This is a genomic window from Jonesia quinghaiensis DSM 15701 (genome assembly GCF_000423205.1).
Classification (GTDB): Bacteria; Actinomycetota; Actinomycetes; order Actinomycetales; family Cellulomonadaceae; genus Jonesia; species Jonesia quinghaiensis.
Genome location: NZ_AUHN01000009.1, coordinates 288,358 through 346,028, shown reverse-complemented (window position 1 = coordinate 346,028; position 57,671 = coordinate 288,358). Strand labels below are relative to the sequence as shown.

Here is a 57,671-nt window from a genome sequence, read left to right as displayed (position 1 = left end):
AGACACCGGCCCAATGGCACTGTTCTACCGTGCAGACCTCTTCGAGGAGGCTGGCATCGCAGTTCCCGTAACGTGGGATGAATATGCAGAAGCTGCTGAAAAAATCGACGCTGAAGGTGGAAAAATCACCAACTTCTCCACTGCAGACATCAACCAGTTTGCTGGTTTCGCGTGGCAGAACGGTGCTAGCTGGTTCGAAGCCGACGATGAAGGTTGGACTGTCAACATTACCGGCGCCGAGACTGAAGAAGTTGGTGCATACTGGCAGGACCTTATCGAGCGTGACCTTGTTGCTTCCTACCCGGCATGGACTGACGAGTGGAACAACGCCTACAACTCATCCGAAGTGTGGACCTGGGTTTCCGCAGTATGGGGCGCTAACACTATCCAAGACGGCGCACCAGACACCGCAGGCAACTGGGCTGTAGCCCCGATGCCACAGTGGGATTCTGCAGCTCCAGCATCAGGGAACTGGGGTGGATCATCCATCGCAGTGTTCACCGGAACTGACTACCCATACGAGGCTGCGAAGTTTGCAACCTGGTTGAATACCTCTGAAGAGTCACTGACGATCCTCGCTGATACCGCAAACATCTACCCAGCGACACTCGACGGAATCAACCTCCCAACCCTGCAATCCGGCGTTGACTTCTACGGCGGACAGGTCATCTGGGATGTCTTCGCTCAGGCAGCAAACCAGGTGCCAGCAAACTTCACCTGGGGACCAACTATGACCGACACCTACGCATCCATCTCTGACGGATTCAAGCAGGTTGTTACCGGGAACAGCACCGTGAGCGAGGCGCTCACTGCTGGAGAAGAGTCCACCGTCTCCACGATGAACTCACAGTCCATCCCTGTGAAGGAATAACCCCTCAACACACGATGCCCCGTTGTTCTGCCTACCCCCTGGCAGAACAACGGGGCATCGTGCTATCTACCGCACTATTTATGACGGTGTTACCGTGCGTTGAGAGCGCGAACTGACTCTGGATAGGACTCAGCAATATCTTTTGTCGCCGGGTGTTGTGGTGCGGTCAGCAAATCTCGGGGGGAACCCGATTCCACAAACTCGCCATCATGGAGCACATGCACTGTAGGGGTGAGTCGCGCAAGAAGATTGATGTCATGCGAAGCGACCAACAAGCCGATGCCACGCTCCGCAACCAAGTCACGAATCCGGTGGGAAACCTGATCCTTGAGGCTCGGATCTAACGCAGTGGTGGGTTCATCAAGCAACAAAATATCCGGCTTTGTGGCCAACGCCAGCGCAATCGTTAAGCGTTGACGTTCCCCACCGGAAAGCCCATGAATACGGCGGTTCAAATAACGTTCCTCAAGGAACATTAACGACAACACGTCAGCGGGGGAGTCCCCAGTACCCCGCCCAGCCCTGCGTGCTGCTTTCAGCTCATCCTCAACGGCCTGGCGAACAGACAGCCTCGTGTCGAGACCAAAAAAACCATTTTGCGCAACCCTGCGAACGGCAGTCCGGAAACGCTTCTTCTCACCAAAAGCCAACCGGTTCACTGGGCGACCATTAAAAGTCACCTGCCCAGAAGCTGGCTTCATGTCGCCATGAAGAACCTGAACAAGGGTGGATTTACCAATCCCCGATGCCCCAGTAACCCCAACTGCTGGAGCGCCAGAAGACAATTCCAAAGAAAGAGAACGCAACGATGGATGTGTTGCATAACCTGCAGTGACGCTACGTGCGCTCAATGTGGTGGTGTGTGTACTCACGATGCCCAACTAACGATCGGATGCAGTTCACGCGGCGTGAACCCCTACAAATCTACAACGCCCGGCGCTGGTAAAAATCTCCCACCCACCGGACATGACCTAAGCCCTGCGTATTAAAGCACCCAGCGGGAGTACGATCACGGTAAGGCGCCACGGTGTGTGCCGTGGTGAGGCACTTTCAATGGAGAAAGTTATGTCGACACCAATGATCACCCCCAAACGCAGGTTCGAAGGCCAAACAGTCATCATTACTGGAGCCGGGTCAGGCATCGGATGGGCAACGGCACAACGTGTCGCCCACGAAGGCGGACGCGTTGTCGCAGTCGACATCAATCAAGAACGCCTCGATGCCCTCAGCGAAGAACTCCACAACTACACAGTGCACACGGTACGTGCAGACGTATCAAGTGAAGAAGACATCGTCGCCATCATGGATTGTGCAGGGAACACCATCGACGCACTCATCAACAACGCCGGAATCATGGATGGTTTCGAACCACTTCATGAAGTCAATGATGACGTGTGGGAACGCGTCATGCGAATCAACGTTGACTCTGTGATGCGCCTGTCCCGCGCGGTTCTGCCATACATGCTTGAAGCAGGCTCAGGAGCAATCGTCAACGTTGTTTCCGAAGCAGCTCTCCGAGGCTCAGCCGCAGGTGCGGCTTACACCGCTTCAAAACACGCAGTCGTTGGCCTCACCCTTTCAGGAGCAGCGATCTACACTCCCCTTGGTATTCGCATCAACGCGGTCGCCCCGGGTGGAACACGCACCAACATCGTTGCCCAACCAGCCTCTGCCCTTGGCGCTGACAGGGTCTTCAAAATCGCTGGTGCTATTGGAGCGCGTGTTGCCGAAGCACGTGAAGTGGCGGCGGCAATCACTTTCCTCGCCAGTGACGATGCCTCGAACATCTCCGGAGCGGTCCTGCCCAGCGACGACGGTTGGAGCGCTGTGTGAGTCCCAGCGCCCAACGAGTTCACCCACTAGGCTGAAGAGGTGACACAACCACGTTTCCCCCGCAGCGTATACGGCCACGGCGTCGACCCAGACCCACGTTTCTCCCTTGCCAACGAACGCACTTTTTTGTCCTGGGTGCGCACATCCTTAGCGCTTGTTGCATCAGGCGTCGCATTGGAAGCATTGGACGTGCCCACCCATCCCGTCATACGCCTTATCGTGTCCGTGATTTTCTTGGTACTCGGCGGCCTGATCCCGCTCTACGCGTGGATGACATGGAAACATAATGAACGGGCACTACGCACCGGGAGGCCCCTTACCGGGCCGCGCATCGGGCCAGTTCTAGCTGTTGCGCTGGGCGTGTGCGCTGTGGTGCTCACCGTCGGTTTATTTGTTGGGTGAGCAGTGAACGTCCCTCACTCGCGGTGGTTCCACCCGTCTACGGATGATCCCGTGGCTGATGCCGGCCTCGCTGCTGAACGTACCTTCCTCGCGTGGCAGCGCAGTGCGCTTGCCGTGGTTCTTGGAAGCGCCGTGGCAGCCCGTTACTTTCTCCATATGGTGAACGGGCCGATGCCAGCCCTCCTTGCGATAGCAGGGGGCACGCTGGGGTTAGTGGCACTGCTCTGGATCAGGCGGCGCTACTCGGTTGCAGTTGCTGAATTGCTCCGCAACCAGCGCCTCCCGCGCTTTAGTGCGGCGCCACTGGCGCTAGTCGCTGGGGCAGTCAGCATGTGCGCGGTGGCAGCAGGAGTGTTTGTTTTCCTGATGCGGTGAACAGTGAACACCGTCGTTGTGAACGTGACGGCGGTAGTGAATGGGAAAGGTGCGGGGCGCTGACTGTTTATAGTCAGCGCCCCGCACCTCTGCTCAAGATGTAACGGGATACCAGCTACGAGTCGTGGCGCCGTGACCGCACCACGAGCACCCCACCAGCGATGAGGAGGGCTAGCGCTGCCGCTCCCACAGCCAAGGACACACCAGTGGATGCAAGTCCACCCGAACCAGTGGATTGGCCGTCTTGCGCGCCAGATGAGACACCATCGGTGGAATCCTCGGTGCTACCAGCGACATTCTCTTCATCAGTGCCGTCTGCAACGTCAGGGGTGTTGTCACCACCCGCGTTATCTGGCGTCTCAGTGCCTGGATCGGTTCCGTCACCAGGTGCCGGGGTGTCGGCGTCACCGTCAGCGCCGTCACCAGGTGCGGGGGGTTCGGTTCCGTCGCCATCACCGTCACCGTTGCCCTCTGATCCATCACCGCCGTCAGTAACTACTGGTGTCAGCACAACCTCGTCAAGCGTTCCCCACGCGTTCGCCGCCAAAGCGCCGGTAAGGCTCACCGTAACCGTGCCGTCTTCAGGAACAACCACATCGGTGACAGTTGTGGTTTTCCACTGCTGCCATCCGTTGAGTTCCAGGGAGCCACTGTAGTCCCCTGCTGCGGTAGTTGCGCCCACTGTTAGCGTGTCATCAGACGCTTCACCGTCACCTTGGCTTGTTGCCTTCAGGGTGTAGGTGCCAGCAGGTACGTTGTCGATCTGTTGGGTCACAGTGAACTCAAAGGCGCTATCACTCCAGAACTTCAAGGAGTGTGCGCCGTGGGAGGACCCGGCATCCTCGGTGCGTTCGATGCCGCCACCTGTGATGCTCCACATGGTCATGTCTTCCTCTTCAAAGGAGGGGTTGCGCACCAGGTTGAGTTCCTTCACGGTCACGGTTGCTGTGACATCAAGCCCAGCGTCGGTGGTGCCGGTAACGGTGTGTGTGCCAAGTGTTGTGATGGATGACGTGTCAGCCCACGTGACGTTTTGCTCTTCAGAGCTACCGTCGTTGTACCGAACGGTGACTTTTTGGGGGAGAACGATCTCGTCACCAAGGAAGAATTCCGGTGCAACCCGGTCGATGCTTTCAACCTTGCGGTCTGCGACAGCACCGGTGTAAACGTGCTTAAAGACGCCCAGTGAGTCGAGTGGTCGCCCGTCGAAGTCGAAGAGTGCCTGATTGTCTACTGCTGACCCGCCGTACCATTGGCCAGCATCGTGCGGATCATACACACTGGCGAAGCTCGACGCCCAACCAGAGCCGTGCTCTTCCCAGATACGTTTGTTGTTCTCAATCTCGGAGCCGGGGCCAACTGGCAACCATGCTGGCTCCCAATAGAAAACGCCGATGCCTTTGTCGCCGATGCCATGGACGGTCGCCATGACGTCGCGCAGTAGGTCAGCTTGGCCCTGAGGGGAAGTTGCGTACAGGTCACTGGCAGTGCCTTCACCAATGGTGTTTTGCCATCCGTCCCCATCCTCCAGGGTGTAGGTCCACGATGTTTCAGCGACCATCACCTCTTTGTCGTAGGTCGAGGAAATGGTGGACAACACCGAACTGAGGTTGTTCAGGCTACCGTGCCAGTAGGGGTACCACGAGGAAGCGAACACGTCGTAGTCCACGTTGTACTGCTTGAGGCGCGAAGCGATGTTGGTGTAGCGGTTAGCTGTTTCTGGGTTGGTGAAGTGCAGTGCCACCTTGGCGTCGGGCAGTGTTTCTCGCACCGCGAGCGAACCGGCGTTGAAGATCTCCGCCATCCCTGCCCAGTCGCCGGTGCTTAATCCAGCAACGGCATTGTTGGTTTCATTTCCGATCTGCACCATGGAGATATCGATGCCTGCGGCGGCCATCGTTTCCAGTGAATCTTTGACGTAGGTGTAGGTTGCGTCGGCCTTTTCGGTGGTGGTGAAGTCTTTCCACGCTTTGGGTGCCTGCTGCTTAGCGGGGTCAGCCCAAAAGTCTGACAAGTGGAAGTTCACTAACGTGTCCATGCCGTTGGCTGTGGCACGCTTACCGATTTCTACTGCGGCATCAAGGTCGTTGTTTCCGCCGCCGTACCCACGCCCTTGAGCATCGTAGGGGTCGTTCCACACGCGCACGCGGATGGTGTTGATGCCGTTGTCAGCCAGGGTGGTGAAGATGTCCTGCGGTGCGCCGTCCTCGTCGGAGAACGTGACGCCACTGTCCTCAAGGGACAAGATGGAGGAGATATCTGCGCCTCGAATGAAGTCGCTGGGTAGTCCGTCGATTTTCTCAACAAAGATGCCAGCCTCAACGGGCTGGGTTTCATCGGCGGATGCGGGGGTGGCCAGGAAAGCGAGCGACACAGCAGCAGTAGCTGCAGTGGCTCGAAGGAGGTTCCGGCGCATGTGGTCCTCTCAGTGGTCGGAGTGAGTTCGTCGTCGTTGTCCGAACGCTGCTGCTTCGGTGCAGCACGGTGGGGCTTCTCGCATCGGCGCAAGAAACTCACCATGACTGTAACCGGTCACAGTCATGTGCGACATGGTGACCTCTACCGCCCTTACAGTGCTTGCAATACAGTCATTTTTAGGCTGTGCGCGGTTACAGTCCTGGTGGAAAACTGGCACAGTGCCTCGCCGGGCGGGCCCGATGTGTCTTGCTGAGTCTGCCAGGATGCGCCTTACCCGAAGGGCCCAACCGGGATATGCCCCGTAGGCCTTGCTGAGTTGTTCGGGCTGTGCTTTGTGTTGCGTCAGATACCTAGTGAGTTCGTGGTTTCTGCGCGACTTCGCGGTGGCGTTGAGGAGTTCGGGGTTGGGAACCACGAACTCGTGTGTTTGAGGACGTACTCACTGCTCAACCACGAAGTCGCGGGAGGTAAGTAGGCGGACTGATGCCTGGTGCCTGATGCTAAGGGAACCTCAGGGTTACCGAGGGGCGTCGCTGTCAGTGACGCGGGGAAGTTGGGTGGTGCTGGCATCGTCTGGGGCGGTGCCTGGTGCCGCGGAGCCGCGCTGAGGGGAAGGGGAACCTGGCATCAGCGGTTGTTGGGAAGGAGCTTGAGGTTGGTCCCACGGCATTGGTTGTGGCTGCCTGCCGTTGTTGCCGTTGTGTTCTGCTGGTTCCCATGGGAATCGCTGTTGGTTGTGCTGGTTCTGGGGGTGCGCATCGTTGGTTCTGTTTGCGCTACCCGGGGCATGTCCTCCGTGGCCGCGTCCGGTGCCATCGCTGTCGTGTCCGCTGTTCCCGTGCCCGGTTGCCCCTGTTTCGTTGTTGTTGCCGAGGGCTTGGGTGCGGGCGAGGGCGCGCTGTTGGAGGCGGTGGTCTATGACGAGTGTTGCGGTCACCACGATCATGCCGAGCAGGGTGATGCCGGTGAGTATCAGCCAGTTGTCGCCGGGGGCGAGTAGCCCGCGGCCTTCGTTTTCTTGCCAAGGCCATAGGGTTCGCAGCGCACCGAGCATCAGTCCTGCGAGCACCATCATGGTTTGTCGGTGCCACCGGCTGAGGAGGACTTTGAGGATCTTCACTATCACAACGAGCCCTATGACAGCCCCGACCATGAACAGTCCGAGGTATCCGAAGTTCCGGTCATCAACGGCTTGGAGGGTGGGTTGGTAGAGGCCGACTGTGAGGAGCAGGAACGACCCGGAGAGGCCGGGGAGGAGCAGCGCGGAGACCGCTATTGCGGCGGCGAGAACTATCATCCACCCTGTTGGTTCTAGTTGGGTGGCGGGTAGGCCGAGAAGGAGGAAGGTGAACACTGCGGAGCCGACGACAAAGAGGGCGTCTCGTGCGGCGAATCCGGGGCCAGCGAGTTTGAGGGGGACCCAGACGGAGCTGAGCACCATTCCGAGGAAGAGGGCTCTGGTGATTTCTGGGTGGTTTTCTACTGCTGAGCTGACTGGTCCGGCGAGTGTGAAGACTGCGGTGAGCATGCCGAGGAGGACGGGGATGAGCAGCCGCCATTGGACGGCGCGCATGTTTGTGGTGAACCCTGCTACGCGGTCTGGGCCGGTGATGAGGGTGCGGACTGCGTGGATTGCGCTGTTGCCTGATTCGAGGAGGTCTTCGTAGATCCCAACGATCAGGGCGACGGTGCCCCCTGAGACACCGGGGATGGTTTCTACGAGCCCGATGAGTGCGCCTCGTATGACGTCCCCGATGATGTTGCGTGGTGGTGTGGTGTTGTTCGACATGCGTCCTCCGTGTTACGTCCGTGCCCTACCTTAATGGGTGTTGTGGGGTTCGTTGGTGTGTGGACGCGACGATGCCCCTCTCGCGGCCTGTGTTGTGGCGTTTGGCTGCGGGAGGGGCATCGGGGGATGGGTTGTTATGCCCGTGGTGTGGCTGTGTTTTGCTGCGACTCGTGAGTGGTGTCAGGTGTGTCGCCCTCGCTGTTGTGCTGCGCAGGGGTGGCCTCTGTCGGGGGTGCTGTGACTTTGTTGGGGTCGGAGAGCGCTTCACCTCGGGCGACCATTCCGGCTTCGTCGGAGAGTTTGATCTCTTTGAGCAGTAGCGCCAGGATGAACGCGACGAGGATGAATGGCGCCATGTAGAGGAAGACCGGTGCTAGTGCGTCGGCGTATCCGTCAACGATCCCTTGTTGGACTGGTTCGGGGAGTTGATCCATGAGCTCTGGGCGGATTGATGCCCCAAGTTCTCCGGCTTGTTCGGGGCTGTATCCGGCGGTGAGGAACACCGAACCGAGGTTGTCGGAGAGCCGGTTGGTGAACAGTGACCCAAAGACTGCAACGCCCAGCGCTGCGCCAACTTCACGGAAGTAGTTGTTGGTGGAGGTTGCGGTTCCTACAGCGTTTGGGCTGACTGCGTTTTGTACGACCAGTACAACAACTTGCATGACGAGTCCGAGGCCTGCGCCGAAGAACAGCAGGTAGGTGCAGATCAGCCATAGTGGGGTGTCACCTTGGAGGGTGGACATGGTCACCATGACGATCAGGGTCAGGAGTGTGCCTGCGATGGGGTAGCGCTTGTATCGTCCGGTGCGGGTGATGGCGAGTCCGGACAAGATGGATGTGCTCATCATGCCGACCATCATGGGCACCATGAGGAGCCCGGAGGTTGCGGCTGATGTCCCGGAGGACATTTGCAGGAAGGTGGGCAGGAATGCCAGGGCTGCGAACATCCCTAAACCGAGGACAAATCCGATGCCTGTGGCGGTGATGAAAACACGGTTGCGGAACAGGGTCAGCGGGATGATGGGGTCGGCGGCGCGTGATTCGGTGTAGATGAATGCTGCGACTGATGCGAGGAGCCCGGCCAGGAATGCCAGGGTGAGTGGGTCATTCCATCCATGGTTGCGGTTTGCGCCGTATTCGGTGAAGAAGATCAGGCAGGTGGTGGCGATAGACAGGAACACCACACCGAAGAGGTCAATGGGGGTGGTTGCGCGGCGGCTGGGGAGTTTCAGGAGTTTGAACGCCACGATGAATGCCGCAACACCGATGGGCAGGTTGATCCAGAACGCCCAGTGCCAGGTGAGGTGGTCGACGAAGAATCCGCCGAGGAGTGGGCCAGCGACGGCGGCGATTCCGAAGACCGCGCCGAGAGGGCCCATGTATTTTCCGCGTTCTGATGCGGGTGTGATGTCGGCGATGATCGCTTGGGACAGGATCATCAGCCCACCGCCGCCGAGGCCTTGGATGGCGCGGAAGATCACGAACTGCCAGAAGGTGGTGGATAGTCCGCAGCCAAGGGAAGCCAAGGTGAAGATCGCGATTGCGGCGAGGAAGAGGTTTCGTCGGCCGAGGCGGTCACCAAATTTGCCGTAGATCGGCATGACGATGGTGGTGGCCAGGAGGTAGGCGGTGGTGATCCATGCTTGGTCTGCGACGCCGCCGAGTTCTCCCACGATGGTGGGTTGCGCGGTGGAGACGATGGTTTGGTCGAGGGACGACAAGAACATTGCGGACATCAGTGCAGCGAAGATGATCCATACTGTCCGCTGAGTAAGAACGAGTTGGGGCTCGTCTTTCGCCGTGTGCGGGGTGGCGACGTCAGTCATGTGTTTCCTTGTGGGGTGCGGGTTGTTGGGTGAAGAACAGGGTCAGGTGGCGGATGTTGCATTTGAGCATTTCGTCGAACACCGCGATTTGCAGGTCGAGTGACGCGTCGTGCAGGGCGACCCTGGGGCTGCCTGCGCGTTCGGTGTATTGCATAAAGGTGTGCATCACGATGTGCGTGACGGTTTCTGCGATGACTTGCGGTGATGTGTCGTGTTCGCTGAGGCCTTGGCGGGCGCGAATGAGGTCGGCAAGTTCGGTGTGTTGTGTGCGCATGGTTTCGCTCATGCGGCGCAGGAGTGCGGGTTCCTGAACAAACAGTTCCATCATGTCTTGTGGGGTGAAGTCCTCGTGCATCATGATGCGGATGCGCGCGGTGAGCATGTCTAAAAGTGCGTCGAGCAGTGTGGTGTCTGGGGCTGAGGTGATGAAGTCCTCAGCGAGGTCAGCGAAAGGACTGCGCAAGGGGACGCCAAGTACAGCGTCATCTTTTGATGCGAAGTAGTTGAAGAATGTCCTGCGGGCTATGCCAACGTCTGCGCATAGTTCATCAAGGGTGAAGTTGCCGAGGCCTTTGAGCGCTGTGAGAGCGCGAGCTTGGGCGATCACAGCGGTTTGGGTGCGAGTCTTCTTTGCTTCCCGGTTTGTGGGGGAGGGGAAGACCTCGCTCCCCTTTTTTGCACTATCAGGCACGTAGTGCATTCTTGCACTCTGAGTGACGTAGTGCAAATGCAGTTGTGCAAAGTTGCACAACTGCATAAAGTAGCTTTTATGTCTGAAGACCTCAGCCGCCGAGAACGCAACCGACGCGAAGCCTACGAAACCATTCACCGCGTCGCCTACAACCGCATCGTCACCCAAGGACAATGCGGAGCAACAGTAGAGACGCTCGCAGACGCAGCCGGAGTCTCACCACGAACCTTCTTCAACTACTACCGCTCCAAAGAAGACGCAGTTCTCGGGGTGCGCCCACCCGAAGTAACCCCCCACCAACTCGACTCCCTCGCCGTAGACACCGCCGCAGAGCTCCTCGAACGCGTCGTTCACCTCCTCATCGACGTCATGCGCGCATCAGTGATCGACCACGACACCCTCTTAGAACGCCGCGAAGCAGTAGCAGACATGTCCGAACTGCGAACACGCCTCACCCGCCACTTCTACCTCTGCGAACTAGCGGTCCTCGAAGCGCTCTCCCGTTCCCTCGACGTCCTCTCAGAAAACCAAACAACTGAGCTACGCGCCGCCGGACCCCAACCCGAACGAGCACTCACCGCCCTCGCCGGAGCGGTCGTACGCTACTCCTTCGCGGTTGACTCCAACGTCCTAACCCGCCACTCCCACGACGCCGTGGCGCAATCCATCAACACCTTCAAAAAGATTGTGAAAGTCGCACTGTGAAAACCCCGCACCCCACCACCACCGTCGACGCCCCACCCACAGCATCGACCCGATCACCCACACAGCAATCCATCATGCTGCTGTTCATCGGGCTGATCCTCACACAGCTCATGTCCTCGCTCAACCAAACAATCCTGTCCACCGCACTACCCACCATCGTTGGCGAACTCAACGGCGTAGAACACATGACCTGGGTCATCACAGCATTCATCCTGGGCGTCACCATCATGATGCCCATCTACGGCAAAATATCCGACATGCTCGGCCGCAAACCACTCCTCCTCATCGCCATCGCTATCTTCATGGTCGGATCAGTACTTGGCGGACTATCCTCAACCATGGAAGGCCTCATTCTCGCCCGTGCCGTTCAAGGCATCGGTGGTGGTGGGCTGATGATCCTGTCCCAAGCAGCAATCGCCGACGTCATCCCCGCACGCGACCGCGGAAAATACATGGGAATCATGGGTGGAGTTTTCGCCTTCTCATCCGTCGCAGGGCCACTCATCGGTGGCTGGATGACAGAAGGACCAGGCTGGCGCTGGGCATTCTGGCTCAACATCCCACTGGGACTCATAGCGCTCGCGGCGACGGCCCGCTTCTTGAATGTGCCACGCCCGCAGTTGACTGCCCGGCCGGTCATTGACTACTTGGGTATGGCGTTATTGGCAGTGACAACTACCGCGTTGGTTTTGGTGCTGACGTGGGGTGGTGCGGAGTATGCGTGGTCAAGCCCAACGATTCTCGGGTTGAGCGCAGTGGCAGTGTTGGGGACACTGGCTTTTGTGATGACTGAGCGCCGCGCCAAAGAGCCAATCATGCCTCTTGACTTGTTCCGGGATCGTAACTTTGTGTTGACCACCGTTGCCGCAATTGCCACAGGTATTGCCATGTTTGGAGCCATCGGATATTTGCCTACTTACCTTCAAATGGCTGGTGGTTATAGTGCAACAACGGCCGGTTTGCTGATGTCCCCCATGATGTTGACGCTGTTGGTTACCTCAGTAATTACTGGTTTCTTGATGAGCCGGACCGGGCGCTACAAGATCTTCCCGGTGGTTGGGTTGTTCATTATCGCTGTGGGCATGTTTGCGTTTTCAACTGTCACGTTGGATACGCCGATCGTTCAGATCTGCGGCTACATGGCGGTTGTGGGTATCGGTATTGGAATGTCGATGCAGGTGCTGACAATCATTGTGCAGAACTCCTTCTCGCAGCGCATGGTGGGTACAGCTACTGCTGCGAATAACTACTTCCGCCAGGTTGGTGCCACATTGGGAGCGGCTGTGGTGGGGTCGTTGTTCGCTACGCGGTTGGTCCGATTAGTTGAGGACCACCTAGGCCAGACAACCGGAAGTGCCCCTGATACGTCGAGCTTCACACCGGCTGCGATTGCGGATCTGCCGGAGAGCGTTGCTCGTCCGATTCAAGAGGCCTACAACGAAGCCCTCATGCCCATTTACCTGTTCCTGGTGCCGCTTGCAGTTATCGCCGCGGTGACGTTGATGTTCGTTGTGGAGAAGCCACTGGCTCGTACCGTTCACGGTGCGTTAGCTGAGGAGGGCGCAGCCGTAGCCAGCCCTGGAGATGAGTCAGAAAGTGCAAAGAACTTCTCGATGCCGGGTGAACTTGTGGAGGAGAAGTCCCGCTCATGGCGGTAGTGGTGTGAGCCATGCGCCACTTTCTATAAGGTCCTAGGCGAGGTCAGCCGATAGGAATGGGGAACGATCAGTGCGGTGTGACCTGCACCCTGTGGGGTTGGCTTTATCAAAACGTTATGTTTAGGTAGAGGGGCCGGCATGGGGAGTAGTATCCGTCAGTTGTCTACGTTGTGCCTTGCCGGTGCACGTCAGCAGCCGCACTGCTGTCGCGAACTGTTCGACGCCCCAGGGCGGAAACCCGTCGCAAGGATCAAAGGTAACGCAACGCATGGCTCACACTCGCCGCACTCGTGGTCGCCACCAAGGAAAGACCACGTACTTCAGAACTCAAGAACTTCATACTGCGCTCCTTGCCGCGAAGTCTAAGGTTTCTACGCAGATCGCGATCTCGGGTTTTGCCTTTACTGGCATCGTGGCTGTGGCAACTGCCACCACCGCAGCGCAAGCGCCTGATCAAAGTGTGTTGACCGCTCACGGCGAGACAACAGTATTGCCAAGCGTTGACGAGGTAACCGAATCCGAAGAACAGGTCGTCGAAACTGCTGCGACTGTGCCCGCTCGAGACGATTCAGAAATCGCTGTGATCCAAGCGGCAGAACTCGTCTCCCAAGTTCGTGCGCTCGGAGACGCGGCAGACCCAGAACTCACCAAAGCAGCTGAAGAACTTGAATTGCTCGCCACTGGACTGCACGCAGGACTGTCAGTAGAGCAAGAACGCGGTGGAGCAGCCTCACGCTCCACGCAGCGCACTGACGCGGCAGAGGCTTCCACACCCGAGAGTGACGCTGCCGAGCAGGACGAAACTACCGACGCCTCAACACCAGAAACTGCAGAGCTTGCCAGTGACGAGGTTAGCGACGCCCCTGCAGAGGAGCAAGAACAAGAACCAGTCGCTGAACCGGTAAGCGTTGACCAAGTCACTGCTGCCTCAGCGGAACTTGATGAACTTCTCACTCTTGCCACGACCGTTGAAGTGACCACTGTTGCTGAACAACGTGCCGCAGAGTTCGATGTGGAATGGGCAGCCGCTGTTGAATTGGCTGATTCCACTGCAAGTTACGGCAATGGGCGTATCCCGCTCAGTGCATTGCGTGCCGTAGACACTGCGCCAGGCCACTACCTGCGCGCCGACGCCGCGGTGATGTTCGGTCTGATGAACGAAGCCTTCCGCGAACAATTCGGGCACAACATCGGCATGACCGACTCATACCGGTCGTACAGCGCCCAAGTAGCAACCAAAGCCGCTAAGGGTTTCTGGGCGGCCACCCCTGGTACATCGAACCACGGGTGGGGCGTAGCTATTGATCTCTCCGGTGCAGCCGCTCAATGGGGTACTGCAGAACGTAACTGGTTGGTAAAGAACGGTGCCACCTATGGGTGGATTTCGCCGGGCTGGGCGCAACCTGGTGCGGGTAAAGAGGAGCCCTGGCACTGGGAGTATGAAGGTGCATCAGGAGACTCAATTCCTCAAGGAATCACTGGATCTTAGGGATCTATCAAGAAAGTTCTCTGGAAGCCGATGATAAAGGTGACGACATCCAGTTAAAAGGGTAAAGTAAAGGCAAAGTTGGACTTCGCGAGGAGAATCCAACTTTCGCTGTAAGTTTTACTCTTGCCGAGACCAGAAAGGGTTGGTCATCATGAGACGCGGCTATGGTCATCGCATCAACGCATATGCGGTCTTTGCCATTGTCGCTCTGACCCTGCTCGGTTTAGGGATCGCAGCGATTTTGGGAGTTACTCAGGCAACGAGTTCTCAAACTTACGCGTCAGATGAAGCTGACACCGTCATGTTGGAAACAAGCGAGTCCCCTGACGAAGAAGTTGCGGAACCAGCTGACGAAGAGTCCCTGGGGGATGAAGCGGATACTGAAAGTACCCCAGACCCCAGCCTGCAAAAGATCCGAGACACCTACCTCTCGATGACCTACGCTTTCAGCGATGTCATGATCCGTTACGACGTTGATCACGCATGCAAGAGTTCACAAGCTTGCATCGGCGCTGAAGGTCAAGAAATCCTTGTTGATGAAGCTTGGGCGCAACACGCCGATGCAGACCAACGCACCCTTACTCTCGCTCAAGTTCACGCAGATCTTGCAGTCCGCAAAATCTGGGACACCTCACAACAGGCACAAGAAGCGCTCAGCGGAATTATCCCTGAATGCACTGTTGACGGTGACAAACTCTTGGCAGAGGTGGCTCCTAGCGATGAGAGTGACGCGGCACCCGTGCCTGCACCTTCTGTGACCGCGATGAAAGACGTCGTTGTGTCCCTGATGGTGACAACCGATCAGCCGAATGCTACGTACACCCCAGATCAGTTCACCTCAGAACAGATCATTGCGGCAGAACATATCGCCCAAGGGAAAGCTCCAGAGGTTGTTATGGCTGTTGAGTCACCACATTGTCTGGACCGCTGAGCAGCGAACACGTCACGCCCAGAGGAAAACTGCACACCCAGTTCGCCAAAAGGTGCAAGACTAAGAGGTATGTTCGAGGTTGACCACGAGGCTCCAAGCCAAACCATCGTCCCCCTGTACATTGCCATCGCGCCACGTGACCCGAGGGAAACACCCCCGACGTCCGACGATGCCGTGGACTACCTAGAGCCGGTATCCGTTGATGAGGCCAGCGAAGCACTGCTAGAGCTGGGCATACCAGCCCAGATCATTGACGGCGCTGATGCCGGGAGTCCCGGGTGGATTCTGGCACGCACCTTAGGAACTGACGAAGGCCGGTTCCTCAGGTGGGCGCCAGACGAAAACACCGCCTATGGACACTACCCCTCCATTGGCGTTGAAGACGTCGCCGCGCACCTAGCCCACGAACTGAATTCAGCGTGTCATGTCTCTACCGAGCCATCTCCGCCAACGCACACCACTCAAGAAAGTATTGAAGGGGTGTCAGTGAATGTTCGGTCCGGCGCGATCATTGGGTCGTTCGGTTCCACTGATGGACCACTTTTGGCCGCAACCGCGAAAACAGCTATCTGGTTCGCGCATTCTGCAGGCACCGGTATTGTTGCCGGTTCCGACCCTGCTGCCAACCTCGAAGAAATCGTGACATGGGGTTCGCTGTCACCCATCATCGCCCTGGAGCGTCAAGGGCACGCCCGGCGAATCACTTTGGCGCGGTGGGGAATGGTCCTAGCAGTCCACGAGTTTGGTCCACTGTGGATGGATGTCGACCCACGAAGCATTGACGACTACGCTCTCCCAGACGAAGAACTCGACTCCGCTGACCTTGTGTTTGACTACTTTGAACCACCACAAGCTAGCGCCGACGATTTCGCCAACCACTTTGACCTCACCATCACGCAGTTGTCGATACTCACCGACATTCTCGAAGACGACAACCACGACGACCCCTTCACAGGGATACTGCGAGTTCTTGGTTTGCCGGAGGAAGCCGCTGAAGTCGCCGAAGGGTGGCGTGAACCCCACGACCTCCACGGTGCAGACCTCATCGAACCCGAGTCGATGCTCACTGCCATGTGGCATTCCATGACCACCCTCCCCACCGAAAACACCCCCCAAGCTCGCCTCCAGCGTGCTTGGATAACCCGCCCCCCGATGTTCTACGCCCTGAACACCCTCGAAACTGGGCTGATCGCAGCGTGGACCGCGCGGCACGCACGGCGCGGCAACAAACTGCGAGCCATCGCCGGTGCCGCACTGATCGCCGTGAATATCGCAGACATGGTGACTCCACGGTCATGGCGCGACCGCCGCTATCGCACGCCACGCCCATAGTCGCTGCACCACCAACCCGCCAACTCACAGGAGCACGATGGACTTCCGTATCTTTACCGAGCCACAACAAGGCGCAACCTACGACGACCTCCTTGCTGTCGCACAAACCGCAGAGCGCCTCGGATTTGACGCCTTCTTCCGGTCTGACCACTACCTCACGATGGGTGGCGACGGCCTTCCCGGCCCCACCGACGCATGGCTGACCCTGGGCGCCCTAGCCCGCGAAACCACCAGCATCCGGCTCGGAACACTGGTGACCTCCGCAACGTTCCGGCACCCAGGTCTCCTCGCTATTCAAGTCGCGCAAGTTGACCACATGAGCGGCGGCCGCGTGGACTTTGGGCTCGGCGCAGGGTGGTTCGAACAGGAACACACCGCCTACGGTGTGCCCTTCCCAAAACACCGCTTTGGGATCCTCGAAGAGCAACTCGCAGTGATCACAGGACTGTGGAACACCCCGCTAGGGCAAACTTTCAACCACGAGGGCAAGCACTACACGCTGACTGACTCTCCTGCGCTACCCAAGCCAGTCCAAGACCGCATCCCCGTCATCGTTGGTGGCGGTGGCCCCAAGCGCACACCAGCCCTTGCCGCCCGGTACGCCACAGAGTTCAACACCCCATTCATCGAATTCGAAGAACTAAAAAACACCTTCGACCGGGTCCGTAGTGCTTGTGAAGAAATTGGCCGCAACCCTGATGAACTGACTTACTCCTCCGCGTTTGTTGCCTGTGTAGGCCGTACTGAAGAAGAATTCACCCGCCGAGCTGCAGCGATTGGGCGAGACCCAGAAGAATTACGCCGCAACGGCATCGCAGGCACTGTTCCCCAAGCGATTGCCGCTGTTCAACGTGCCCAGCAAGCCGGAGCGTCACGAATCTACCTGCAAATCCTTGATCTGCATGATCTCGACCACCTCGAGTTGATTGCAGCTGACGTTATGCCGCACATCAGCTGAGAACCGTTCGTGCATAAATGGTGAGGGTTGGGCCCGTCTGTTGGTCTTAGGTAGGCCCAACCCGATAGAGTCACGTTCATGAGCGCCAACACGCCCTTTCATCTCCATGGTTTTTCCCCTTCCCTGAGAACGGCAGAGCGCTTAGATGCCGTGAGTGCCTTACCGGTACGCAACGTCAAGGAAATGCCTTGGGTGCATGTGGCAAAAGGGCTCGTACCACCCACAAACCGCTGGTACTCAGGCCTCGTTTTTGACTCTCCTCACCCTATTTACCCGATGCCGTTGTCCTACATGCAGACAGCGCAAGGGTTTGTCCTCGGCTTACCGCGCGTCACCGCATCGAGGCACACTATTTCGGGGCCAGCGTTACCGGACATCGATATCAATGTCGGTGCGTCGTCATTTCGCGTTTCCTCCAGCGATTTAGCAAGCGTCACCATCGATATGCTGAACGCGGTAGGCCGTGTTCTGGGGAAAGTGGTCATTGCCCAAGGTGTGCCCTACGTGAGCTACACCGCTGAAGTAGCGCACGACATCGTGATGTCAGAGCCATTTTCCTGGCAGTTTGAAAACTGTGCCGTAGCGCGTGTTGAAGGACGAGAATACGGCCTGGTGACAACCGGGGCGTTTGCCTCACAAGCCATCCGGCTCACACCGGGGCAGTACGTCACCTTCATTGGGTTCCCGCAAGATCTACCTGACGGTAAAACCCGTGAAGACATGATCACCCGGTTAGCGAAACACGCCGCATACCCGGTGCAACGCACCGAAGTTAGCGCATCGGTGGACGGCGACCTTGTGCATACCACCATTCGGTACATCGCCCGCGAGAACGGCCCGGTCGCTGTTATTCGCATGGCACACCACGGGGCTTGTAATGACGAACAACTCGGTGGATATCACACCGTCGCTGGCACCGTGACACTGACGTCAGCGAAAGTTTTTAGTTGGTCGACACCACGCGTCGAAGCGCGCGGCCACCTTGATGTGAGGAACCTGCCCCAACATGTGCGCGACGAACTTGTTGTTGCAGTAACCCAAGAGCTTTCTACCGTCCCACGAGCGCCACGTGACACCTATTTCGCTGGGAAGGCGCTGTACCGTCAAGCCCACCTCCTGATGCTTGCTGAACAGCTAGACATTATTGGCGCCCCAGAATTTCGCACCCGGGTTGAAAACAACCTTCTCCGGTGGATGCACCCAGACGGTGCTCAACGTTACGATGACAAGTTTTTTGTCTACGATGACCAATGGCGCGGAGTCGTTGGGGTTGAAGCGTCCTTTGGTGCTGACGAGTTTAATGACCACCACTTCCACTACGGCTATTTTCTCTACGCTGCGGCGTTGTTGACCCGCAGTAATCCTGCGCTTCGCACGGAACTCACCCCAGTGCTCGATGCGCTCGTTGCAGACATTGCGCATCACTCGACATCTCAACTTCTGCCAACACTGCGAGTTTTCGACACCTACAAAGGTCACTCATGGGCTTCTGGAACAGCCCCCTTTGATGAGGGGAACAACCAAGAATCAAGTTCTGAAGCAGTCAATGCATGGAATGGACTAGCCTTGTGGGCGGCAGTATCCGGGGATGATGAACTTGCTGCACTAGCAACCTGGCTACTATCCCTCGAAGCGCATTCAGCCAACACCTACTGGACAAACTTCGAACGCGGCGACCAGGTGCGCAGCGGCTACCAGCACAACATTGTGCCGCTGGTGTGGGGGGCAAAACACGACTATGCGACCTGGTTCAGCGGGGAACCCTCCGCGCTGTTGGCGATTCTTGTGCTTCCGATGTCGCCGGTGAGCCACTACCTTGCGAAAGAACCAGGGCGGATTCTCGACAATCTTGAAGAGGTTGTCGGGTTCTATGAAGACTACGACGTCTCCTATGGTGACTTCCTGCTCATGTACCTCGCACTAGCTGGCCCGGACCATGCACAACGAGCGTGGGACAAAGCGCGAGAACTCTCAGACGACCGAATCGACGACGGCAACTCGCGCGCCTACATGCTGGCATGGATCGCTACCCACTGCGACTGGTCGTGAACCCGCCGTGCGACTGGTCGTGAACCCGCCGTGCGACTGGTCGTGAACCCGCCGTGCGACTGGTCGTGAACCCGCGACAGTGCCCTAGTGCCTGTACAGGTACATGAACATGAGTGTGGCCACCTACCGGTTTGGTAGGTGGCCACAACTTCCCCATCACCGTGATGCCGCGAGGGCTAACCCGACGTGCTGATTCTCAGCGAGAGATCAGAATGTTGAGTCGGTGGTGACTTCAAAGATTGTTGGGTCATTCTGGATGAGGGCCACCAGACCGACAATGGCAAGGATTGTGAGGATGAGCCCCACATACCCGAGGACGAGGCCAGTAATGGCTAAACCACGGCCTGACTTGTTGTTCTTTTTCACGTCACCCAGGCCCATGTGCCCAAGAATGATTGCAGCGATCGCGCCGATGAACGGCAAGATTGTCCACCCGGCGATGCCACTGGCCAACGATGCGATGGCAAGCCCAGAAGTTGCCTGCGGCGCCCCACCGTAGGGTTGAGTGTACTGCTGCTGTGCGTAGTGAGGTGCCCCGCCGTAGGGTTGTTGCTGGCCGTAAGAGTTTTGTTCGTAGGGATGCTGACCAAACTGCCCATTTTGCCCTTGCTGCACGCTTGGGTCAGGTTGACCTGTGCTTGGCGGCGCACCGTAGGGGTTGGCGGGCTGTTGTCCGTTGTTTTCTTGCGGGGCGTACGGGTTGTTCTGGGACATCGAGAAACTCCTAAGGATGAGGTGTGGTGCTGATCAATTATGCGTCAGTAGGTGCTTGAAGAAACAGCCCAGAAGATAGGCCCGAAGACTCCAAGAATCATAATTAAGATGAAGAGGATACCAAGCGCGAATTGCACGTAACCCATCGCCAGTCCACCAATGGCAAGCCCACGACCTTCTTTGTCGAATTTCTTGATGTCTGATAGAGCCAAATGACCAAGGATAATCGCCACGACAGCACCGAACACGGGAAGGACTGTCCATGCGGAAATGCCGCTGATCAATGCCCCCACTGCCAGCCCAGAGGTTTGCTGGGGAGAGGCTGGATGAGAGTACTGCTGGTACATTGAGCCATTCTGCGGAGCCTGGTTGTAACTTTGCTGCCCATAGGGCTGTTGACCATATGGCGCCTGCTGCTCGTAGGGGGTTGAGTGCCCCACGTTGTAGGATGCCCCGGAAGAAAGTGAAGGATCCGGTGAGCTCGTCGCGCCGTAGGGGGTCAATGAGAGCCCTGTCGTGGTGGATTCAGATCCTGAAGTTGCCCCGTCATAGGGGTTCGTTGGCTGTGTCACGGTATTTCCTCATGTTGAGTGGTCCAGTGATTTTACCGCGTCTTGGAGTGAACGGACGAGCGTAATTCGCAGCACGTTAACCGCATGACCTGTTCGTATGCTGAGATGGCACCCGAGTGTCCCATCTTGCCTCCCGTTATGCGCACATACCCTAGACGAGGCTCTGGGCCGTCAGGCGCTTGCAGAGCCACACGCATCTGACGAGTAAGGACAGCCAGTGAGAATCGGATGGAAAATCTTCGGGGATGGGCGCACGCTAGGCCCCCGCGACATCGTTGCCCCTGATCAACGCCTAACGTGGCCCCGAACTATCGGGATCGGGTTGCAACACATCATTGCCATGTTCGGGGCAACGTTCCTGGTTCCGCTTATTACTGGTTTCCCTCCAGCGACAACGCTGTTCTTCTCAGCTGTGGGGACCATTGTTTTCCTCCTCATCACGGGGAACAGGCTCCCCAGCTACCTGGGGTCAAGTTTTGCGTTCATCGCTCCCATCCTTGCTGCAACTGCTAGCGGTGGGCACGGCGTTGCTGTCGGAGGCATCCTAGTCACCGGTGTATTGCTTGCCATTGTGGGCCTCATTGTCCACTTTGCTGGCGTGCGTTGGATTGAAATGCTCATGCCTCCCGTTGTTACGGGGACCATTGTTGCCCTCATCGGATTCAACCTTGCACCTGCAGCATGGTCCAGCACGCAACTCCTCACCGATGAGCAGGGTCGTGTCGTTCTTGATGAGGCTGGGCAGGTCACCGAAATTGTGACAGGTGGGTTCCTCGCCGCTCCACTCACCGCATTGGTGACACTGGCATCAATTGTGCTCATCACTGTGCTCTTCAAGGGGCTTATTGGACGCTTGGCGATCCTCTTTGGTGTTCTGATTGGGTACGTTTTTGCTGCACTACAAGGTGAAGTCGACTACCAAGCGATCAGTGACGCGGCTTGGATTGGACTGCCAGAGTTCACAGCACCAGAGTTTGATATCGCTGTTTTTGGTTTGTTCCTGCCCGTTGTCTTCGTCTTGGTGGCTGAGAACATTGGCCACGTGAAGTCCGTCGCTGCAATGACCGGGGAAAACCTCGACTCACTTGCTGGGAGGGCGCTCTTCGCCGACGGTGTGGCAACAACCCTTGCTGGAGCGGGTGGCGGATCGGGGACAACAACATATGCTGAGAACATCGGTGTGATGGCTGCAACCCGTGTGTACTCCACAGCTGCCTATTGGATAGCAGCGATTGGGGCGCTCTTACTGTCGCTTTTCCCAAAATTTGGTGCAGCAATCGCCACCGTTCCACCCGGTGTTATCGGAGGTGCGGCGACGCTACTGTACGGAATGATCGGGATGCTTGGTGTGCGAATCTGGATGCAAAACCGGGTCGACTTCTCTAACCCAATTAACCTGACATCGGCCGCTATTCCACTCATTATCGGGATCGCAAACTTTACCTGGCACCCCGGTAACCTCACCTTTGAAGGCATCGCCCTGGGTAGTGCTGCGGCAATCTTGGTCTTCCATGTGATGACACTGACTGCTCGGTGGCGGGGGACTAGTCAAGAACCTGCTTCTCCGGCGTCAGTTCCAGGAGGGACCGAACTAGAGTAGCGTCACTTCACTGCGAACAGGCGGGCTTAAAGTGCCAAAAAGGGGGGATGCGGTTCTACCGCATCCCCCCTTTTTTCGCCTTATGGAAGCGTGTTAAGCGTCCTCGCTAGATTCCTCTGAGGACTCATCCGATGGGGTGCCATCGGGGTCGTCAGGATCTTCCGCATCCTCTGGAGGTTCTACGGCGTCACTCAACTGCCACAGCTCTGTGCAGTTTTGCCGCCCAACCATTGGAGTTTCGGCTTCAAGGGGAACATTCTCCGCAGGCACAAGTGCTTTGAAGCTGTCACCAACGAGGACATCAACGCTGCGATCATCGCGTTCGTCAAGTATCAACGCAGCGTCAGGGAAATGAGCTGCGAGAGTATAGGCTCGCGATAAACCCTTGTGACCATAGACGATGGCATTACCGACACGGCGCTGGTCGCTGTTGCCGACATCTTTGATCTCGAAGCCTCGTTTGCTGAGATCGTTGCGAACAGCGGTTGCTAAACCGGGACGGTCAGTGGTGTTGTAAATGTTGACTTTGATCTTTGCGTAACTCACAGGAAGAGTGTTCTCCGGCAAACAAGCCGTAGGGAACACCTCGTCCTTTGGTTTCTCCGCGTAAGAAAAGCCACTATCAAACGGCAGTGTCGCGTCGCTGGTGTAAACCGCGACCGCACCCAACCCGACAACTCCGAGTGCCGCAACGAGCGAACCAAAAATCAGAGCTTGACGTTCGCGCATCCGCCGCCGCCGGATTGCGCGGGCACGTTTCATTTGTTCCTGAGACACCTTGACCACAATCGTGAAAAGTTAATGTGTTGCAAGCCGTTGTGCCGTCACAGACGGCCGAAAAGGCTCTCGCTTACAGCGTACTGGAAATTTAGCGCCATATTGGCCGACTGTGTGGTGAACTGTGTCCAGATGATCACAGCTCTAACACGCGTGCATGGAGGATGGTTCGCTGCTGCAAAGCCGCTCGCACTGCACGGTGTAGCCCATCTTCCAAATACATTGTCCCCTCATACTGCACCACATGTGCGAACAAGTCCCCATAGAACGTTGAGTCGTCTGTGAGGAGATTGTCGAGATCGAGCGTACGTTTGGTTGTCACCAATTCGTTCAGGCGAATCTGTCGAGGGGCGATCTGAGACCAATCCTTTGTACTGGTCAGGCCATGGTCTGGGTATGGACGTCCTTCACCGACACGCTTGAAAATCATGCCTACAGTGTAGACAAATCAGACAGGTTGTTTCGTGGATTTCACGCGGAGAAGTCGAAAGGTCTGTGAAATTGTGTGCCTGAAGCCCGAAAACGGCGCGGGAAACCCCGCGCCGTTCCGCTCCTGCTAGTCACAGCGAACCACAACTCGCCCATCAACACGGCCCTCTTCTAACTCATGGAGTACGTCGTTGATGTCAGCCAATGGTCTTGTTGTGATTGTTGGGTGAATCTTTCCGCGAGCGAAGAAATCTAACGCCTCAGCCATATCCCGACGGGTACCGACGATCGACCCACGTACCGTCAAACCGAACAACACGGTAGTGAAAATATCAAGGGGAAACTGCTCAGGTGGCAGGCCAACCAAGACAACAGTCCCACCGCGGCGCAGTGCCCCGACCGCTTGGGGGAAAGCATGCCCGTTCACAGCAGTCACCAACGCCCCATGAACGCCACCACCAGTGAGTTCCTGCAAACGTGCCGCCGGATCAGATACCTCTCTGGCATTCACCACCACCGCAGCGCCATGGCGTTGTGCCAACGCGAGTTTCGCATCGTCCACGTCAACGGCCGCCACTTGGCGGCCCATTGCCACTGCGTACTGCACAGCAATATGCCCCAACCCGCCTATACCTGAGATCAACACCCAGTCTCCTGGCTTGGTGTCAGTACGCTTCAAGCCCTTGTACACGGTCACTCCCGCACACAACACAGGAGCCACAGAAGCGAGGTCAACGCCCTCGGGGATGATGGGGCAGTAACGCGAATCAACAAGCATGAACTCCCCAAACGACCCATTCAAGGAGTAACCAGAATTCTGTTGCTGCGGGCACAACGTCTCCCACCCTGACTCGCAAAAGTCACACTCACCACAGGCGGCCGCTAGCCAAGCGTTACCTACCTTTTGCCCAACATGCACGCGCGTGACGCGATCACCAACAGCCACCACAGTTCCAGCACCCTCATGGCCGGGCACAAAAGGAAGCGATGGTTGGACTGGCCAATCGCCGCGAGCTGCGTGCAAATCGGTGTGACACACTCCCGAAAACTCCACGCGAACCAAGGCCTCGAAAGGGCCTGGAGTGGGAACAGGAACCTTCTCTATGCGAAGGTCCTGCGAGAACGATTCAACGACTGCTGCTTTCATGAGATCACTCATGACAATCCCCCTAAACAACTCGCGCTGCGAGGGTCGTGCGACCGGATGCTCAACTCACTCCAGCGCACAGAGTGGGGTCTCCACCCTGTTCAGGCGGCGCGCAAAGCTGACTCCGTCGTCACTTGCGTTCCCACCGCCACGCGAGACAATTTTGCTGATCCCACATACTCCACACTACGGACAGATGCGCCCTTCATGTCAGGACAAAAGTCAGTGAAGGAGGGTTAAATTCCTTGAAAACAAGAAAGCGCGCCTCACAGAGGCTGGCCGGTTTCTAGCCCAGTTACACGCATCGTGATGTTGATGCGCCCTTGCGGCAGGCCGCACCCGTCAGGGGCTGTGCCAGGGTGAATGCGTTGAACGCCGTGAAAGGCGAGGCGGGATTCTCCACCAAAAACAAAAGCATCACCCGATGCCAACGCGATATCCCGGTACGGTCGGTTGCGATTTTCAGTGTTCCCGAACCTGAACGTGCAGGTGTCACCAATTGATAATGAAACGACAGGGTCACGGGAGATCTCATCACGGTCCTGGTGCATGCCCATCTTGGCTGTGGCATCGTAAAAGTTCACCAGAGCAGTATCAGGTGTGTAAGTTTCCGCTTGTTGTGCATCTCCTGTGGCATCAAACAGGATGCGCCGCCCAAGACGAACCATCCAGTCAGGGAAATCAAGAACCCGACGACCATTAACGTCTACCGCGTCGCGCGAATACGCGTAGGGGCGCCAATGCCACCCTAAACACACGGTGGTCACGCTCATCTCATGCCTACGCACCTTTGCTGAGCGTGGCGGGACCGGCCCAGCAGCCCACATGTGGAACTGCCGGGCAAGCCACGCCTGCTGATCACGTGTTAACCAACCGGGTAACCACATCGCCCCTGGTGCAACTTGCTCTGGAGAGCGGGGCAGGTCCGCGTCAGTGAAAAGCATGGGTTCAGGGTTGCTCGAAGAACCGGGCGTCCCACGTTTCATCAATGATGGCGACAACCTGTTTCATCTGTGATTCAGCACGGTGCCTTAAATCCGCAAGGAGCTTCTTATCGAGTCGATCGTCGTATTCTGCGACCATCTCGAGGGTTTGCCACATGGCGAGTTTCGCGCGCAACATTCCCGTCAGGATATCGAGTTCGAGTTGGCCAACACTCGACCGTTGCAGGCGAAACAGATTGACTGGGTTCAGGTGTCCAGCGAGTCTAGCCACCCCGGTGAGAGCACGTTTAAAGCCCTTTTGTTTGTACCCAAGGTCTCGAAGAATCCTCTTCAGATCGGAACGGTCGGCGTTCACTTGGCGAACCAGCGACTTGAGTTTCTTCTCCTGTGGGGTGTCTTTCCATGTGCGGACCGCGGCTTTGAAAGCTCTCAAACCGGCCTCTGACCCTAAGAAATGCTGGTTGAGGTAGTTTGCGTAGGAGTCATGGTCGATGCGTTTGACGGTGTTTTCCTGTCGGCTCATGGCGTCCTCGTCCTGTTGTGTGCGGGTGATCCCTCCAGCCTATGAGTTGGTGGGGCGGGGCGCTTGGTGAACGGGACGTGTGCCCTATTGGTGCTCGTGCTGTGAGCCTGTGGGGAGTTGAACTTTGGTAGGCGGTGTTACTGCGAAATTCGCTGTGGGTTGTACCAACGAAGCCACGCCGATAACCAGGGGAGCGATGCACAATGCGAAATAGTCCCAGGGGGTGTTGGTAGTTGCAGGGCTCAGATAGGTGAGTGCTGTCGCAATATTTGCACCAAAGATGATCACAAAAAGAATGACGTAGAGATCTATTGTCGCTGCGTTCGTGATAGCGAAATAGAGCATCATCCCAAGTATGCAGATGCCTGTGATAGCAAGTGTTCGGCTTACTGAATCTTCCCCGAAGAGCGGGAAAATGTGGCGCACTGTTACTTGGCAGCTCCCGCAGGCAGCGAGTAAAACCAGTGCCCAGAAACGACCCCTTCGTAGGCGATTATTTGTTGTGTCAGGCATCGATGATTCTCTCAGCTCATGCGAAGTGCGAAAATTGTTTGTTCTATGGTAGAGCGTTGACTCTGATCAGGCGTTTCATAAACACCTGCGCATGTCGTTTAGTGTTGCTGCTTGGGGTAAGTCGCTTGGTGAACGGGACGGTGGGCCTACAGGTTGTCCGTGTGAGGTGCCTACAGTGAGAAAGTGCCGCGACCGACAACGAAGTCACAACTCCTTTCCGCAGCAACTGAACAGTACGCTGCCCTGTCCTCGCTTATTGATGCAATGAGTGCGGAGGAACTGCACGCGGAATTTCTTAGCGAGGGGCGTGATCGGTGTGTCCGCGATGTCTTGGTGCACCTCATTGAGTGGCATCACCTACTAGTGAACTGGATCGCTGCGAACACTGACAAGGGCACTACGGGAAAAGCCGAGCCTTTTCTCCCAGAGCCCTACACGTGGAAAACCTATGGCGACATGAACCGTGCGCTGTGGAAAAAACATCAGAGCACGCCACTCAATGTTGCCCAAAGTGAGCTGGAGCAAAGCCACAAGACCGTGATGGCAGTGGTGAACGACTTCACGGACGAAGAGCTGTTCACCAAAAGGTTCTACCCGTGGACGGGGACAACATCGCTTGGGAGCTATTGTGTGTCAGCAACATCAAGCCACTACGACTGGGCCGCGAAGATACTCAAAAAACGCCACCGCGTATATTCAGCGGGAATCTGGTAGATAACAACATCACCGCCGCTGCTTAGCCTGTGGGTGGCGGCAAGCTCCGCGCAGCGCAGTTTACGGCGGCTTCGTGTTCTCACATACCTCCGTAAACTGCACAGATGGTGAATAAACAGAAGAACCCCCGATTTCTCGAGGGTTCTTCTGTTTATTCATGGCGGAGGATAGGGGATTCGAACCCCTGAGGGCTGTTAACCCAACACGCTTTCCAAGCGTGCGCCATAGGCCACTAGGCGAATCCTCCACATCTACAGATGTAGACACTGACAGCAGCCTCAGGAGCAGTTGCCAGCCCCAACAGACTACCGGAGAATTTCAGGAAATCCGAATCGTCCCCGGCCAGAGCGGCGAAGGTCACAACAGTGAGCAATCTGGTGTGGTGCGGGGCCGGTGCAGGCTGCGGATTTCACCACGTGTCTCATCTGGGCTACACTGAAAGCCGACCCCCGCGTGGCGTCATCTTACTGAACTCCCCCAGGGCCGGAAGGCAGCAAGGGCAGGTAAGCTCTGGCGGGTGCGCGTGGGGTCTTTTTTGTGCCCGCAGGTTGATGCCCGATGCGCGTCCCCGCGATACATGCCAACATTCTGCTTTGTCTCATCGCCTGGTGCCTAGGCGAATCTTTCCGCCTGAGGATCTTCCCGGTGTCCTGTTCCCTCCGCTGCGGTACGCAAGCAGCCACCTCGCATCGTCCGTATTGTGGGACTAAACCTCGGCTATATGGGTTAAATAAGCCGATAAGTAGGGTTAAATACCCGACACTGAGTCTCGCAATGCGAGACTATCGCCTGGGTGCTGGCGGATTTCTCCTTCAGAGGTTCATCATTAACTCATGTTCACCGCACAGTACACACGCCAAGCGCACGGCATCATGATGCCAGCCGCAGTGTGCTGTCGCATGCGCATGATGCGCGTTTCCTGCATGCTGTAGGGGTGTGTTCGGTCTTCGAACCGCACCCGAATCGGGCCAAGCATCCGATAAGCATTCACTGATCTGCACAAAGTTCGCACTGTCAGGTCGCAGTACCTAAGCCGACAGTCGCCCCGGTTCCTCACCCAGTGGTTCACCACTGTTCTCGAGCGAAGAACCAACCGGGACCGTCTGCCGCATGGCTGGTAAGCCATTCAACGTTCCGCCAGAGCCTCGGCCACTACCCGGCGCAATCCGCCCGGTCGCTGCTCGCAGCAGGTCATACCTGCTTCACTCATGGAGAGACAACATGTCACGTACGTCCATTCGCAAATCATTCGCTGCCGCCGCTGCAGTTGCCGCCCTCACTTTGTCGCTCGCCGCTTGCGGTTCTGACACGGAAGCTGACGGTGGAGCTGACAAGGGTTCCGAGGGGAACCCCGTCAAAATTGGTGTTGTCAAGCGTGACGACTACTGGACAACTTTCGAGCAGGCAGCTGAAGCTGAGGGCATTTTTGTTGAGGTCACGGACCTTGCTGACTACCAAATCCCTAACCGTGCACTTGCTGACGGTGAGATTGACCTGAACCAGTTCCAGCACTTGTTGTTCCTCGCACAGTTCAACGTTGAGGCTGGGGAAGAACTTGTCCCTATTGCTGCAACCGCCGTGTACCCGCTGGGGGTCTACTCCCAGAAGCATGATTCCATTGACTCCATTGAAAGCGGTGAGGTTGCGGTACCTAACGACCCCACCAACCTTGCCCGTGCGCTTCTGGTCCTCCAAGACGCTGGTCTGGTGGAGTTGAAGGATGGTGGCTCAGCGTTCTCCACCGAACTCGATGTGCTCCCCACCTCAAAGGTCACTGTCACTCCGGTTGACGCTACTCAAACAGTTCTCGCGTTGCCTGACGTTGAAGCTTCTGTTGTGAACAATGACTTCCTCGCTGACGCTGGCTTGGAATCGGATGACGCTATTTTCGCTGATGACGCGACCTCTGACGCTGCCCGCCCGTACATCAACATTTGGGCGTCACGCGCTGATGAGAAAGACAGCGACGTATACGCCAAGCTCGTTGAGATTTACAAGAGCGACGATGTTCAACAGGGTGTCATTGAGGCTTCCGGTGGTACGGCTGCAATTGCTGACCAGGATGGCGCAACCTTGGAGGGTTACCTCCAGGACATTCAGTCTGACTTCGAAGCGTCCAAGTAATTCCAGCATCTGACTGGTGACTAGCCCGATGCTTGTGGTGCGTTGATATCCAACGCACCACAAGCATCGGGCAGTTGCATTGTGTGTGCAAAGTGTCACCATGGCAGGAGAGACCCTCAGTGCCGAACAGGAAACTTATGAGTAATAGTGCGCCGATTGTTGAGTTCATCAACGCGGAAAAACATTTCATTGCAAAGAAAAACACCGTCAAAGCCGTTGATGATGTCACTCTCACCGTGAATACCGGTGAGGTGTTTGGTGTCATTGGGTATTCAGGTGCGGGCAAATCAACCCTGGTGCGCATGGTGAATGCTCTTGAACCGGCTACGGGCGGGAAGGTGATCGTCAACGGGCATGATGTTTCTTCTTTGAAAGAGAGTGCGTTACGCACGTTGCGCCTTGAGATTGGGATGATTTTTCAACAGTTCAATCTGTTGCAATCGCGCACGGTGGCAGCGAATGTGGCTTACCCGCTAGAGGTTGCTGGTGTTGACCGCACCGAACGCCGCCGCAGGGTAGCTGAACTCCTCGAATTTGTGGGATTGTCTGACAAAGCGAAAGCTTTCCCCTCCCAACTATCAGGGGGACAAAAGCAACGCGTGGGTATTGCCCGGGCGCTTGCTACGAGCCCCAAGATTCTCCTTGCCGACGAGGCCACATCAGCGTTAGACCCAGAAACAACTGCTGATGTTCTTGGCCTGTTGCGCCGGGTCAATGAGGAACTAGGCATCACAGTTATTGTGATCACCCACGAAATGGAAGTGGTCAAGGCGATCTGTGACCGTGTGGCTGTCATGGAACATGGCAAGGTGGTAGAACTTGGTGACGTTTATCAGGTGTTCTCCCACCCAGGGCATCGAGCGACCCGCCGGTTTGTGTCCTCCGCCATTAAAGACCGGCCGGACCCAGACGTGTTAGCCCGCCTGCGCCACCGCCACAAAGAACACCTCATCACCGTGTACGTTCACGAAGACGGCGGCCAAGGGGAACGCATCACCGACCTACTCAACCGGCATGGGGTGCGCGGCGGCATCATTTATGGTGGCATCTCTGAAGTGAAAGAACGCCCCTTCGGCTCCTTGACGTGGGGCCTTGATGGTGAACCGGACGCAATCGCACGGTTCATCACAGAATTGGGTACTTACACCCACGTGGTTGATCTTGGGACCGCTGATGCGCCGCTTGATGGCTTTGGTCACGCAGACCTCACCGACGTTGTGGAGGAAGGCAAATGAGCGCAGCATTGTTCACCGCAACGGACTGGTCAGTGATGGGACCAGAACTGTGGAAACAAATGGGCACCACCATGTACATGGTGGGTGTGGGAATGCTCATTGGTGGTTTCGCAGGCCTCTTGATGGGTCTCCTGCTTTACCTCACCCGGCCAGGTAACCTCCTGCAAAACCGTGCAGTATTCACTGTCCTGAACATCCTGATCAACATCGTTCGCCCCATCCCCTTCATCATCTTTGTGACTGCGATCGGCCCACTGACTCGCGCCGTCGTTGGAACAACCCTGGGGCCAACAGCCGCAGCCTTCGCCATCACGTTCATGGCGGCGTTCGCCTTTGCGCGGCTCGTTGAGCAAAACCTGGTGGCCCTTGACCCTGGAGTTATTGAGGCGGCACGGGCAATGGGGGCATCAAAGTTCCGGGTGATCTGGTCCGTGGTGATCCCAGAAGCACTCGGCCCACTGATCCTTGCCTACACCTTCTTGTTCATTGGTGTTGTTGACATGTCAGCCATGGTTGGTGCGATCGGCGGTCAAGGTCTGGGTGAGTTCGCGCTCCGCCAAGGCTACGCGCGCTTCAACTGGGAAATCACATTCGTCACGGTGATCGTGATCATCATTATCGTGCAGGCAGCGCAGTTCCTCGGGAACTTCCTCGCTCGCAAAGCGATGCGCCGGTAAGCACCCACCCGAATGCACCTCACAACACTGTTGTGAGGTGCATTCGTCATAGGCGGGGCGTGTTCCACGAGTCGGTGGGTTCCACTAAGGTTGCTGTGTGAGCACCGCACTGTACCGCCGTTACCGCCCTGACACGTTCGCTGACATGATCGGTCAGGAGCATGTCACTGCTCCGCTCATGCAAGCCCTACGCTCCAACCGTGTGAACCACGCCTACCTGTTCTCCGGCCCACGCGGCTGCGGAAAAACAACCTCCGCACGCGTTCTCGCCCGCATCCTCAACTGCGCTCGCAACACCGAAGAAGACCCCCAAGACACCCCCTGCGGCCAGTGCCCCTCATGCCAAGAACTCGCACGCGGCGGCTCAGGTTCACTCGATGTTGTCGAAATTGACGCGGCGTCACACGGTGGTGTCGATGACGCCCGAGAACTGCGCGAACGCGCCACATTCAGCCCTTCACGTGACCGGTTCAAAATCTTCATTCTCGATGAAGCGCACATGGTCACCGCCCAAGGGTTCAACGCGCTCCTCAAAATTGTTGAAGAACCACCCCCGTACCTCAAGTTCATCTTCGCCACCACGGAACCCGACAAAGTCATCGGGACAATCCGCTCACGCACCCACCACTACCCCTTCAAACTTGTTGCCCCGGAGACGATGCTCTCCTACCTATCCCAACTGTGCTCCGCTGAGGGCATTGCGGCTGGCGAAGGTGTCCTGCCGTTGGTGGTTCGCGCCGGTGGTGGCTCAGTGCGTGACACACTCTCCGTCCTTGACCAACTCATTGCTGGCGCCGAAGGTGGGGCCATCAACTATGACTCCGCCGTTGCCCTGTTGGGCTACACACCCGCTTCACTCTTGGATGACGTTGTGGATGCGCTCGCAGCGCATGATGGCGCCCACCTGTTTCGGGTTGTTGAAGAAGTTATTAATACCGGTCACGAGCCGCGCCGATTCGTTGAAGATGTGCTTGAAAGGCTTCGTGACCTCATCATCATGGCGCTTTCGCCAGATGGTGCTCGCGCCGTGTTGCCCTCTGTGCCGGTAGATCAGTTTGACCGCATGTCAGCCCAAGCACAGACCCTCGGTGCAGCCCAACTGACGTTCGCAGCCGATACAGTGAACAGCGCACTGTCTGAGATGAGTGGTGCGACATCCCCACGTTTGCACCTCGAATTGCTGTGTGCGCGGCTGCTTTTGCCTGCTGCCCAAACGACCGGCGCCGCATTTGGTGCACGCCTTGAACGGGTTGAACACACGCTTGCTTCGGGTGGCGGTGCGCGCGCGCACAGCGGTGATTCCGCAGCGCCCGACTCGCACCGTCAGGAAGACCACCCTCAGAGCTCACCCTCAACTGCGCAAGCGTCTGATCACACAGGTGCAACATCGCGCCCAGTGAAGCGCCCTGAGTCCACACGGACCCCTCGCCCTGCGGCAGATCAGGATCAGCCCCAGACGCAGCCTCAACCTCAGACGCAGCCTCAACCTCAGACGCAGCCTCAAACCCGCAGTGCACAGGTGCCAGCGGAACAGGTTGTTGCCGCGAAACCTGAGCCGCAACCGGTACAAACACAGAGCTCACCTAGCAGTTCAGAGCAAACATCAGAAGACGTCGCGTTGGCGGCTGCCGCGTCGTGGGCTGCTGCTGCCGCCTTCACCGCACAGGAAACGGCACCGGCCCCGCAGCCACCTCAGACGTCCCCTGCCACGCCTGTCTCTGATAGCCGCGATCATCGTGAGGTGCGCAGTGAACACGCTGCGCCGCAACCATCCGTCACGGAACCGGCAGCACCACAGCCGGCGCCCCAAACCGTCACTAGTGAACCGGCCGCACCACAGTCGGGTGTTCAGCCTGACCAGGTGCGTGCAGCGTGGCCACAAGTGTTGGAAACTCTGCGCGGCCAGTCCATGCCAGCGTGGGCTTTGGCGAACCAGCATGCCACCATTTCTGGGATAACAGCAGACACTGTCATGCTGTCGTTCCCCTCACCGGGGTTAGTGCAAAACTTTGTGGGCCGTGGCGCAGATGCCATGGTTGCTACTGCTTTTCAGCAGGCACTTGGCACCCCAGTACGGGTGAGTGCCCACGTGGCTGGCCAAGAGCCTACGCCTACTGCGCCGCCGTTGTTGGCTGCGCCAGATATGCCGATGCACCGGCCTGCCCCCACACCGACGCCCACACCCTCACCTTCGCCCGCATCCGCCCACTCGGCCCCGACCAGTTGGGCAGACACAGAGTTCCCTGCTGAACCGCCAATGGATGCCGGTGAGCCGGATTTTCCTGACACGGCAGAGCATGCCGCACCGGTTGAGCAGTCACCTGTAACAGCGCCGTCACCAGTACCTGCCCCCGCCCCACCAGCTACCGAAACATCACCGTTGCCGGTGAACATGTTCGGTGCAGCGGCAGCTGCGTTCACCTCAGCGCACAATCCGTCCTTGCCGGACACGGTTGGCCAAGTAGCTGCGCAGGTTGTTCGCGACGTTCCACGCACTCGCGGGGAATCTGTTCGGCCAACGGCTCACGCCCCGGCAACGGAGCATGCAGACACGGTCACACCATCCGCGGATTCTGCTAGCCCCACGAGCCTCTCTGAGGGCAGCGGGTTGAGTGCAGGACAAAACACCGCCCCCGATGCTCGGGACAGCAACGCGCCAGCAGCACCTGCCCAAAGTGTTGGAGGAGTGAGTGGGGCTGCTGCACCGCCAGCGGTGGATGAATCGAGCGTCCCACCGTGGGAGGAAACCCCACGTCAGGCTGCTGAGCGACGGGCACGCGAGCAAGACGTGCGTGATGCCGCGCAACAGCAGCGACGTGCCGTGGTGGACTATGATGAGCCGCAACCTGATGATGAAGACCTTGAAGCAAGCGCACTATTTGGTGTGCCACTGCTCATGAAGCGGCTCGGTGCTGTGGTCATTGATGAAATCGTTGACACGGGTCGCTGACCTCCCACGCTTACTCTTCTCACGTAACTACCCCCACTGACGACAGGCGACATTGTGTACGACGGTGCAGTACAAGACCTCATTGACGAGCTTGGTCGACTCCCTGGTGTTGGGCCAAAAAGTGCTCAACGCATCGCTTTTCACATTCTTGCGGCAGACTCCGATGACGTCCGTAGGCTGTCTGATGCGCTGAGCGAAGTGAAACGTCGAGTACGTTTCTGCATTGAATGTGGGAACGTCGCCGAGGAGGAACACTGCCGCATCTGCCGCGACCCGCGCCGGTCAGGTGAGGTGATTTGCGTGGTGGAAGAAGCCAAAGACGTTGTGGCCATTGAACGCACCCGCGAGTTCCGGGGCAAGTATCACGTGTTGGGTGGCGCCATTAACCCCATGGATAACGTTGGCCCAGATGACCTGCGCATTAAGGAACTCCTTACCCGCCTTGCAGACGGTGTTGTGCAAGAGATTATTTTGGCAATGGACCCAAACGTTGAAGGAGAGGCGACCGCCACTTACCTAGCCCGCTTGTTGGGGACAATGGGGATTCGTGTCACGCGACTGGCATCAGGGCTACCCGTTGGGGGAGACTTGGAGTACGCCGACGAGGTCACTTTAGGCCGGGCGTTTGAAGGCCGACGACTCATGGGTAACTAGCGCAAAGGCGAGCATATGACGAACCGTCCCACAGCACACGAACCGCACCTGGCATCAACGCAGCCCTCGGAACTCACTGATGTGGCAGCTCAGGTGGTGCCGAGTTTGCGGAACTTCTTGACCAGTGTGGTGGGTGTCGCATCGGGTGGTGAACCAGACTCCGCCATTTCGCTGCTGGTACTTGCGTTGTCGGATGTGTTGAACGCTGGTGCACAGTTAGGTGCGATGACCGATATTGTTCCACCGCACCGTTTTGAACCTGATGCTGGCGCTGATTCGGATGTTGAGCCATTGCGTGAAGCACTAGCTCGAATCTTCGACGGTATTGACGCATTTGCTCAGGTGGCAGACCCACTGGTGGCGCCTACCGTTGAGACGTCTCACGTTTCCGCTGATCTTGCGCTGATTGTGGACAACTTGGCTCACGGGTTGCAGCACTACGACGCCGGGCACCAAGTTGAAGCTATGTGGTGGTGGCAGTTCTCCTACCTGTCCACGTGGGGTGAGCGGGCATCGGGCGTGTTGCGGGTGCTGCAGTTGATCCTCACGCACGTGCGCCTTGATGTACCTGATGACGTCGCCCAAGAAGCACAGTTCGATGCGCTACACAGTGTTGAGGCCCACTCACCGAACTAAAAAGTTGTCTGGTAACACGAAGGGGAGAACGCCCTGGACGGCGTTCTCCCCTTCGTGATGTGTGGTGGCGGTGGGCCTGGACTCCCACCGCCGCAGTGTTAGGCGATGCGCACCCCCTTGGCGAGGGTTGCAATCGGTGTGCGGATACGACGTTCAGCTCCGAAGAGCGCCAAACCGCCGAAAATTGTGTACAGCGCGATACCGTATGGCCATACTGGCCCAGCGATATCGCCGTAGTTTTCCATGCGTGCAGAGTGCTCAGCACTCGACACGACAGTGCCATCCTCGTTGCACCACGCCTGATCCCAGTCCCGGTCCTGAGGGTTACTGCGGGCGTAGCGCACGCCAAGCTGGACGGCGGCAAGAGGACCAGTTTCTTCCGCTAGTGTCTCCACTGGTTGTGGCGATGAGTCAGCGACAAGAACAAACGGGTTTACTGCTAGCAGCGGCCACAGGTAGTTCATACCGAAGTCTTGGGTGTACACCGTTGAGACTTCACAGGAAATCGGGTCACCAGTGGTGGGCGAATATGCTGATGGTGTCATCTGACGGTCAGTGACCGTGTGCTGGAAAACGAGCGTTCCCAAGCCAAACAGCAACAAGGAAATGAACGACACGAGCGCTACAGAGAAGTAGCTCATCAGTGTTGAGGTCGCGGTTTTCACCATCTTTGCTGACCAAAACAGGCTCACCGCGCACACGACAGCCAAGATAAACATCATGAACACGAGAACAACGACAACGTCGAGAATGTCGACCCCGCCCGCTGCCAGTGACCAAATAATGTAGGGCATCGATGCGCCGAGGAAAGCAAGCGAGGTGGTCCACCCTGCAAGCCACTTTCCGACAATGATTTCCCATGAGGACAACAAACTAGCTTGCAGGATTGCGAGAGTGCCACCGTTGCGGTCGCCATTAATCGCGGTTGATCCTAGCGAAGGGGTGACAAGTAGGCCCATGAACAAAATGAAGTAGACGTTCAGCCCAAAGATCCACTGGCCGGTGGGGACGATATTGGAGGACGTGGTGGTTGTCATGGATGTTGTGGCGGTGGTGATGAGCAGGCAAATAACGCCCACCCCAACAAACCACAACGCCAACACGATCTTCCATCGAGATGACCGCAGCCGTTGGATCAATTCCAATTGCGCGACGGTGTACACACCATGCCACGTCAGACGCCGCGGCATCGTTGTTTCAGGGCTATCTGCCTGTTCTACCGTGCTCATCGACGCTCCTCATTCAACTGCAGGTATGTCTGTTCAAGTGCTCCGCCGCGTGGTGCGAACTCTACGATGCTGATGTCCTGTGCCAATGCGTCACGCAGAAACCGCGCCGCGTTTTCTTCACCGGAGATATTGACCGAAACGGAACTATCCGCTCCCAGAGCGAAAGGAACGTGGATCTCTTCAAGCCAATTGACTAGTGGGTCCTTATCGATGGCCCGCACATGCCATGTGGAGCGAGACAACCGTGCGTCACGAACAGTTTCACGGGCAACCGTGCGACCAGCCGACAAGAACACGGCGTCATCGACCATTTCGTCGAGTTCCGCCAACACGTGACTAGAAATCAACACTGTTGTGCCGGTGTCTGCCAGTTGGCGAACAATGCCACGCAACTCGATACGCGACCGGGGATCAAGACCATTAGCGGGCTCATCAAGAATGAGCATCTGCGGTGAGTGCATCAACGCCCGGGCCAACCCCAACCGTTGTTTCTGCCCACGTGACAACACGTGTGCCGGCTGATCAGCGAACTCAACGAGGTGAACAAGATCAAGAAGCTCACTAGCCCGCAAAGCACGATGCTCCGCAGACAACCGGTAAGTGGCACCAGTCATCGTCAACGCTTCACGCGCCGTCAATGAATCCCACATCCCAAACTGATCAGGCATCCACCCAACACGTGAGCGCACCTGATAGTTCTGGGTAACAGGGTCAAAACCACACACCTTCATGGACCCTGATGTTGGGGTCAACAGACCTGCAAGCATCAGCATCAACGTGGTTTTACCTGAACCGTTGGGGCCAATAAGTGCGGTCACGCCGCCGCGTGGAACCGTAAACGAAGCGTCAGCCACCGCAACGAAAGAACCAAACACTCGGCTCAGTCGATCCGCGGATACTGAGAGATCACCATCTGACATAGCAATTAGCCTAGATGCCGCACAACGTCAGCGAATCAACCCACAGGATGAACTGATTGTGTCCGCCTCCCTCTGCGGTCGCGCCATTATGCGGTCTGGGGTACCGGTAGGGTGGAGCTGGCCTTTACTATGGGAGTCCAAACACTGACTGGTGGACGTTTAAATCGACGGGACCAGAGAGGGTAACGGAGCATATTGTGGCGTTAATAGTCCAAAAATACGGCGGGTCATCCGTCGCCGATGCTGAGAGCATCAAGCGGGTCGCGAAACGCGTCGCCGAAGCAAAAAGAGCTGGCAATGACGTTGTCGTTGTAGTTTCCGCTATGGGAGACACTACCGACGAACTCATCGACCTGGCCCAACAAGTCACCCCCATGCCGCCGCAACGAGAAATGGACATTCTGCTCACCGCAGGTGAACGTATCTCCATGTCGCTGCTGGCCATGGCAATCAACAATCTCGGTGTCAAAGCGAAATCTTTCACTGGCCAACAAGCAGGGGTCATCACCGACGCCGTATACGGGCGCGCCAGGATCGTTGACGTTGTGCCATCACGGGTACGCGAAACCCTCGACAAGGGAACAGTGGCGATTGTCGCCGGGTTCCAAGGCGTCAACCGCGACCAAAACGACGTGACCACACTGGGACGCGGCGGCTCAGACACCACCGCCGTTGCGCTCGCTGCAGGACTCAACGCAGATGTCTGCGAAATCTACACCGACGTGGACGGCGTATTCACCGCCGACCCGAGGATTGTTCCTCGAGCTCGCAAAGTAGACCGCATCACCTATGAGGAAATGCTTGAGATGGCTGCCTGTGGCGCCAAAGTTCTCATGCTGCGGTGCGTTGAGTTTGGGCGGCGCTACAGCGTTCCCATTCATGTCCGGTCCTCCTTCACGGGGCAAACCGGAACCCTTGTCACGAACATTCCTGTAGCGGAAGAGGCTCAAACTGTGGAAGCCCCCATCATCACCGGCGTTGCCCATGACCGTTCTGAAGCGAAAATCACGATCGTTGGGGTGCCTGACGTTCCTGGAACTGCAGCACGAATCTTCGAAGTGGTGGCACTGTCTGGAGCGAATATCGACATGATTGTGCAAAACGTTTCTGCCGCTGCAACAGGGTTGACTGATATTTCCTTCACTCTCCCTGAAGCTGATGGCCCAGCTGCACTGGCTGCTTTGCGCGCCGTCCAAGATGAGATTCGGTTCGCTTCACTGCAGTTTGATGACCAGATTGGCAAACTGTCCCTGATCGGTGCGGGCATGAAGTCCAGCCCTGGTGTCTCTGCGAAACTCTTTGCGGCACTACGTGACGCGGGCATCAACATTGAAATGATCTCTACCTCAGAAATCCGTATTTCTGTGGTGACCCGCCAAGACTCTCTCAACGACGCAGTGCGCGCCGTACACAGTGCTTTCGACCTTGACGGTGAGGGCGATGCTGTTGTCCACGCTGGTACCGGCCGCTAACTTTCTCTCGTGATGACCACTAAGGATCAGACCATGACTTTTACCGTCGCCGTTGTTGGCGCGACTGGCCAAGTTGGCCAAGTAATGCGTGACTTGCTTGAACAGCGCGAATTCCCCCTCGATGAGGTGCGGTTCTTCGCATCAGCCCGCTCTGCAGGCAAGACGTTGCCGTTCCGTGGGCAAGACATCGTTGTTGAAGACGTTGAAACCTCCGACCTTGCAGGTATCGATGTTGCCCTGTTCTCCGCTGGCGGGAGCGCATCGTTGGTGCACGCTCCACGCTTCGCTGAGGCAGGTGCACTGGTGATCGATAATTCGTCGGCTTGGCGGTTGGACCCAGATGTTCCGCTCATTGTCGCTGAGGTAAACCCCGAAGCTTTAGGTCAGGCACGCAAGGGCATTATTGCGAACCCAAACTGCACCACCATGGCAGCAATGCCTGTGCTGAAACCACTGCACGATGCTGCTGGGTTACAACGACTCATCGTGTCGACTTACCAGGCTGTGTCAGGTTCAGGGGTTGCGGGTGTCTCAGAACTCACTGAGCAAATTCAGGCTGGTGCGGCCCAAGACCTCACGTTGTTGGCACGTGATGGGAAGGCAGTGTCGTTGCCGGAACCCGTGAAGTACGTGCACCCTGTGGCGTTCAACGTTGTTGCTTTGGCCGGGTCGCTGGTTGACGATGGCTCCGCGGAGACCGATGAGGAGCAAAAACTCCGCAATGAGTCCCGCAAAATCCTTGGCTTACCTGATCTTGCTGTGTCTGGCACGTGTGTGCGGGTCCCTGTGTATTCAGGTCACTCGCTGGCGGTGAACGCCGAGTTCGCGTCCCCCATCACGCCGCAGGCTGCACGTGAACTGCTTGCCGACGCTCCTGGCGTGACTGTTGTGGAGGTGCCGAGCCCGCTCATGGCTGCAGGTCAAGACCCTAGTTTTGTGGGGCGAATCCGCCAAGATCAGTCTGTCCCTGACGGGCGTGGTCTCGCGTTGTTCATCTCCAACGACAATCTCCGCAAGGGCGCAGCGTTGAACGCGGTGCAGATCGCTGAGGTTATTGTCGCTAGCCGCCTGGCAACGGGGCAGAACCTCCTTGCTCAGCCAGCATCGAGTGGGGGCTGTGGCTGCGGCGGGTGTGGTTGCCGCTAGCACGCACGCTATGCCGTATGGCAAACGGCCCACTGGGAACTCCCAGTGGGCCGTTTGTGTAGCTTTCACAGCGCCTAACGCTGTGGCCGCGCGTTAGAACCGGAACATCTGCACTTGGGTGCGTAGCTGAGCTGCTGCTTCAGCGAGCTGTTCGATTGTTTGGTTGATGTTGGTGATGGCGCCGGTGGATTGATCCACGATGTTCGCCACCCCGGTGATGTTGTTGGCGATCTCTGCTGAGCCAGTTGCGGCTTCCGCAGCTGAGCGGCTCATCTCGTTTGTCGTTGCGGTTTGTTCTTCAACAGCTGAGGCGATGGTGAGCTGGTAGTTGTTGATCGTGCCAATGATCTCTGAGATTTGGGCGATGGCGTTGATCGCGTTGTGGGTGTCGTTTTGAATTGCTTCAACCCGGCGTGAGACGTCGTCTGCTGCGCGGGCTGATTCTCCGGCGAGGTCTTTGACTTCGGAGGCCACCACAGCGAACCCTTTACCGGCTTCTCCAGCGCGGGCTGCTTCGATGGTGGCGTTCAGGGCGAGCAGGTTCGTTTGTTCGGCAATGGACGTGATCGTTTTGATGACATCACCGATTTCCTTGGAGGAATCGCTGAGGCGGGAGATCGTGGCGTTGGTGTTTTCCGCGGTGTTTGCAGCTGTTTGGGCGACAGCAGTTGCCTCTTGAGCGTTTTGGGCGATCTCGCGGATAGAGGCGCTCATTTGTTCTGATCCAGCTGCAACGGTTTGCACGTTGCCCGATACTTGCTCGGCTGCTGTGGCGACCACACCTGCTTGGGCTGAGGTTTCTTGGCTTGATGCCGCAACCTCTGTGGAGGCGGCAGTCAAGGATTGAGCCATTTCTGCAGACGCGGCGGCGTTGTCTACGACAGCGGCGAGAACTGTGGCGAGTTCCCGTTGAGCTGTGGCCAAGGACGAGGCCATTTGGCCAATTTCATCATGTGAATCGACGGTGACGTTTTTGGTGAGGTCACCTGCGGCCAGAGCGGTGAGTCCTTCTTTGACGATGTCGACATTTCGCCGGATCCGGGAGGCAACAAATTGCCCAAGTCCCATTGCCAACGCGATGCCAATGATTGCCACGACCAGAAAGGTGATGGTGGACTGTTTCGCAGTTGCTAGTGCAGTTTCGCCTTCAACAATTGCGTATTGGGTGGCTTCGTCGCTGAGTGCGTCGAGGTGAGCCACCATGTCATTGGCAAGCGGAACAATCTTTTGCACACGTGTTAATTGAATGTTTGCAGTGTCTCCGGCGCGAACTGCTGGTAGCAAATCATCTTCTACCGCTGACCGGTACTGTGTGTAGGTGTCGTTGAAGGCTGCCAGTGGTTCGGGAAAGACCCCCATTTCTTCATAAAGACCAACGACTATCTGGTAGTGCGAGTCTGTTTCTGAGAACTCTTCTTCAACAACGCTGATGTAATCCTCTTGGCGTTGCCGGTCGTTTGTTGATGTCACGTTTGCAACGTTTACTCGCGCCGACCACACTGACTGCTTGAGTGTGTCCACTTCAGCGAGGTACTCGCTGACAATGGAGCTGATGACAACTGTGGAAGCGGAGAGCCGGGTGAACGCGGTGGCGCTTAGCACCGTAATAATGATTGCTACTGCTGAGGCAATGCTGATTGCCCCGAGAATTTTGCTGCGGATGCCGAGGCGGCCGATAAAACTTGGTCGTTTCCCCTCAGATCCGTAACTGTACGAGTTCACATCCTGTGACATAACAACCCTGACTTCCATGTAGAGCGTGGTGGCGGTTGAGCGCACGCACGTTAGGCGTTCTCATGGAGTTCATCGGTTAATGTGAGGAGAAGATGAGGGGGAATTCTCAGATTGTCTGACTTATGTCACAGGTGCTCAAGAGATAAGCCACCTGCGGTAGGGCGGTGAATCAGCGAGATAGTACAGGTTCTGGAGCGTGGTGGGTGTATTCGACAGTTTCTGATGTGCGCAAAGCGCGGTAGACGAAGTACGCGGCACCAGACAGTGCCATAAGGCCAAAGCCGACGAGTCCAGAAACGTCGGGGGCGGCGGTGCAGGCGGCGGTGCCAGCGGTCTGTGCACAGGAGTCTGTGGAACTGCCCATCGCGAAGAAGGCGAAGACTGTCACTGTGGAAAATGCTGCACCGAGCCAGGGCCAGTGAATGCGTTGGAGCATGGTATGCCTTTCTCAGGGTCAAATGCAGATTAACAGTGAAGAATCGTGGTGGTAATGGGGAGTATTTTCGGTGTAGTTCTCGCCATTGCGCCAGAGGCTGTCAGCCAGATCACGTCCACTTACCGGACAATCCGTCAGGTCCGCTAGTCCGCACGGGCGCTCGATGCTACCGTGGACCTATGACCGGACGTTGGTATTGGCACTTTATGCAGGCTCCTGGTGGGGCCATGCAGGTAACTGCCTGACCACATCCACCCGGAGCCAGCACAGGGCTAGGACACTCGCACACAGTGAGATGTCTTGGCCCTTCGTCATGTGACGACGCCGTGTTCCGGGTTTGTAATACCGGCGCGGGCCGGCTTCGGTGCATGACGCCACCACGTCAGCCCTACAGGAGCCCCACATCATGTCTGTTGATCAGAGTCTTTCTGCCCCGCACACCTCGAACCTGCGTATTCGTGCACTCGATCCGTTACCCTCCCCGCAGAGCATGCTTGATGCTCTTCCATTACCTGGGCGTAGCGCTGAACTTGTCGCACGCTCCCGGCATGACGTGCGAGCGGTCCTCAACGGTGACGATGACCGCCTCATGGTCATTGTTGGTCCGTGCTCAATTCACGACCCAGAAGCCGCATTTGACTACGCGGAACGGTTAGCCAAAATTGTTGCTGAAGTTGAAGAAGACCTAGTTGTCATCATGCGCGTCTACTTTGAAAAGCCACGCACTACCATCGGGTGGAAAGGGCTCATCAATGACCCTGGTATGGATGACAGTTTCGATGTTCAGCGCGGTTTGACGCTCGCCCGGGATGTCTTGCTCGGTGTGTTGGAACGCGGACTACCTGCAGCCACTGAGTTCCTTGAGCCAACATCCCCGCAATACATTGCTGACGCAGTGACCTGGGGCGCTATTGGAGCTCGAAACCCAGAAAGCCAAGTGCACCGCCAAATGGCATCGGGATTGTCCATGCCCATTGGTTTCAAAAACGCGACAGATGGCGATGTTCAAGCAGCTGTGGACGGTTGTATCACCGCCGCAGCGGAACACACTTTCTTTGGTGTGGATCCCGATGGCCGCGCCGCAGTTGTGGCGACCACAGGAAACCCTGACTGCCATGTCATTCTGCGCGGCGGGCGCTCCGGGCCAAACTACGACGATGCATCGGTCGCGGAAGCTATCGCTGTGATTGACCAAGCTGGGCTCGCGCCACGGTTAGTTATCGATGCCTCGCATGGAAACTCTGGAAAGTCAGAAGTGCGTCAGGCGGAGGTTGTTCGAGAGATCGCGGACTCAGTTGCTCGCGGTTCGCAGGCGATTAGCGGCGTCATGATGGAAAGCTTCCTCAAGGCAGGTAACCAGAAGCCGGCACCTCACGGGTTGGAATACGGTTTGTCTGTGACGGACCGTTGCATTGACTGGGACACCACGGCTGACCTTTTGCATGAACTTGCCCGTGCCTCACGCGCACGCCGTTCCGCACGTAACCCAGAATAAGGGTTTCGTTCTACGCAGGAGGTCGCGCATCCCTCGCATCCGCGTGTGCCGCCCGCCTGCTAGCGCCCCTGCATCTCCTGTACACCCCCTCCTTATCCCTTCTCCCCACCCCCTTCTCCTGTACCTTCTCCCCACCCCCTTCACGCGATCCAAAGTGGGATTGTGCCCACTTTTGAAAGGGAAAGTGGGCACAATCCCACTTTCGTTGAGGGGGAGAGGCGGAGAGTGGGTGGAGGGGGAGGGGGACGATGCGCGTCGAGAGTGGGGGTGGACTTGCCGTGAGGGTGACCCGACGGCAGGCGTGCCCGTCGTAATCCGTCCGCCCCACCAGCACAGCCGCTAGCGTGACGTAAATTACGTCACATTGTCGTTTCGAAAATTGGTCACACCCTTGTTGAGCCCAAATGCTTAGGATAGGCTCACTTTGCTTGGTGACTGAGCGACGACTGGAGTGACGCAATGACTGTAACAATGCCACGGGAACGCACGGCATGCCCCGCATACCGCCCGTACCACGCAACCGTGCGCACAGTAACAATGCTCAGCCCACACTTCATCCGGGTAACCTTTGAATCCCCAGACTTCGACGTCTTCGGAACAGCGCGCCTCGACCAACGCGTCAAACTCCTCTTCCCCAACGCAGCCGGAGAACTCAACTCCCTGCTCCTCGGCGGAACAGAAGAAGACTTCCTCACCTGGTACCAAACCTGGCGGGCACTACCCGACGCCGAACGCTGCCCGATGCGCACCTACACCGTCCGCAGCATCGACCCCCAAGCCAACACCGTAGACGTTGACTTCGCCATCCACGGCGCAACCGGCCCAGGCAGCTCATGGGCACTGAACGCAAAACCAGGCGACTCCCTCGTCCTCGTCGGACCAGACGACCGCTCCATCGACTACCGCTCAGGCCTGGACTGGCGGCCAGGTAGCGCCTGCCGCTACCTCCTCGCAGGTGACGAAACAGCGCTCCCCGCCATCGCAGCGATCCTCGAAAGCCTGCCATTCGAAACCAAAGCAGACGTCTTCCTCGAAGTCCCCACCACCGAAGACCACCTGCCCCTCACCTCCCTCGCCGACGTCACCGTCACCTACGTCACCCGCGACGCCCAACCCCACGGTGAAGCACTCTGCGCAGCAGTCCACACCTGGGCGCAACGCAACAGCACACTACTGGCAGCAAACGCATCAGCAATCCCACAAGAACTACGTGACATAGACATCGACTCCGAGATGCTCTGGGAATCCCCAGAAGCCCTCGAAGGAAACTACTTCTACGCCTGGCTCGCAGGAGAATCCGCCGCAGTCAAAACAATGCGCCGCACACTCGTCCAACAACACGGCCTCGACCGCAAAAAAGTTGCCTTCATGGGCTACTGGCGCCAAGGAATGTCGGAACGCCAAGGATGACCCACCGTCCCTCACGGCGACGGTCACTGCTCGTAATCCTCCTCAGCATCAGCGTAGTCATTGCGATCTTCGCAAGCCTCGCCATTGGCGCCCGCGCCATTCCGATCCCTGACGTCATCGCCGCACTCACCAACTACGACCCATCAAACAACAACCACCTCGTTGTCGTGTCACAACGCCTACCCCGCACCCTCATCGCGATCCTCGCCGGTGTTGCGCTCGCAGTCGCTGGGACCCTCATGCAAGGGCTGACCCGTAACCCGCTCGCCGACCCAGGGTTGCTCGGACTCAACGGTGGGGCGTCCCTTGCCGTACTGATCTCCATCGTGGTCCTCGGCTGGTCCAACCCACACGTCTTCGTATGGGCAGCATTCGTAGGGTCCGGCCTCGCCGCTGTCCTGGTGTACAGCATCGCAGCCCGCGGCGGCACAGGCGCTAACCCCATCACGCTCGCACTCACCGGAGCAGCCCTCACCGCCGGCCTCACCAGCATCTCCATGTTCATCCTCACCACCGACCAACAAGCCCTCAACAACTTCAGGTTCTGGTCAGTCGGCTCACTCACCGGACGCGGCCTCGACACCGTCGCCGCAGTCCTGCCCATGCTCCTCGCCGGACTCATCCTGGCCATAGCAAGCACCTCACGGCTCAACGCCCTCGCCCTCGGCGACCAACTCGCCCAAGGGCTCGGATACTCGCTGACAACATCACGACTCATGATCATCGGCGCAACCGTTCTCCTCAGTGCCTCCGCAACAGCAATGGCCGGGCCCATTGTCTTCCTCGGACTTGTGGTCCCACACCTGCTCCGCAGCGCAAGCCACGGCGACTACCGGTGGCTCGTCGCACTAGCCGCCCCAGCAGGCGCAACCCTCCTCCTCGTCGCAGACACAGTAGGGCGCGTCATCGCGCTCCCCGGTGAGGTCGAAGCCGGATTCGTCGCCGCATTCATCGGCGCACCAATCATGATGTGGATCATCCAGGGAAAAAAATCGGTGAGCGTATGACCTCCATAGCGACCCTCCTACACGCTGCCCGCCGCCGCGCCATCACCGTCACAGCATTCCTTCTCGCAGCCGTCATTGCCGTAGCACTCATCACCGTGATGACCGGCAAATACCCCCTCAGCGTCCCCGAATTCTTCGGAGTCATCGCAGGCCAAGGCAACGCCCTCGACCAATACATCGTGTTCGGTGTGCGCCTGCCACGCCTCCTCCTCGGAGTGCTCGCTGGAGCTTCCTTAGGGCTCGCTGGGGCCTTATTTCAAAGCCTCCTGTTAAACCCACTAGCCAGTCCCGACCTATTGGGGATCAGCGGTGGTGCAGCAACGGCGGCCATCATTGCCACACTAATCTTGGGGTGGGCGGGACCGCTCGTCACCCTCGCAGCGTTTGGTGGCGCATTCCTTATCGCGGCGCTCATTATTGCGGCCAGTCGGTCAGGGACAGGCTCAGGGCATCGTCTCATTCTGACCGGCGTGGGCTTTGCGTTCCTCACCTCAGCTGTCATCGGTTTCATCATAAAAAGAGCCCAAATCAATGAAGCCCAAAGCGCACTGTTTTGGACGATCGGCAGCGTCGCGAACTCATCATGGACCAGCGTCACCCTCGTGGGAGTGACTCTGATTGTTGCTCTACCAGCTGTCATCTACGCTTCCCGAGTGCTTCCCATCATTCAGATGGGACCGGCATCAGCGGTGAGCCTTGGTGTGCACGATGCCCGGGCGCGGCGCATCCTCGTGGTGACCGCGGTCCTCCTGGCCTCTGGTGCGGTGGCCGTGGTTGGCCCCATCTCTTTCGTGGCGTTATGTGCCCCTGCAGTTGCCCGCCGAGCCATCGGTTATGGCACGGCGGCGCTGACAGCGTCCGCGTGTGCCGGGGCATTGATGCTCACTGCGTCTGATCTTGCCGCACAAAACCTCTTTGGTGGTGCCGTACCAACCGGTGTGATCACTGGGGCGATCGGTGCGCCCTACCTGTTGTGGCTCCTTGGGTCATCAACGAAAGGACACTCCCTATGACCACCGTGCCACCACCCGTTGAGCCGGGGCGCTCTGCCCCCGCGCCGACGCTGAGTGCCACCGGTCTCACCGTCGCCTACGATGCGCTCACGGTCATCGACTCCCTCGACGTCACCATCCCCCCAGGGCAGGTCACCGCAATAGTGGGGGCCAATGCGTGCGGAAAATCGACGCTCCTCAAAGCCCTCTCACGGCTTCACCAACCAGTGCGCGGAACAGTGCACTTGGATGGTCAAGACATCACCAGCATCGCCCGTAAACGCCTCGCCCAAGTGCTTGCCGTTCTGCCACAACAACCTACCGCCCCAGATGGAGTGACCGTCGCGGATCTGGTGTCTCGCGGCCGTCACCCTCACCGGTCCCTGTTTGGCCGGTGGAGCCCTGCAGACGAAGCCGCCGTGACCCAGGCGTTAGCCCTCACCGACACCACAGAGCTCGCCCACCGCCCACTATCCGAACTGTCAGGTGGGCAACGCCAACGCGTATGGATCGCTATGGTCCTCGCCCAAGACCCTCACGTCATGCTCCTCGACGAACCCACCACGTTCCTCGACCTGCACCACCAAATTGAGGTTCTTGACCTGCTCGCACACCTCAACACCACACGCGGCACCACCATTGTGATGGTGCTGCATGAACTCAACTTGGCAGCACGCTACGCAGACCACCTCATCGTGATGGCAGGTGGCCGCATTATCGCCCAAGGTGACCCGCAAACAACCCTGACCTCAAGCATCGTGAAACAAGCTTTTACGCTCGATGCGCTGGTCATCAAAGACCCCGTCACAGGAACCCCCCTGGTGGTACCTGAACGCCCGTCACATGGCACCACCCGCCACCGTGACACCACCCCTCACACGCCTGAGACTGCCAGCCAGCCAGGTGCTACACAGAAAGAACTCCCATGAAATCAATGACACGAGCCATTGCAGCCGCTGCTGCAGCCGCGCTTGCCCTGTCACTCGCAGCCTGCTCCACAGGCAGCGATGACAGCACGGAAAAAACCACCCCAGCGGCAGAAAACACCGCTTTCCCGGTGACTATCACCCATGCTTTCGGTGACACCGTCATCGACGAAGAACCACAAAAAGTTGTGACCTGGGGCTGGGGTGCAGCTGATGCAGTCCTCGCTCTTGGTGTGGTTCCCGCAGCGATCCCCGCCCAACCCTACGGCGGTGACGAAGAAGGAATCCTGCCATGGATCGGTGACAAACTCGCCGACATGGGCGCCGAAACCCCCGTCATCCTTACCGCTGGCGACGAAGCACCCATTGAAGAAATCGCAGCAGTGGAACCCGACGTCGTGATCGCCCCCTACTCAGGGTTGACGCAGGAAGAGTACGACCTGCTTTCCGCCTTCACAAAAGTTGTTGCCTACCCAGACCAGCCATGGGCCACCCCATGGCGTGACGTTGTCACCGTGACAGGGCAAGCACTTGGCAAAACAGCAGAAGCAGAACAAGTCCTCACCGACATTGACGAAACCATCGCCGCCAAAGCAACAGAACACCCCGAATTTGACGGGCTGTCCATCGCCCAAGTGTGGGACGTTGCCGGCACCTTGTACGTCTACCTGCCCGCTGACCCACGCGTAGAGTTCTCCGAAGACCTTGGTTTTGTGTCCGCTGAATCAGTGAATGAACTCGACACTGGGGAGTCCACGTTCTTCTTCACACTGTCCAACGAACTCCTTGACCAGCTCGAAGCCGACGTGCTCTTGGTATACGGAGACACCCAAGAAAACGTTGACGCCTTCCTTGACTCTGACGCTGCGAAACTCCTGCCACAAAAAGATGGCGGCATGATCGCTGAAGTTATTGGCGCCGCTGAAGTAGCTTCCGTGTCACCACCCACCGCACTGTCCCTCACGTGGGGTATTGACTCCTATGTCACCCAACTGTCTGAGGCTGTTGCTGCGGCCAAGTAACTGCACATAGCGCAAAGGGCGTCACGAGGGGAAACCCCTGGTGACGCCCTTTGTTGTGTGGTCGGGATAACAGGGGGTGAACCCGCGGCCCATTGTCTATTGTCCCCGGTCAGGGGGTTGAACGGTCTGGGTACCTCGAACCTACTTTTCGCCGCCAAACTAGCCTATATTCGCCATATGGAATGGTTGCTGGGACTTGGAGTTTGTGTTGTCGTCGTCGTGGGCGGTGTGGTGATTGTGCGTGCCCGCCAGGAGAAGTCGAAAGGCGAAGAAACCTACACCGTACCGGTCAGCACCGACCGGTACGAACCTCGTGACACCACCACCGTAGATATCCCTGCAGCAGATATCCCCGCTGCGGAGACCTCCGCAGCAGGCATTGAGGAACCAGTGGAGTCTGCTGTTCCCGCACCACCTATGCCACCGGTGCCGTCAGAGTTACCTGTGCAGTCAGAGTCTCCAGAGACAGCACACCCATCAGCAGAGACAGAGGTTGTCGCAGAGGCTGAGCCATTCGTAGAACCTGAACCTGAACCACTCGTGGAACCTGAACCTGAACGTGAGCCACTCGCAGAACTTGACGCTGACACCGGGGCTCACTCGGAACCAGAATCCGCTGAGGTGCCAGTGCTCATCAGTGAGCCAGAGCCTCAGCCGGAACCAGAATCTCAACCGGAGCCAGAGTCTCAGCTGGAGGATGACACGAACCGCGCATCACGCTTGTATGTGGACCTGCGGGATCATCCTGAACGACAGCTCCGAATCGTCGTTGAGGATGTAGCGCTCGCTAACCTAGATGACGCTGTGCAGCAGCCACAGTTTTACGTGTTGCGACTGGAGGGGGAAACCTCGGATAACTCACACGTGATTGCTGTGCTGACAGGGGACCGGAAAATTGGTGTCCTCGCGGAATCTGCGGCGAAACACTACGTACCACTGTTTGACCAACTCGACGCGGATGTTCTTGCGAAGACAACAGGAATGGAACACCAGAATGATCGAGTGTTCCTCCCACGTGTGCCCACGTTGCGGGCGCTCATCGCGGATGGGGTTACGTTGATTGACGAGTCCGCGTTGGGCCTGGGGTTGGACTCTTCCAAGGAGCGGGCGCAGGCAAGTGAAACTACTGCTCGCGAACTAGTCAGCGCTGGACAGTCCGCATAACTCAAGTGTGCGGGGCGCCCTCGTGTAAGGGGATGTCCGCCATATGCGAAAGGCATCTGAACTGTCACATGACGGTTCAGATGCCTTCGTTGTGTCGGGGTGACAGGATTTGAACCTGCGGCCCCGTGTTGTAAATAGCCAAAATCACGCTAGTACGCGCACGACTGCGATAGGTGGGTTTAGGCACTCTCAACTGGGTAAACGTTGAAATTGCTAGGCTCGACGATTGTCTTCGAATACTCATAGATGCCGTGGGCATGTGGTCCAAATGTGGTCCGGGTTGTGTACACGCGCACCATTAAGTAGCTCTCCCCTATATTGCTATCTGAAGGTAGATGCTAAATGAAGGGCGGGCTTAGATAGTGCTAACTGCTGCTGGGAGTACATGGGGTTCGCCTGACGGGATTGCTGCTATCGGTACGATGCTTGCGTTTTTGATCGCGGCCGTAGCGTTTGGTGTCGATGTTCGGCGTCGAAAATGGGCACAAGCGCGTCAGGTCTACTCGGTTATCGACTCGATGAAATGGTACCCACAAGGGCACACAATGGCGATGCGGGAACCGGGTGTGGTAGTTGCATGTGGTGACGTGAATCAACGCGTTTTCGTGGGAGTGGATGGAACAACGCGCGAAGTGATCGAACCGTTTGGTCAAATCATTTGTGACGTGCGAAATGGTTCGCAGAAACTCATTAGTCGAGTTTATGTGAGGGCCATACACGTAGATGTTGCTGCAGGGGTACCTGTCAACCCTTGGGACTTTCAAGTGCGAACTGGGCCGATAGAGCCTGGTGGGAACGCCAAGGTGTAACTCGACTGCCGAAACTTAATGCATCCGGGAGAGCCTGCGTTCACGCTGGAGGTGAAGTTTCGGGATTCTGGTGGCCGGTGGTGGGTGCGAACTGGGGACGACCCCGTGAGGCGGATCAAGAGGTCGGAGCGGCCGCCATCTTAGAGAACACCCCCAGATCGCCACAGTATGGGGGTTTGCTATGCGCGCGGTGACTAGTGCCGCGCCTGCCGTTAACTGTGAACGCAAGAATGATCTCGGTTGATGCTTTAATGTGCTTTGAACTCGGCAAACGATAGATTCGTCAAGTTCGTCGATTGCTTTCACGTGCTCATAGGTGCATTGAGTATGCGCTCCACGTGCGGTGCCGCTTTGGGTAGTGTGACATCGCGCAGATCTCTTGCCTTTAGACCTTGCGGCTTCTGTTCTGATGTCATGTGGACAGTCGATATCGAGTTAATTGCACCTTGGCTCGGATCGCTTGATAAAGGTTCACAAGCGCAGGTGATTGCAGCGATTGAGTTGCTCCAAGAACACGGCCCTCACCTAGGGCGTCCTATCGTGGACAGTGTTGCGCACTCAACCTATAAAAATATGAAGGAACTAAGACCAGGCTCTACTGGCCGATCTGAATTGAGAGTGCTATTTGCTTTCGACCCTCGTCGGTCGGCGATCATGCTCGTTGCAGGAGACAGAGCAGGGAACTGGTCTAGTTGGAACAAGAAGAACATCCCTGTGGCGGATGAGTTGTTGAACCGGCGTCTACGAACGCTAGAAGGAGAGTGATTGATGTGGCTATGTCTTTGAAAGACTTCGTGTCTGAACATCCCGTAGATCGAGCGCTCGTCGAGGAGCACAAGGAACGAATGCGAGGCGAGGTTCGCGCATATCGTTTGCGCGAGTTGCGAATAGAAGCGGGCCTTACACAAAAGCAACTTGCCGACCGCATCGGAGTAGGCCAGCGGCAAGTTTCAAAGATAGAGAACGGCGAGTTGGACAACACCAAATTTGGCACTATCCGAAGCTACTTAGCTGCTGTTGGTGGCACTGTCGCGGTTGAGTTTGTTCAGGGCGACACTCGTGTGCAGGTTGCTTAGGCGTTTTTGCTTGTAACGGTGAGCCATTTCGACGGGCGTTGGGCGTGTCCCTGATCATCATGTGGTCCACATGTGGACCAGCGTCAAATAACCACAACACACAAAAGGCATCTGAACTGTCACGTGACGGTTCAGATGCCTTCGTTGTGTCGGGGTGACAGGATTTGAACCTGCGGCCCCGTCGTCCCGAACGACGTGCGCTACCAAGCTGCGCTACACCCCGATGGCCTGAGCGGCCACGAAAAAAGAATACTCCTGTGCTGGCCAGAGGCGAAATCCACCCATTGTTTCCTGTCAAGGTGTCATGTCGCTGTGGGGTCGTTTTGTCCGTCGCTACTATGACTCATAGGGTTTGCACAGGAAAACGGTCCCTGCGGCAAAGAAAACCTTCAGCGGCGCTTGGTTGACTGCCGGTATGGCAACGACACATCGCTCCCTCCGCCCTGTTCAACGATGCTTGCGCGCCACGGTAGTGGCTGGCACTGCGCTTATCTCAGCGGGCGCCCTCACCGCCTGCAGCGCTCTGGGCTCACTCACCACAGAGGGCAATGACACTGCTACCGGGTTCTTCAGCCTCGATGCGGTCAACAGCATGTCTATCACCGTTGATGACGCCGACCTTCAAGGACTGCTTGACACGTATGACACCAGCAACGACAAAGAGTGGGCTACCGCAACAGTCACCATCAATGGTGAGACCTTTACAGATGTTGGGCTGCGGCTGAAAGGGAACTCAAGCCTCCGTAGCGTGAGCACTGAGGAAGGGTTGGAGAACCCGCAGGACCTGCCCTGGTTGATTCGTCTAGACAAATATGTTGACGGGCAAACCTATGGGGGGCGGTCAGATTTTGTTGTTCGCTCGAACAACACTGCTACCTCACTGAACGAGGCTGTTGCGTTAGAAGTTCTTTCCCTCGCTGATGTGCCCAGTGTGACCTCGGGGTTCAGCCGTGTTTCGGTGAATGGGGGCCAGGAAGCGTTGCGTCTTGTGGTGGACCTTCCTGATGACGATGCGTGGGTGACAGATTCTTTGATCGACACGGGAGTGCTTTATAAAGCCAATAGCGATGGTGACTACAGTTACCGGGGTGACAACGGCGAGGACTACACCGAAGCTTTTGACATCAAGTCGATCACCTCGGGTCTTTCAGAGCAGGACGGCTATTCTCCGCTTATCGAGTTTCTCGATGTGGTGAATAATTCCGATGATGACCAGTTCGCAACGCAACTAGCTGAGTACTTGGACGTAGAGGAATTCGCACGGTATTTAGCCGTGCAAGATCTCGTCGCTAATACCGATGACATCGACGGCCCGGGCAATAACTCGTACCTCTACTACAACGATGCCACCGGTCAGATGACGGTGGTGGCGTGGGACCAGAACCTTTCCTTTGGGGGCATGGGAATGGGCGGCTTTGGTGGAGGCAGGGGTGAGGGGGCAGATGGTTTGCGACCCGATGACGATACCGCTTTGCCTTCTCAGGAGGGTGGCACCAGGCCAGAGATGCCGGAAGGTTTCACGCCACCTGAAGGAGGCCTGGAGGATCTGCCTGAGGGAATGTCGCTGCCTGAAGGATTCACCCCTCCTGATGGTGAGAACATGCCAGAAGGCGGTGGCCTAGGTGGGGGACGTGGCGGCATGGGTAAAGAAAACGCGCTCGTCACACGGTTCTTAGAGAATGAGGACTTTAACGCGCTGTACACGGAAGCAACCGCAACGTTGCAGGCTGATATCTATGATTCTGGGGCCGCCCAAGAGTTCTTAAATGCTGCTACCGAGCTCCTCGCCAGCGAAGCCAGCGACCTCGTGACAGAGGACGACATCAGCACTGACTCCTCCGCGATTCAACGCTACTTCACTGCGGAGTCAGCAACGTCCACTCCTGGGACAACCCAGAATCAGGGAAATACGCGGCGCGAAGAAGAGAAAACCACCACCTGACTGGTGGTTGCTGCCCCCCTAAGTTAACGCTTTGAACGAGTTGCAAGCCAGTGGCGCCCTGCGAACAGTAGGGCGCCACAAGCTGTCACGATTACCCCACCAATCACTGATTCTTGGGGGAGGGTCGCCATGAGGGTGAGGCAACCGACTACACCGATGACAAAAAATATTCGTGGGTAGCGCTGGTGTTCGCCGTGTTGGCGCAGCGCAGAGAGGTTCGCGATGCTGTAGTACAGCAGGACGCCAAAAGCGGAGAAACCAATGGCTCCGCGAACATCTGACACAACAATGATGGCCGCTACCACTGCCATCGCGACGAGGTCAGCGACATAGGGAGTCCGAAAGCGTTCTCCCACGTTCGCTAGTGGGTGGGGCAGGTCGCCCTCACGGGCCATGGCCAATGCTGTCCGCCCAATACCTGTCATCAGTGCTAAGAGTGCGCCTAGTGACGCCAGCGCCGCACCAATACTCACAACAGGGACAGCCCACGAGGCGCCAGCGGTTGTCACCACCTCGGCAAGGGGCGCTGAGGAACGAGCCAGCACATCTGCCCCCAGTGTTCGCATCGACGCAGCAAGAAGTAGTCCATAAATCAACACCACACACCCCAGTGCCACAATGATGGCGCGCGGGATTGTGTAGGTGGGGCGTTTTACTTCTTCTCCGAGAGTGGCAAGGCGCGCGTACCCGGCGAAGGCAAAAAACAGCAACCCTGACGCTTGAAGGACATCCATGAATGACACATCGGTTAACTGGCTATCAACTGTTGTGGCTTGGGGTCCGAGTATGGACACAATGAGTACCCCCGCCAAGATGGCGAGAACTCCAAGAACAAGGATGCGTGTGGCGGTTGCGGTGCGTGTGATGCCGCGTATGTTGAGGGTCCCGACGCCTATCACTGCTGCGATACCGCCGTAGCGGTGGTCGAGTGTGGGGGTGGCGTAGTAGGCGAATGTCATGGCCATCGCGGCGCAGCTCGCTGATTTACCAACGAGGAAACCCCACCCGGCTAGGTAACCCCACAGAGGGCCTAGCTGGTGCCGCCCGTAGGTGTACGTACCACCAGATGTGGGGTACTGGGTGGCGAGTTGTGCTGAGGCGAGTGCGTTACATAGGGCGATGAAGGCTGCGATACCCAGTGCCAGATAAGTTAAGTTCCCTGCTACCGCTGTTGCTGGTCCGAATACCACGAACACCCCGGCTCCCAGCATTGACCCTAACCCGAGGAACACTGATGCGCTGAAACCAAGCTGGCGTTGCAGGTGCGGTGTGGTCACGATTTCCCTGAGGTGCGATGCGGCAACTTGTCGCCGTCATCATACGGGGTGTTGGTAGCGAAAAAACGTCAGGGATCAGAGTTCGGGGAAATAAGGAAAGCCCGGCACCTGAGTGCCGAGCTTTCTTCATCTGCCTAGAGCCGAAATGTTAAGCATCAGAACTCATCCTAGGGTGCAGTCGCCCTTCCTTAGTCTTGACTTGAAAGGGTGGTACAAACGCTCTGAGGGCGGTCATCAGGGCAATGATGGGTAATCCCACCAAGAAGGAGAGCCAAAAGTTCGCCACAAAGGCCTCTCGATCCGCTCCAAGCATCGGTAATGAGAGAACCGCAACGAGGGGGGCATCCAGGTGAAAAAGCCGGATGCAATCAACGAAACGTGTCCCCGAACGCGTGTGACAAGACCATGCCCTAACAGGGTGGCCACCGCCATGACAGCGATCACACGCAACATACCGACAAACTCCTCGAGGGAGCCGGTAAACAGTGACCCACCGGATATGGCGAGGAACACGGCTGTGAAGGCCACGGTGAGTGCTATCAGATGTCTGAGCATATCGGCTGCATACTCCCGCCATCCATGCAGGACACGGCGCGCGCCTTTAATCGGAGCGGTCACTTTGCCTCCCACCTTGACGTTTTTGGTGGCCGGAGCCACAACATGTCAACCGTCATTGCTACAGCGTAGCGCGAACGTTGAGTACAAGAGGTCGGGGAAACAAGAAAAGCCCGGCACCTGAGTGCCGAGCTTTTCTTTCAGTGTCGGGGTGACAGGATTTGAACCTGCGACCTTCCGCTCCCAAAGCGGACGCGCTACCAACCTGCGCCACACCCCGTTAGTTCGCCTTCCCGGCTAACCAACTGTACAAGCATACCCGATCGTTTCTGCGGTTCAGACCGCTGAACGCCAAATGTGATCAAGAGCGCAACAGGTCATGCTGTTGTTGCCGTGAGCGTGAGTAGTACAGCTTCTGGACGGCAGGCAACCCGCACAGGTGTGTAGGGCGACGTGCCTAAACCTGCGCACACGTGAAGCCACGCGGAATCTTGCCCGCCAGGCTGGTCAGGGCGAGCCCCAGGCCAACCGCTGACACCCTTTGCGCGAGCACGGTCAAGGTCGCAGTTCGTCACAAGAGCGCCAAAACCAGGGAGGCATAGCTGCCCCCCATGTGTGTGCCCGGCGATGATGGCATCACATTGGTCGCTGTGCATCGCATTCAACGTGCGTTGGTACGGTGCATGGGTGATCCCTAATCGCACGGTCCCGGAATCTTTGGGGGCAGGTGTGGGGTAGCGGTCGCGATTAATGTGCGGGTCATCAACACCAACAAACTCGATCTGCACATCGTTGATCTCTAGGTGCGCCCTGGTGTTAGTGAGGTCAAGCCACCCCCTGCTTGCCATGGCGCTGCCAAGTTGATCGGCGGGTAGCCGGTCAGCGGGGGGAACGTAACGTTTCGCAGGGTCGGAGAGTAAGTAGCGGGCCGGGTTCTTCATACGGGGTGCAAAATAATCATTCGAACCCATGACGAATACCCCGGGAATATCCATAAGCGGGTCAAGCGCGTCAAGGACCACAGGCATCGCATGGCGGTGGGCCATATTGTCCCCAGTGTCTATCACCAGGTCAGGTTCAAGTGACGCTAGTTGTTGAACCCAGCGTGTTTTGCGCGTTTGCCCTGGTGTCATGTGGAGATCAGAGATGTGCAGCACCCGCACAGGCTGGGAACCTGCAGGCAGGACAGGGAGTGTGAACCGGCGAACCGTGAACATCTCCGCTTCGATGCGAGCATAAGCGAGTACGGCAAGGCCAGCGGCACCCAGTGCAGCAACCCCCTGCATCACGGTGCGACCACGGTGCAGGGGGCGGTGAGATGTGGTCACTGTTAGTCGTCGTCTCCACTGTCGTCGCTGTTTCCACGACCGCCACCATCGGAGTTGTTGTTTCCGCTGTTGCCGCGGTCGCTGTTACCCGATGAGTTGTCGCCACCATTGTCATTCGACGAGTCAGAGGATGGCCGTTCGGTTACTACGGGGCGTTCCACCTGTCCAAGCATTGACGGTGAGATGGTGTTGAAG

At 57.5% G+C, this 57,671-nt stretch carries 51 protein-coding genes, 3 tRNA genes and 1 other RNA gene (2 of these 55 only partly in view); 32 read left to right on the top strand and 23 right to left on the bottom strand.

Annotated features, from left to right (window positions below):
• On the top strand, positions 1-871 hold the 3' portion of the coding sequence (locus G538_RS0109400; protein WP_029069126.1) for an ABC transporter substrate-binding protein. It extends 476 nt beyond the left edge of the window; 871 of the gene's 1,347 nt are visible here — the last part of the coding sequence; the start codon falls outside the window, past its left edge; it ends in the stop codon at positions 869-871.
• A gap of 89 nt (positions 872-960) precedes the next feature.
• Here the strand turns inward: G538_RS0109400 and G538_RS0109395 are convergent, their stop codons facing one another.
• Positions 961-1,743: an ABC transporter ATP-binding protein gene (locus G538_RS0109395; RefSeq protein ID WP_029069125.1), complete on the bottom strand. Its 783-nt coding sequence runs from the start codon at positions 1,741-1,743 to the stop codon at positions 961-963.
• A gap of 193 nt (positions 1,744-1,936) precedes the next feature.
• Between G538_RS0109395 and G538_RS0109390 the strand changes: the two genes are divergently transcribed.
• Genes G538_RS0109390 through G538_RS16030 form a run of 3 tightly spaced genes read left to right on the top strand, consistent with a single transcriptional unit; the run spans position 1,937 to position 3,481 of the window.
• The gene (locus tag G538_RS0109390; RefSeq protein ID WP_029069124.1) at positions 1,937-2,704 is read left to right on the top strand and encodes an SDR family NAD(P)-dependent oxidoreductase; all 768 of its coding nucleotides are present in this window, start codon (positions 1,937-1,939) and stop codon (positions 2,702-2,704) included.
• A gap of 39 nt (positions 2,705-2,743) precedes the next feature.
• Positions 2,744-3,106 carry a YidH family protein gene (locus G538_RS0109385; RefSeq protein ID WP_029069123.1) on the top strand — a complete coding sequence of 121 codons (363 nt, stop codon included), beginning with the start codon at positions 2,744-2,746 and terminating at the stop codon, positions 3,104-3,106.
• A 51-nt stretch (positions 3,107-3,157) separates the two neighbouring features.
• Positions 3,158-3,481, top strand: a complete 324-nt coding sequence (locus G538_RS16030) for a DUF202 domain-containing protein (protein WP_051196852.1) — start codon at positions 3,158-3,160, stop codon at positions 3,479-3,481.
• Positions 3,482-3,596: 115 nt separating this feature from the next.
• On the opposite strand, the gene G538_RS0109375 is transcribed toward G538_RS16030, so the two are convergent.
• The 4 genes from G538_RS0109375 to G538_RS17390 all read right to left on the bottom strand — a co-directional run bounded on the left by G538_RS0109375 (position 3,597) and on the right by G538_RS17390 (position 10,205).
• A complete protein-coding gene (locus G538_RS0109375) occupies positions 3,597-5,897 on the bottom strand; it encodes a glycosyl hydrolase 53 family protein (protein WP_029069122.1) in 2,301 nt (766 codons plus the stop codon).
• 519 nt (positions 5,898-6,416) lie between these two features.
• Entirely contained in the window at positions 6,417-7,688 is a 1,272-nt protein-coding gene (locus G538_RS16025) for a DUF368 domain-containing protein (protein ID WP_084618269.1), read from the bottom strand.
• Between the two features lie 134 nt (positions 7,689-7,822).
• Positions 7,823-9,514, bottom strand: coding sequence for an MDR family MFS transporter (locus tag G538_RS16020; RefSeq protein WP_084618267.1), 1,692 nt, complete (start codon positions 9,512-9,514; stop codon positions 7,823-7,825).
• Positions 9,507-10,205 carry a TetR/AcrR family transcriptional regulator gene (locus G538_RS17390; RefSeq protein WP_245566834.1) on the bottom strand — a complete coding sequence of 233 codons (699 nt, stop codon included), beginning with the start codon at positions 10,203-10,205 and terminating at the stop codon, positions 9,507-9,509. Before G538_RS17390 ends, G538_RS16020 begins: the two co-directional genes overlap by 8 nt.
• A 78-nt stretch (positions 10,206-10,283) precedes the next feature.
• Here G538_RS17390 and G538_RS17385 point away from each other — a divergent pair, with 78 nt between their 5' ends.
• From G538_RS17385 to G538_RS15995, 7 genes are all read left to right on the top strand, one after another.
• Positions 10,284-10,910 (top strand): TetR/AcrR family transcriptional regulator, encoded by a 627-nt coding sequence (locus G538_RS17385; protein ID WP_051196847.1) that lies wholly within the window; start codon positions 10,284-10,286, stop codon positions 10,908-10,910.
• Positions 10,907-12,568 (top strand): MDR family MFS transporter, encoded by a 1,662-nt coding sequence (locus G538_RS16005; RefSeq protein ID WP_245566833.1) that lies wholly within the window; start codon positions 10,907-10,909, stop codon positions 12,566-12,568. The genes G538_RS17385 and G538_RS16005 overlap by 4 nt, the downstream gene beginning before the upstream one ends.
• A 268-nt stretch (positions 12,569-12,836) precedes the next feature.
• On the top strand, positions 12,837-14,057 hold the full coding sequence (locus G538_RS17380) for a M15 family metallopeptidase (RefSeq protein ID WP_051196845.1): 1,221 nt from the start codon (positions 12,837-12,839) through the stop codon (positions 14,055-14,057).
• Between the two features lie 151 nt (positions 14,058-14,208).
• Positions 14,209-14,988 carry a hypothetical protein gene (locus G538_RS0109340; RefSeq protein WP_029069121.1) on the top strand — a complete coding sequence of 260 codons (780 nt, stop codon included), beginning with the start codon at positions 14,209-14,211 and terminating at the stop codon, positions 14,986-14,988.
• Between the two features lie 69 nt (positions 14,989-15,057).
• On the top strand, positions 15,058-16,320 hold the full coding sequence (locus tag G538_RS0109335; RefSeq protein WP_029069120.1) for a hypothetical protein: 1,263 nt from the start codon (positions 15,058-15,060) through the stop codon (positions 16,318-16,320).
• 37 nt (positions 16,321-16,357) lie between these two features.
• Positions 16,358-17,278, top strand: a complete 921-nt coding sequence (locus G538_RS0109330) for an LLM class F420-dependent oxidoreductase (RefSeq protein WP_029069119.1) — start codon at positions 16,358-16,360, stop codon at positions 17,276-17,278.
• A 78-nt stretch (positions 17,279-17,356) separates the two neighbouring features.
• Positions 17,357-19,327 carry a glycosyl hydrolase gene (locus G538_RS15995; RefSeq protein ID WP_084618265.1) on the top strand — a complete coding sequence of 657 codons (1,971 nt, stop codon included), beginning with the start codon at positions 17,357-17,359 and terminating at the stop codon, positions 19,325-19,327.
• Between the two features lie 207 nt (positions 19,328-19,534).
• Here the strand turns inward: G538_RS15995 and G538_RS17770 are convergent, their stop codons facing one another.
• The gene (locus G538_RS17770) at positions 19,535-20,041 is read right to left on the bottom strand and encodes a DUF4190 domain-containing protein (protein ID WP_084618263.1); all 507 of its coding nucleotides are present in this window, start codon (positions 20,039-20,041) and stop codon (positions 19,535-19,537) included.
• Between the two features lie 44 nt (positions 20,042-20,085).
• Positions 20,086-20,613, bottom strand: coding sequence for a DUF4190 domain-containing protein (locus tag G538_RS18220; RefSeq protein WP_051196841.1), 528 nt, complete (start codon positions 20,611-20,613; stop codon positions 20,086-20,088).
• A gap of 217 nt (positions 20,614-20,830) precedes the next feature.
• Here G538_RS18220 and G538_RS0109310 point away from each other — a divergent pair, with 217 nt between their 5' ends.
• Positions 20,831-22,213: a uracil-xanthine permease family protein gene (locus tag G538_RS0109310; protein ID WP_029069117.1), complete on the top strand. Its 1,383-nt coding sequence runs from the start codon at positions 20,831-20,833 to the stop codon at positions 22,211-22,213.
• 93 nt (positions 22,214-22,306) lie between these two features.
• Here G538_RS0109310 and G538_RS15985 read toward each other — a convergent pair whose 3' ends face one another.
• The 6 genes from G538_RS15985 to G538_RS0109275 form a co-directional block, all read right to left on the bottom strand.
• Complete coding sequence (locus G538_RS15985) at positions 22,307-22,975, bottom strand: LytR C-terminal domain-containing protein (protein ID WP_051196838.1); 669 nt, start codon at positions 22,973-22,975, stop codon at positions 22,307-22,309.
• Positions 22,976-23,126: 151 nt separating this feature from the next.
• Complete coding sequence (locus G538_RS0109300) at positions 23,127-23,420, bottom strand: type II toxin-antitoxin system VapB family antitoxin (RefSeq protein WP_029069116.1); 294 nt, start codon at positions 23,418-23,420, stop codon at positions 23,127-23,129.
• A 126-nt stretch (positions 23,421-23,546) separates the two neighbouring features.
• Positions 23,547-24,578, bottom strand: a complete 1,032-nt coding sequence (gene adhP, locus G538_RS0109295; protein ID WP_245566832.1) for an alcohol dehydrogenase AdhP — start codon at positions 24,576-24,578, stop codon at positions 23,547-23,549.
• 254 nt (positions 24,579-24,832) lie between these two features.
• A complete protein-coding gene (locus tag G538_RS0109285; RefSeq protein ID WP_035833911.1) occupies positions 24,833-25,510 on the bottom strand; it encodes an alpha-ketoglutarate-dependent dioxygenase AlkB family protein in 678 nt (225 codons plus the stop codon).
• A gap of 4 nt (positions 25,511-25,514) precedes the next feature.
• Positions 25,515-26,033 carry a hypothetical protein gene (locus G538_RS0109280; RefSeq protein WP_029069112.1) on the bottom strand — a complete coding sequence of 173 codons (519 nt, stop codon included), beginning with the start codon at positions 26,031-26,033 and terminating at the stop codon, positions 25,515-25,517.
• An 84-nt stretch (positions 26,034-26,117) separates the two neighbouring features.
• Positions 26,118-26,378 (bottom strand): hypothetical protein, encoded by a 261-nt coding sequence (locus tag G538_RS0109275; RefSeq protein WP_157544398.1) that lies wholly within the window; start codon positions 26,376-26,378, stop codon positions 26,118-26,120.
• 351 nt (positions 26,379-26,729) lie between these two features.
• Between G538_RS0109275 and G538_RS0109270 the strand changes: the two genes are divergently transcribed.
• Positions 26,730-27,260 (top strand): ClbS/DfsB family four-helix bundle protein, encoded by a 531-nt coding sequence (locus G538_RS0109270; protein ID WP_029069110.1) that lies wholly within the window; start codon positions 26,730-26,732, stop codon positions 27,258-27,260.
• A 158-nt stretch (positions 27,261-27,418) separates the two neighbouring features.
• On the opposite strand, the gene G538_RS0109265 is transcribed toward G538_RS0109270, so the two are convergent.
• Positions 27,419-27,507: transfer RNA gene (locus G538_RS0109265), tRNA-Ser, on the bottom strand.
• 194 nt (positions 27,508-27,701) lie between these two features.
• Here G538_RS0109265 and ffs point away from each other — a divergent pair.
• From ffs to G538_RS0109230, 7 genes are all read left to right on the top strand, one after another.
• Positions 27,702-27,797, top strand: an RNA gene (ffs, locus tag G538_RS17765) — signal recognition particle sRNA small type.
• Between the two features lie 684 nt (positions 27,798-28,481).
• Entirely contained in the window at positions 28,482-29,384 is a 903-nt protein-coding gene (locus G538_RS0109255) for a MetQ/NlpA family ABC transporter substrate-binding protein (RefSeq protein WP_029069109.1), read from the top strand.
• A 137-nt stretch (positions 29,385-29,521) separates the two neighbouring features.
• Positions 29,522-30,619, top strand: coding sequence for a methionine ABC transporter ATP-binding protein (locus G538_RS0109250; protein ID WP_029069108.1), 1,098 nt, complete (start codon positions 29,522-29,524; stop codon positions 30,617-30,619).
• Positions 30,616-31,296: a methionine ABC transporter permease gene (locus tag G538_RS0109245; RefSeq protein WP_029069107.1), complete on the top strand. Its 681-nt coding sequence runs from the start codon at positions 30,616-30,618 to the stop codon at positions 31,294-31,296. The genes G538_RS0109250 and G538_RS0109245 overlap by 4 nt, the downstream gene beginning before the upstream one ends.
• A gap of 97 nt (positions 31,297-31,393) precedes the next feature.
• Entirely contained in the window at positions 31,394-34,246 is a 2,853-nt protein-coding gene (locus tag G538_RS0109240) for a DNA polymerase III subunit gamma and tau (protein ID WP_029069106.1), read from the top strand.
• 54 nt (positions 34,247-34,300) lie between these two features.
• Positions 34,301-34,900, top strand: coding sequence for a recombination mediator RecR (gene recR, locus G538_RS0109235; protein ID WP_029069105.1), 600 nt, complete (start codon positions 34,301-34,303; stop codon positions 34,898-34,900).
• A gap of 15 nt (positions 34,901-34,915) precedes the next feature.
• On the top strand, positions 34,916-35,536 hold the full coding sequence (locus G538_RS0109230) for a DUF5063 domain-containing protein (RefSeq protein WP_029069104.1): 621 nt from the start codon (positions 34,916-34,918) through the stop codon (positions 35,534-35,536).
• Between the two features lie 98 nt (positions 35,537-35,634).
• Here the strand turns inward: G538_RS0109230 and G538_RS0109225 are convergent, their stop codons facing one another.
• Together G538_RS0109225 and G538_RS0109220 are read right to left on the bottom strand one after the other, a co-directional pair.
• Positions 35,635-36,765 (bottom strand): ABC transporter permease, encoded by a 1,131-nt coding sequence (locus tag G538_RS0109225; RefSeq protein WP_029069103.1) that lies wholly within the window; start codon positions 36,763-36,765, stop codon positions 35,635-35,637.
• Positions 36,762-37,685: an ABC transporter ATP-binding protein gene (locus G538_RS0109220; protein ID WP_029069102.1), complete on the bottom strand. Its 924-nt coding sequence runs from the start codon at positions 37,683-37,685 to the stop codon at positions 36,762-36,764. The genes G538_RS0109225 and G538_RS0109220 overlap by 4 nt, the downstream gene beginning before the upstream one ends.
• 197 nt (positions 37,686-37,882) lie before the next feature.
• On the opposite strand from G538_RS0109220, the gene G538_RS0109215 reads away from it, so the two are divergent.
• Together G538_RS0109215 and G538_RS15980 are read left to right on the top strand one after the other, a co-directional pair.
• On the top strand, positions 37,883-39,157 hold the full coding sequence (locus G538_RS0109215; RefSeq protein WP_029069101.1) for an aspartate kinase: 1,275 nt from the start codon (positions 37,883-37,885) through the stop codon (positions 39,155-39,157).
• 33 nt (positions 39,158-39,190) lie between these two features.
• The gene (locus G538_RS15980) at positions 39,191-40,303 is read left to right on the top strand and encodes an aspartate-semialdehyde dehydrogenase (protein WP_084618262.1); all 1,113 of its coding nucleotides are present in this window, start codon (positions 39,191-39,193) and stop codon (positions 40,301-40,303) included.
• A gap of 93 nt (positions 40,304-40,396) precedes the next feature.
• Here the strand turns inward: G538_RS15980 and G538_RS0109205 are convergent, their stop codons facing one another.
• Together G538_RS0109205 and G538_RS0109200 are read right to left on the bottom strand one after the other, a co-directional pair.
• Positions 40,397-42,037: a methyl-accepting chemotaxis protein gene (locus G538_RS0109205; protein WP_035834015.1), complete on the bottom strand. Its 1,641-nt coding sequence runs from the start codon at positions 42,035-42,037 to the stop codon at positions 40,397-40,399.
• A gap of 169 nt (positions 42,038-42,206) precedes the next feature.
• Positions 42,207-42,473, bottom strand: a complete 267-nt coding sequence (locus G538_RS0109200) for a hypothetical protein (RefSeq protein WP_029069099.1) — start codon at positions 42,471-42,473, stop codon at positions 42,207-42,209.
• A 406-nt stretch (positions 42,474-42,879) separates the two neighbouring features.
• On the opposite strand from G538_RS0109200, the gene G538_RS0109195 reads away from it, so the two are divergent.
• The 9 genes from G538_RS0109195 (at position 42,880) to G538_RS0109155 (ending at position 52,374) form a co-directional block, all read left to right on the top strand.
• On the top strand, positions 42,880-43,968 hold the full coding sequence (locus G538_RS0109195; protein ID WP_029069098.1) for a 3-deoxy-7-phosphoheptulonate synthase: 1,089 nt from the start codon (positions 42,880-42,882) through the stop codon (positions 43,966-43,968).
• Positions 43,969-44,427: 459 nt separating this feature from the next.
• On the top strand, positions 44,428-45,378 hold the full coding sequence (locus tag G538_RS0109190) for a siderophore-interacting protein (RefSeq protein WP_029069097.1): 951 nt from the start codon (positions 44,428-44,430) through the stop codon (positions 45,376-45,378).
• A complete protein-coding gene (locus G538_RS0109185) occupies positions 45,375-46,385 on the top strand; it encodes a FecCD family ABC transporter permease (protein ID WP_029069096.1) in 1,011 nt (336 codons plus the stop codon). Before G538_RS0109190 ends, G538_RS0109185 begins: the two co-directional genes overlap by 4 nt.
• The gene (locus tag G538_RS0109180; RefSeq protein ID WP_035833909.1) at positions 46,382-47,398 is read left to right on the top strand and encodes a FecCD family ABC transporter permease; all 1,017 of its coding nucleotides are present in this window, start codon (positions 46,382-46,384) and stop codon (positions 47,396-47,398) included. Before G538_RS0109185 ends, G538_RS0109180 begins: the two co-directional genes overlap by 4 nt.
• A complete protein-coding gene (locus G538_RS15975; protein WP_084618260.1) occupies positions 47,395-48,306 on the top strand; it encodes an ABC transporter ATP-binding protein in 912 nt (303 codons plus the stop codon). The genes G538_RS0109180 and G538_RS15975 overlap by 4 nt, the downstream gene beginning before the upstream one ends.
• Positions 48,303-49,325, top strand: coding sequence for an ABC transporter substrate-binding protein (locus G538_RS0109170; RefSeq protein WP_029069094.1), 1,023 nt, complete (start codon positions 48,303-48,305; stop codon positions 49,323-49,325). Before G538_RS15975 ends, G538_RS0109170 begins: the two co-directional genes overlap by 4 nt.
• A gap of 177 nt (positions 49,326-49,502) precedes the next feature.
• Positions 49,503-50,489, top strand: a complete 987-nt coding sequence (locus G538_RS17365; RefSeq protein WP_157544396.1) for a hypothetical protein — start codon at positions 49,503-49,505, stop codon at positions 50,487-50,489.
• A 1,223-nt stretch (positions 50,490-51,712) separates the two neighbouring features.
• Positions 51,713-52,063, top strand: coding sequence for a type II toxin-antitoxin system RelE/ParE family toxin (locus tag G538_RS15965; RefSeq protein ID WP_035833907.1), 351 nt, complete (start codon positions 51,713-51,715; stop codon positions 52,061-52,063).
• Between the two features lie 11 nt (positions 52,064-52,074).
• On the top strand, positions 52,075-52,374 hold the full coding sequence (locus G538_RS0109155) for a helix-turn-helix transcriptional regulator (protein WP_245566839.1): 300 nt from the start codon (positions 52,075-52,077) through the stop codon (positions 52,372-52,374).
• A gap of 149 nt (positions 52,375-52,523) precedes the next feature.
• Here G538_RS0109155 and G538_RS0109145 read toward each other — a convergent pair.
• Positions 52,524-52,597, bottom strand: a tRNA-Pro gene (locus G538_RS0109145).
• Positions 52,598-52,789: 192 nt separating this feature from the next.
• Here G538_RS0109145 and G538_RS15960 point away from each other — a divergent pair.
• Complete coding sequence (locus G538_RS15960; protein ID WP_051196832.1) at positions 52,790-54,316, top strand: CotH kinase family protein; 1,527 nt, start codon at positions 52,790-52,792, stop codon at positions 54,314-54,316.
• 23 nt (positions 54,317-54,339) lie between these two features.
• Here G538_RS15960 and G538_RS0109135 read toward each other — a convergent pair whose 3' ends face one another.
• The 4 genes from G538_RS0109135 to G538_RS15955 form a co-directional block, all read right to left on the bottom strand.
• Entirely contained in the window at positions 54,340-55,593 is a 1,254-nt protein-coding gene (locus G538_RS0109135; protein WP_029069091.1) for an APC family permease, read from the bottom strand.
• Positions 55,594-56,354: 761 nt separating this feature from the next.
• Positions 56,355-56,428 (bottom strand) — tRNA-Pro (locus tag G538_RS0109125).
• 97 nt (positions 56,429-56,525) lie between these two features.
• On the bottom strand, positions 56,526-57,434 hold the full coding sequence (locus G538_RS0109120; RefSeq protein ID WP_035834009.1) for a metallophosphoesterase: 909 nt from the start codon (positions 57,432-57,434) through the stop codon (positions 56,526-56,528).
• A gap of 44 nt (positions 57,435-57,478) precedes the next feature.
• On the bottom strand, positions 57,479-57,671 hold the final stretch of the coding sequence (locus G538_RS15955) for a transglycosylase domain-containing protein (RefSeq protein ID WP_051196830.1). It continues 2,129 nt past the right edge of the window; 193 of the gene's 2,322 nt are visible here — the last part of the coding sequence; the start codon falls outside the window, past its right edge; the stop codon is at positions 57,479-57,481.

What these genes read in the sequence shown, in the direction of transcription:
- G538_RS0109390 (WP_029069124.1), top strand. Translation starts at nt 1,937, where the DNA reads ATGTCGACACCAATGATCACCCCCAAACGCAGGTTCGAAGGCCAAACA.
- G538_RS0109375 (WP_029069122.1), bottom strand. Translation starts at nt 5,897, where the DNA reads ATGCGCCGGAACCTCCTTCGAGCCACTGCAGCTACTGCTGCTGTGTCG.
- G538_RS16025 (WP_084618269.1), bottom strand. Translation starts at nt 7,688, where the DNA reads ATGTCGAACAACACCACACCACCACGCAACATCATCGGGGACGTCATA.
- G538_RS16020 (WP_084618267.1), bottom strand. Translation starts at nt 9,514, where the DNA reads ATGACTGACGTCGCCACCCCGCACACGGCGAAAGACGAGCCCCAACTC.
- G538_RS17385 (WP_051196847.1), top strand. Translation starts at nt 10,284, where the DNA reads ATGTCTGAAGACCTCAGCCGCCGAGAACGCAACCGACGCGAAGCCTAC.
- G538_RS17380 (WP_051196845.1), top strand. Translation starts at nt 12,837, where the DNA reads ATGGCTCACACTCGCCGCACTCGTGGTCGCCACCAAGGAAAGACCACG.
- G538_RS0109340 (WP_029069121.1), top strand. Translation starts at nt 14,209, where the DNA reads ATGAGACGCGGCTATGGTCATCGCATCAACGCATATGCGGTCTTTGCC.
- G538_RS0109335 (WP_029069120.1), top strand. Translation starts at nt 15,058, where the DNA reads ATGTTCGAGGTTGACCACGAGGCTCCAAGCCAAACCATCGTCCCCCTG.
- G538_RS0109330 (WP_029069119.1), top strand. Translation starts at nt 16,358, where the DNA reads ATGGACTTCCGTATCTTTACCGAGCCACAACAAGGCGCAACCTACGAC.
- G538_RS15995 (WP_084618265.1), top strand. Translation starts at nt 17,357, where the DNA reads ATGAGCGCCAACACGCCCTTTCATCTCCATGGTTTTTCCCCTTCCCTG.
- G538_RS17770 (WP_084618263.1), bottom strand. Translation starts at nt 20,041, where the DNA reads ATGTCCCAGAACAACCCGTACGCCCCGCAAGAAAACAACGGACAACAG.
- G538_RS15985 (WP_051196838.1), bottom strand. Translation starts at nt 22,975, where the DNA reads ATGAAACGTGCCCGCGCAATCCGGCGGCGGCGGATGCGCGAACGTCAA.
- G538_RS0109300 (WP_029069116.1), bottom strand. Translation starts at nt 23,420, where the DNA reads ATGATTTTCAAGCGTGTCGGTGAAGGACGTCCATACCCAGACCATGGC.
- adhP (WP_245566832.1), bottom strand. Translation starts at nt 24,578, where the DNA reads ATGAGTGATCTCATGAAAGCAGCAGTCGTTGAATCGTTCTCGCAGGAC.
- G538_RS0109285 (WP_035833911.1), bottom strand. Translation starts at nt 25,510, where the DNA reads ATGCTTTTCACTGACGCGGACCTGCCCCGCTCTCCAGAGCAAGTTGCA.
- G538_RS0109280 (WP_029069112.1), bottom strand. Translation starts at nt 26,033, where the DNA reads ATGAGCCGACAGGAAAACACCGTCAAACGCATCGACCATGACTCCTAC.
- G538_RS0109275 (WP_157544398.1), bottom strand. Translation starts at nt 26,378, where the DNA reads ATGCTCTATTTCGCTATCACGAACGCAGCGACAATAGATCTCTACGTC.
- G538_RS0109255 (WP_029069109.1), top strand. Translation starts at nt 28,482, where the DNA reads ATGTCACGTACGTCCATTCGCAAATCATTCGCTGCCGCCGCTGCAGTT.
- G538_RS0109250 (WP_029069108.1), top strand. Translation starts at nt 29,522, where the DNA reads ATGAGTAATAGTGCGCCGATTGTTGAGTTCATCAACGCGGAAAAACAT.
- G538_RS0109245 (WP_029069107.1), top strand. Translation starts at nt 30,616, where the DNA reads ATGAGCGCAGCATTGTTCACCGCAACGGACTGGTCAGTGATGGGACCA.
- G538_RS0109230 (WP_029069104.1), top strand. Translation starts at nt 34,916, where the DNA reads ATGACGAACCGTCCCACAGCACACGAACCGCACCTGGCATCAACGCAG.
- G538_RS0109225 (WP_029069103.1), bottom strand. Translation starts at nt 36,765, where the DNA reads ATGAGCACGGTAGAACAGGCAGATAGCCCTGAAACAACGATGCCGCGG.
- G538_RS0109220 (WP_029069102.1), bottom strand. Translation starts at nt 37,685, where the DNA reads ATGTCAGATGGTGATCTCTCAGTATCCGCGGATCGACTGAGCCGAGTG.
- G538_RS15980 (WP_084618262.1), top strand. Translation starts at nt 39,191, where the DNA reads ATGACTTTTACCGTCGCCGTTGTTGGCGCGACTGGCCAAGTTGGCCAA.
- G538_RS0109205 (WP_035834015.1), bottom strand. Translation starts at nt 42,037, where the DNA reads ATGTCACAGGATGTGAACTCGTACAGTTACGGATCTGAGGGGAAACGA.
- G538_RS0109200 (WP_029069099.1), bottom strand. Translation starts at nt 42,473, where the DNA reads ATGCTCCAACGCATTCACTGGCCCTGGCTCGGTGCAGCATTTTCCACA.
- G538_RS0109195 (WP_029069098.1), top strand. Translation starts at nt 42,880, where the DNA reads ATGTCTGTTGATCAGAGTCTTTCTGCCCCGCACACCTCGAACCTGCGT.
- G538_RS0109190 (WP_029069097.1), top strand. Translation starts at nt 44,428, where the DNA reads ATGACTGTAACAATGCCACGGGAACGCACGGCATGCCCCGCATACCGC.
- G538_RS0109185 (WP_029069096.1), top strand. Translation starts at nt 45,375, where the DNA reads ATGACCCACCGTCCCTCACGGCGACGGTCACTGCTCGTAATCCTCCTC.
- G538_RS0109180 (WP_035833909.1), top strand. Translation starts at nt 46,382, where the DNA reads ATGACCTCCATAGCGACCCTCCTACACGCTGCCCGCCGCCGCGCCATC.
- G538_RS15975 (WP_084618260.1), top strand. Translation starts at nt 47,395, where the DNA reads ATGACCACCGTGCCACCACCCGTTGAGCCGGGGCGCTCTGCCCCCGCG.
- G538_RS0109170 (WP_029069094.1), top strand. Translation starts at nt 48,303, where the DNA reads ATGAAATCAATGACACGAGCCATTGCAGCCGCTGCTGCAGCCGCGCTT.
- G538_RS17365 (WP_157544396.1), top strand. Translation starts at nt 49,503, where the DNA reads ATGGAATGGTTGCTGGGACTTGGAGTTTGTGTTGTCGTCGTCGTGGGC.
- G538_RS15965 (WP_035833907.1), top strand. Translation starts at nt 51,713, where the DNA reads ATGTGGACAGTCGATATCGAGTTAATTGCACCTTGGCTCGGATCGCTT.
- G538_RS0109155 (WP_245566839.1), top strand. Translation starts at nt 52,075, where the DNA reads ATGTCTTTGAAAGACTTCGTGTCTGAACATCCCGTAGATCGAGCGCTC.
- G538_RS15960 (WP_051196832.1), top strand. Translation starts at nt 52,790, where the DNA reads ATGGCAACGACACATCGCTCCCTCCGCCCTGTTCAACGATGCTTGCGC.
- G538_RS0109120 (WP_035834009.1), bottom strand. Translation starts at nt 57,434, where the DNA reads ATGCAGGGGGTTGCTGCACTGGGTGCCGCTGGCCTTGCCGTACTCGCT.